Annotated in this window: 39 protein-coding genes; 4 read left to right on the forward strand and 35 right to left on the reverse strand. The window is 46.1% G+C overall.

Annotated features, from left to right (window positions below; genetic code table 11):
• Nucleotides 1-595: class B sortase (gene srtB, locus QZL69_RS01720; RefSeq protein WP_291517849.1), on the reverse strand; the 595-nt coding region annotated here is incomplete at its 3' end.
• A gap of 209 nt (nucleotides 596-804) precedes the next feature.
• Here srtB and fliB point away from each other — a divergent pair.
• Both fliB and QZL69_RS01730 read left to right on the forward strand, forming a co-directional pair.
• Nucleotides 805-1,953 carry a flagellin lysine-N-methylase gene (gene fliB, locus QZL69_RS01725; RefSeq protein ID WP_022213502.1) on the forward strand — a complete coding sequence of 383 codons (1,149 nt, stop codon included), beginning with the start codon at nucleotides 805-807 and terminating at the stop codon, nucleotides 1,951-1,953.
• A gap of 86 nt (nucleotides 1,954-2,039) precedes the next feature.
• Nucleotides 2,040-3,272: a 6-phosphofructokinase gene (locus tag QZL69_RS01730; protein WP_022213503.1), complete on the forward strand. Its 1,233-nt coding sequence runs from the start codon at nucleotides 2,040-2,042 to the stop codon at nucleotides 3,270-3,272.
• 93 nt (nucleotides 3,273-3,365) lie between these two features.
• Here QZL69_RS01730 and QZL69_RS01735 read toward each other — a convergent pair whose 3' ends face one another.
• From QZL69_RS01735 to QZL69_RS01825, 19 genes are all read right to left on the reverse strand, one after another.
• A complete protein-coding gene (locus QZL69_RS01735; RefSeq protein ID WP_022213504.1) occupies nucleotides 3,366-4,763 on the reverse strand; it encodes a uracil-xanthine permease family protein in 1,398 nt (465 codons plus the stop codon).
• A gap of 194 nt (nucleotides 4,764-4,957) precedes the next feature.
• Complete coding sequence (locus QZL69_RS01740; RefSeq protein ID WP_022213505.1) at nucleotides 4,958-6,664, reverse strand: S8 family peptidase; 1,707 nt, start codon at nucleotides 6,662-6,664, stop codon at nucleotides 4,958-4,960.
• Between the two features lie 115 nt (nucleotides 6,665-6,779).
• A complete protein-coding gene (locus tag QZL69_RS01745; protein WP_022213506.1) occupies nucleotides 6,780-7,538 on the reverse strand; it encodes a prolipoprotein diacylglyceryl transferase in 759 nt (252 codons plus the stop codon).
• 4 nt (nucleotides 7,539-7,542) lie between these two features.
• Nucleotides 7,543-8,310, reverse strand: a complete 768-nt coding sequence (locus tag QZL69_RS01750) for an arginase family protein (RefSeq protein WP_022213507.1) — start codon at nucleotides 8,308-8,310, stop codon at nucleotides 7,543-7,545.
• Between the two features lie 152 nt (nucleotides 8,311-8,462).
• Complete coding sequence (gene fba, locus QZL69_RS01755; protein ID WP_022213508.1) at nucleotides 8,463-9,326, reverse strand: class II fructose-1,6-bisphosphate aldolase; 864 nt, start codon at nucleotides 9,324-9,326, stop codon at nucleotides 8,463-8,465.
• A 148-nt stretch (nucleotides 9,327-9,474) separates the two neighbouring features.
• On the reverse strand, nucleotides 9,475-10,257 hold the full coding sequence (locus QZL69_RS01760) for a tetratricopeptide repeat protein (protein ID WP_022213509.1): 783 nt from the start codon (nucleotides 10,255-10,257) through the stop codon (nucleotides 9,475-9,477).
• A gap of 12 nt (nucleotides 10,258-10,269) precedes the next feature.
• Nucleotides 10,270-11,520, reverse strand: a complete 1,251-nt coding sequence (locus tag QZL69_RS01765) for a DUF5716 family protein (protein ID WP_022213510.1) — start codon at nucleotides 11,518-11,520, stop codon at nucleotides 10,270-10,272.
• Nucleotides 11,517-15,062, reverse strand: coding sequence for a DUF5717 family protein (locus QZL69_RS01770; protein WP_022213511.1), 3,546 nt, complete (start codon nucleotides 15,060-15,062; stop codon nucleotides 11,517-11,519). Before QZL69_RS01770 ends, QZL69_RS01765 begins: the two co-directional genes overlap by 4 nt.
• Nucleotides 15,063-15,210: 148 nt before the next feature.
• Nucleotides 15,211-16,692 carry a glycerol kinase GlpK gene (gene glpK, locus QZL69_RS01775; RefSeq protein WP_022213512.1) on the reverse strand — a complete coding sequence of 494 codons (1,482 nt, stop codon included), beginning with the start codon at nucleotides 16,690-16,692 and terminating at the stop codon, nucleotides 15,211-15,213.
• A gap of 1 nt (nucleotide 16,693) precedes the next feature.
• Nucleotides 16,694-17,626 carry a transketolase family protein gene (locus QZL69_RS01780; RefSeq protein WP_022213513.1) on the reverse strand — a complete coding sequence of 311 codons (933 nt, stop codon included), beginning with the start codon at nucleotides 17,624-17,626 and terminating at the stop codon, nucleotides 16,694-16,696.
• Nucleotides 17,619-18,452 (reverse strand): transketolase, encoded by an 834-nt coding sequence (locus QZL69_RS01785; RefSeq protein ID WP_118251735.1) that lies wholly within the window; start codon nucleotides 18,450-18,452, stop codon nucleotides 17,619-17,621. The genes QZL69_RS01780 and QZL69_RS01785 overlap by 8 nt, the downstream gene beginning before the upstream one ends.
• A 7-nt stretch (nucleotides 18,453-18,459) precedes the next feature.
• Nucleotides 18,460-19,860: an L-fucose/L-arabinose isomerase family protein gene (locus QZL69_RS01790; protein WP_022213515.1), complete on the reverse strand. Its 1,401-nt coding sequence runs from the start codon at nucleotides 19,858-19,860 to the stop codon at nucleotides 18,460-18,462.
• 295 nt (nucleotides 19,861-20,155) lie between these two features.
• A complete protein-coding gene (locus tag QZL69_RS01795) occupies nucleotides 20,156-21,130 on the reverse strand; it encodes a substrate-binding domain-containing protein (protein ID WP_442852503.1) in 975 nt (324 codons plus the stop codon).
• 106 nt (nucleotides 21,131-21,236) lie between these two features.
• A complete protein-coding gene (locus QZL69_RS01800) occupies nucleotides 21,237-22,121 on the reverse strand; it encodes a ribokinase (protein ID WP_022213517.1) in 885 nt (294 codons plus the stop codon).
• A gap of 18 nt (nucleotides 22,122-22,139) precedes the next feature.
• Entirely contained in the window at nucleotides 22,140-22,541 is a 402-nt protein-coding gene (rbsD, locus tag QZL69_RS01805) for a D-ribose pyranase (protein WP_022213518.1), read from the reverse strand.
• Between the two features lie 23 nt (nucleotides 22,542-22,564).
• Nucleotides 22,565-23,617 carry an ABC transporter permease gene (locus QZL69_RS01810; protein WP_022213519.1) on the reverse strand — a complete coding sequence of 351 codons (1,053 nt, stop codon included), beginning with the start codon at nucleotides 23,615-23,617 and terminating at the stop codon, nucleotides 22,565-22,567.
• Nucleotides 23,618-23,637: 20 nt separating this feature from the next.
• On the reverse strand, nucleotides 23,638-25,182 hold the full coding sequence (locus tag QZL69_RS01815; RefSeq protein ID WP_022213520.1) for a sugar ABC transporter ATP-binding protein: 1,545 nt from the start codon (nucleotides 25,180-25,182) through the stop codon (nucleotides 23,638-23,640).
• 11 nt (nucleotides 25,183-25,193) lie between these two features.
• The gene (locus QZL69_RS01820; RefSeq protein WP_022213521.1) at nucleotides 25,194-25,835 is read right to left on the reverse strand and encodes a DUF2291 domain-containing protein; all 642 of its coding nucleotides are present in this window, start codon (nucleotides 25,833-25,835) and stop codon (nucleotides 25,194-25,196) included.
• Nucleotides 25,836-25,933: 98 nt separating this feature from the next.
• Nucleotides 25,934-26,965 (reverse strand): D-ribose ABC transporter substrate-binding protein, encoded by a 1,032-nt coding sequence (locus QZL69_RS01825; RefSeq protein ID WP_022213522.1) that lies wholly within the window; start codon nucleotides 26,963-26,965, stop codon nucleotides 25,934-25,936.
• Nucleotides 26,966-27,364: 399 nt separating this feature from the next.
• Here QZL69_RS01825 and sigK point away from each other — a divergent pair, with 399 nt between their 5' ends.
• Entirely contained in the window at nucleotides 27,365-27,991 is a 627-nt protein-coding gene (gene sigK, locus QZL69_RS01830; protein WP_022213523.1) for an RNA polymerase sporulation sigma factor SigK, read from the forward strand.
• Between the two features lie 184 nt (nucleotides 27,992-28,175).
• Here the strand turns inward: sigK and QZL69_RS01835 are convergent, their stop codons facing one another.
• The 9 genes from QZL69_RS01835 to mtaB form a co-directional block, all read right to left on the reverse strand.
• Nucleotides 28,176-29,402: a peptidase U32 family protein gene (locus QZL69_RS01835; RefSeq protein WP_022213524.1), complete on the reverse strand. Its 1,227-nt coding sequence runs from the start codon at nucleotides 29,400-29,402 to the stop codon at nucleotides 28,176-28,178.
• Nucleotides 29,389-30,054, reverse strand: coding sequence for an O-methyltransferase (locus tag QZL69_RS01840; RefSeq protein ID WP_022213525.1), 666 nt, complete (start codon nucleotides 30,052-30,054; stop codon nucleotides 29,389-29,391). Before QZL69_RS01840 ends, QZL69_RS01835 begins: the two co-directional genes overlap by 14 nt.
• Nucleotides 30,051-30,452: an endolytic transglycosylase MltG gene (locus QZL69_RS01845; protein WP_022213526.1), complete on the reverse strand. Its 402-nt coding sequence runs from the start codon at nucleotides 30,450-30,452 to the stop codon at nucleotides 30,051-30,053. The genes QZL69_RS01840 and QZL69_RS01845 overlap by 4 nt, the downstream gene beginning before the upstream one ends.
• Nucleotides 30,453-30,467: 15 nt before the next feature.
• Entirely contained in the window at nucleotides 30,468-30,806 is a 339-nt protein-coding gene (locus tag QZL69_RS01850; protein ID WP_022213527.1) for a YlbF family regulator, read from the reverse strand.
• Between the two features lie 9 nt (nucleotides 30,807-30,815).
• Nucleotides 30,816-32,450 (reverse strand): ribonuclease J, encoded by a 1,635-nt coding sequence (locus QZL69_RS01855; protein WP_227221940.1) that lies wholly within the window; start codon nucleotides 32,448-32,450, stop codon nucleotides 30,816-30,818.
• 445 nt (nucleotides 32,451-32,895) lie between these two features.
• Nucleotides 32,896-33,153 carry a DUF1292 domain-containing protein gene (locus tag QZL69_RS01860; protein WP_022213529.1) on the reverse strand — a complete coding sequence of 86 codons (258 nt, stop codon included), beginning with the start codon at nucleotides 33,151-33,153 and terminating at the stop codon, nucleotides 32,896-32,898.
• 10 nt (nucleotides 33,154-33,163) lie between these two features.
• On the reverse strand, nucleotides 33,164-33,589 hold the full coding sequence (ruvX, locus tag QZL69_RS01865; RefSeq protein WP_022213530.1) for a Holliday junction resolvase RuvX: 426 nt from the start codon (nucleotides 33,587-33,589) through the stop codon (nucleotides 33,164-33,166).
• Nucleotide 33,590: 1 nt separating this feature from the next.
• A complete protein-coding gene (locus tag QZL69_RS01870) occupies nucleotides 33,591-33,863 on the reverse strand; it encodes an IreB family regulatory phosphoprotein (RefSeq protein ID WP_022213531.1) in 273 nt (90 codons plus the stop codon).
• Nucleotides 33,864-33,899: 36 nt separating this feature from the next.
• Complete coding sequence (gene mtaB / locus QZL69_RS01875) at nucleotides 33,900-35,231, reverse strand: tRNA (N(6)-L-threonylcarbamoyladenosine(37)-C(2))-methylthiotransferase MtaB (RefSeq protein ID WP_022213532.1); 1,332 nt, start codon at nucleotides 35,229-35,231, stop codon at nucleotides 33,900-33,902.
• Between the two features lie 296 nt (nucleotides 35,232-35,527).
• Between mtaB and QZL69_RS01880 the strand changes: the two genes are divergently transcribed.
• Nucleotides 35,528-35,764, forward strand: coding sequence for an HPr family phosphocarrier protein (locus tag QZL69_RS01880; RefSeq protein WP_022213533.1), 237 nt, complete (start codon nucleotides 35,528-35,530; stop codon nucleotides 35,762-35,764).
• 92 nt (nucleotides 35,765-35,856) lie between these two features.
• Here QZL69_RS01880 and thiI read toward each other — a convergent pair whose 3' ends face one another.
• The 6 genes from thiI to QZL69_RS01910 form a co-directional block, all read right to left on the reverse strand.
• Nucleotides 35,857-37,038 (reverse strand): tRNA uracil 4-sulfurtransferase ThiI, encoded by a 1,182-nt coding sequence (thiI, locus tag QZL69_RS01885; RefSeq protein ID WP_022213534.1) that lies wholly within the window; start codon nucleotides 37,036-37,038, stop codon nucleotides 35,857-35,859.
• 14 nt (nucleotides 37,039-37,052) lie between these two features.
• Nucleotides 37,053-38,207, reverse strand: a complete 1,155-nt coding sequence (locus QZL69_RS01890) for a cysteine desulfurase family protein (RefSeq protein WP_022213535.1) — start codon at nucleotides 38,205-38,207, stop codon at nucleotides 37,053-37,055.
• Nucleotides 38,208-38,234: 27 nt separating this feature from the next.
• On the reverse strand, nucleotides 38,235-38,978 hold the full coding sequence (locus QZL69_RS01895) for a 16S rRNA (uracil(1498)-N(3))-methyltransferase (RefSeq protein ID WP_022213536.1): 744 nt from the start codon (nucleotides 38,976-38,978) through the stop codon (nucleotides 38,235-38,237).
• 4 nt (nucleotides 38,979-38,982) lie between these two features.
• The gene (prmA, locus tag QZL69_RS01900; protein ID WP_022213537.1) at nucleotides 38,983-39,936 is read right to left on the reverse strand and encodes a 50S ribosomal protein L11 methyltransferase; all 954 of its coding nucleotides are present in this window, start codon (nucleotides 39,934-39,936) and stop codon (nucleotides 38,983-38,985) included.
• 149 nt (nucleotides 39,937-40,085) lie between these two features.
• Entirely contained in the window at nucleotides 40,086-41,270 is a 1,185-nt protein-coding gene (gene dnaJ / locus QZL69_RS01905; protein ID WP_022213538.1) for a molecular chaperone DnaJ, read from the reverse strand.
• Between the two features lie 129 nt (nucleotides 41,271-41,399).
• Nucleotides 41,400-41,899 (reverse strand): Hsp70 family protein (locus QZL69_RS01910; protein ID WP_291517873.1); only part of this gene is annotated, 500 nt, incomplete at its 5' end.

A 41,899-nucleotide genomic window follows, 5' to 3' on the forward strand; every position in this document is an offset into this window, starting at 1 on the left:
AGGCAGAAATAATCTCATAACGATAATTCTTATCCGGTGTCAGGATCCAGAAATATTTACTCTTATTATAAGTCTCCTGATCCTCTGCAAATTTCTTGAGGTGGCCGAACATGGAACCATTCTTCATATTGTGTCCGTAAACCAGAGTATTGCAGTCGCTGAAATCAGGACTGTTTTCATAATCCACAAAAATAGTTCCTGCAAAATTATAGTTCTTCTCGTATGTCTGGTGCAGGTATGTTTCATTATCCTTGCCCTGCACGATCGGATAGCTGATGCCATCCAGTGCTTCTACATAAATCCAGCCTACTACATCTGAGTTCACGCTCTTAAGTGCTGCAAAATCCACGTCGATCGGGGCCTTTGGCTGTGCATTCGGTCCTGCCACTTCCTGCGAATCCGGTGCACGGTCTGTCACTGCCATCTGTTCAATGTGGTTATATTCATCTGTTCCTTTCTTGTATTCTGTGTAAATATGAAAAAGATTCACGGCTGCATAACAGAAAACTGCTATCGCCACAATAAGAACCAGGGTCAGAAGGATATCTCCTTTTTTCTTCTGCTTGGACTGATTCTCTGTGTTTTTCCCACTCATAATACACTCCTTTCGTCCAGACTTATTTCCTGCATTTTATCAGATTTAACTGTCTGTTCTGTAAAATCTTAGCACAGGACACATTTTACGTCAATGGAACCGGATGTGAATTTATAGTTATTTCATACTTATAAGAATGAGTATCTTGTAGAGAAGAAGTCAGGATGCTATAATTCATTGTATAATTTTTTACAAAGGAGACATCAAAAATGCAGATTACATTTCCTGCTTTTTATAAAGAATTTTCCTGTATCGCAGGAGCCTGTCCGGACACCTGTTGTGCGGGATGGCAGATCATGATCGATGACAGGAGTCTTAAGAAATACCGCCACTTTAAGGGTGCTTTCCGCAACCGGCTCTATAATGATATTGACTGGAAGGAACAGGCTTTTCGCCAGTATGACCATCGATGTGCTTTCTTAAATGAAGAAAATCTCTGCGATATCTACAGCGAAGCTGGCCCTGGCATGCTCTGCGATACCTGCCGGAAATATCCCCGCCACATCGAAGAATTCGAGGGACTGCGCGAATATTCCCTCTCTTTATCCTGCCCGGAGGCCGCGAGGATCTTTCTCTCCCGGAAGGAAAAAACTACTTTTGTCACAATAGAAAAAGAAACTCCTGAAGAGACGTATGATGATTTTGACTATCTGCTTTTTACTGCGTTGATGGATACCAGGGACTACCTCATTTCCATCGTTCAGGACAGAAACCTCCCCATGGAACTGCGCCGCCGCAAACTGCTTGCCTGTACACATGATTTCCAGCTGGCTCTTGACAAAAATGAGCTGTACCAGTGGGAAGATATCCGCGCACGCCACCAGAGCTCCGGCGTTGGAGATACTTTTCTTGCAAAGATCCAGAAGTGGACAACTTCCAGGACAGATTCTGTCACTTACCGTAAACAGGTCTGGAAAGCTGTCATTCCCGAGATGGAAGTCCTGCGCAAAAGATGGCGGAAATATCTCCACGAAACCTTACTCCCGCTCTACACGGCATGTGACTCCGAAGAAAAATTTACCAGCTGCTGTCAGGAATTCCTCGCAGCCTGCCCGGACTGGACGATCCAGGAAGAACAGCTTCTCGTTTATTGGATCTACACTTACTTCTGCGGAGCCGTCTACGATGACCAGATCTTCGCCAAAATAAAAATGGCAGTCGTCTGCACAGCCATGATCCACGACCTCGCCGTGGGTACTTACCTCGCAAATGACCACCATTTCACCTTTGATGACCTCGTATCCATCTGCTACCGCTTTTCACGAGAGCTCGAACACTCTGATCTCAATCTGAATGAAATGGAACGGCTGATGGATGAGAATGAGATTTTTGCGTTCAGGAACCTTTTGCTGATCTGAAACGCCATGCCCCTGAATCTTCATTTGTCAATTTCTCCCCCGTATGCTACAATGAATTCATTATTAACCTAATCGGAGGTATACAAATGTCAAAGAAAAATCTTATCGTCGGACAGTCCGGCGGACCTACTGCCGTGATCAACAGCAGCCTTTATGGAGTTGTTTCTGAGGGACTTGCCCATTCTGATGAAATCGGACATGTTTACGGCATGGTCAATGGGATCGAGGGATTCCTGGCTGGTCGTGTGCTTGATTTTGAGGAGGCTCTTCCGGGCGAGAAGCTTGCGTATCTTACTCACACGCCTGGCGCATATCTTGGTTCCTGCCGTTACAAACTGCCGGAATCTCTCGAAGATCCGGTCTATCCGAAGCTTTTCCGCAAGTTTGAAGAGATGAACATCGGCTGGTTTTTCTATATCGGTGGAAATGATTCCATGGATACTGTCAGCAAGCTTTCCCGCTATGCAGCCAAAATTGGAAGCTCCATCCGTGTGATCGGCGAGCCAAAGACGATCGATAATGACCTGATCCATACCGATCATACACCGGGATTCGGAAGTGCTGCCAAATACGTTGCATCTACTGTCCGTGAGATCACTCTTGATGCCAATGTCTATGAGAAAAAATCCGTGACGATCATCGAGATCATGGGACGTCATGCGGGATGGCTGACTGCTGCCAGTGCCCTTGCACGTAAATATGATGGCGACAACCCGTTATTTATCTATCTTCCGGAGACAGATTTTGACCAGGAAGCTTTTCTGAAAGATCTGGAAAAAGCATTCGAGACAAACTGCAACCTTATCGTCTGTGTTTCTGAGGGAATCCACGACGCTGAGGGAACTTTTATCTGCGAATACGACAGCTCTGTAGGAACCGACACTTTCGGTCACAAGATGCTTGCAGGATGCGGCAAATATCTTGAAAATCTTGTCCGTAGCCGTCTCGGTGTCAAAGCCCGTTCTGTAGAACTGAACGTCAGCCAGCGATGCAGTGCAGCCATGATCTCTGCCACCGACCAGCAGGAAGCTGTTGCTGCAGGTAAGTTTGGCGTGCAGGCTGCCCTTAACGGTGAGACTGGAAAGATGGTTTCCTTCATCCGCGAGGCCGATGCTGATGGTAATTACCAGATGGTCTGTGGACTTGAGGATGTCAATGAGATCTGTAACCAGGAAAAGGTCGTTCCGGCAGAGTGGATCACACCTGACGGTCACGATGTCACCGAAGATTTTGTCCGCTATGCCCGACCGCTGATCCAGGGAAATGTAAATGTTCCTCTTGGTGAGGACGGACTTCCGGCATTTGTATACCGTAAATAATTTTTTCCATAAATAAAAAAGATCCCTTTCCCCTCACTGTGGCTGCCAGAAACGGTTCCAGATAAGAAAGGGATCTTTTTATGTATTCAGTTTTTACTGCTGATCAAACTCTTCGTGATCCTGTTTGATCTTTTCTTTTACTTCTTTTTTGAGTTTTTCTTCTTCCTTGCGCTCTACGCGGCTCTTTGGAAGAATGACGTTCAGCACTACTGCGATCAGTGTTGCCAGAACTACAGGGGATTTACCAAAAATCGTAGTTACCCAGTCCGGGAAGCTTGCAAGTGCTGCGGATGCCTGAGAAACGCCGACACCGATCGCTGCTGCAAGGCCTACGATGGAAGAGTTTCTGTAATCCATCTCTGCGGAAGCTACAAGTTTCATACCTGTCATTGCGATGGAAGCAAATACGGATACGGTCGCACCACCGAGAACACACTGTGGGATCGTTGTCAGAAGTGCGGAGAATTTCGGCACGATACCTGCAACGCCGAGGATGACTGCTGCAAGGCCAAGGACGCAGCGGTTGATGACCTTGGTGGTTGTAACGATACCTACATTCTGGCTGTAGGTTGCTGTCGGAAGTCCGCCGAACAGTGCGCCGATCACATTGCTGATACCATATGCCATGATACCGTTCTGGAGTTCACGATCCTCCGGCACACGGTCCATTGCTCCGATGGTCGTTGCGGAATAGTCTCCGATCGCCTGTACGGAGTTGATCGCGAACAGAAGTCCGATGGCAACGCAGGCTGAGATCTCAAAGTGGATGCCAAAATGCATGAACTGCGGGAGCTGGAACATCTTCGCCTGACCTACACTTGAAAGATTCACCATGCCAAATGGAATGGATACGATATAACCAACGATGATACCAATCAGAATGGAAGCCAGTTTCAGGATTCCTTTGCCGAAATGGTTCAGTGCAGTTACAACTGCCAGTGTAATGAATGCTACCAGCCAGTTCTGCCAGGAACCGTAATCCGGATTGCTTGTGCCGCCCGCCATGTAATTGATCGCTGTCGGATACAGGGACAGACCAATGGTAAATACAACGGTACCTGTGATCAGCGGCGGGAAGAAAACTCTGATCTTCTTGACCAGAATACCCATGATAAATGCTACGACACCACCGACGATCTGCGCGCCCAGGATCGTCGAGATCCCATAACCTTCTGCGATCGCCTGCATACTTGGAACGTAGGCAAAGCTGACGCCCATGATCATCGGGAGTCCGGATCCCAGGGTGAAGCCGCCTTTCTTGCCGAGCGGGAATAACTGGATCAGGGTTGACAGTGCTGAGATGACCAGTGATGCCTGGATCAGAATAACTCGATCCTTAGCACTTAAGCCACCTCCTCCTACTGCTCCGGCTACGATGATCGCCGGGGTAACACATCCCACGATCATGGCGACTACATGCTGCAGGGCCAGCGGAATGGCTTCCTGGAATTTTGGAACGCCATTCAGTTCAAAAATACTTCCTCGTTTCATTGTTTCCTCCTGTTTCCGTTCCGCCGCCTCTCCCCTGTTTCTAATTGTCTGCCCTCTTGTGCGCCGGAATCATTTGTTTTTGAGATCATTCGTCCTAACCGCTCCGAATAATCGTCATTGTGCATATATTATAGCAAATCATTATCAAAAAAACAATTAGATTCACTAAATTTTTTTGTATATTCAACAAGATTTTACGTCAAAAGTTCAAACGTATGATACAGATCCACACGTCCATACCCCCAGTTCGGATTTGGGTACTGTATTATATCGTCACGGACTGCGCCGCGGCTTAAGTAGTTTTTGACGCTGTTGCCGGTGAAGTAGGGTTCGTTGCCGCGGATCAGGGCCCATTCGAACAGTAGGGCGGCGATCCCGGCGGCCTGGGCAGCTGCAAGGCTGGTTCCTGTTGCCTGTTCGAAGATCCGGCCGGCTCCGATCGAGGCAGTCAGGATTCCGACACCCGGGGCTGCGAAGTCTGGTTTTACGACATTTTCAGTGTTGTAGCCGCGGCTTGCCTGGACATAAAGACTGTTGTCGCGGTACTGGTATGCGGTTACTGTCATTCCGTCACGGGCATCTCCGGGGGAAGTGATCGTGAATTCCGGAGAGGATTTCAGGAAATAGGTCTCATCGGAGATCAGTCCCCTCGTCGGAAGCCAGATATGAAATCCTCCATTGGCCGGCATCCGTTCCTCCACCAGAAGTTTCCAGATCCCCGGTGCCGGATGCAGAAAACGGAAAAAAACCAGTGTTTTTCCCGTCCTTCGCTCGATCGGTATGTAGTTGACCAGGATCCTCGTTTCCACAAATACAAACGAAAGTTCCTGGGTTCCATATTTGAGGGCGGTGCTCACCGGAAGTCTCTCACCTGTCGGTGACTGGATCACGATATTATAAAAATTAGGAGAGTCACCCCAGAATTCCATCGAAAATCCTCTGGTACTCTCCTGCTCTCCTACTTTGAGTTCTACCGTATCTGTTTTTTCCTGCCGATCCGCCCCACTTAAATAATGATGTCTGGCTGTTCCTTCATTTCCCGCCGCGATCGAAATGGAGTTCTGGCTAAAACTTGCCGTGCTGTTGATAAACTCACTCAAAGGTCCGTCTCCGCGGTGCGCCCCCATATTCGTCCCAAGCCCTATGCAGATAGAAAGCGGCATCTGATTTTCTACCGCGCACTGTAACACATAAGCAATCGCCAGCATGATATCATCTTCCTGAAAAACCTCCGCTTCCCGTGGAAAAAGGTAAAAATCCCGCAGATATTTTTTGGCGGGCTTAAGCTTGACGATCACCAGCTCTGCTTCCGGTGCCGCCCCGGAAAAATTTTCTTCCGGAATCCGATTTCCTGCTGCTGTCGCAGCGAGCCTGGTTCCGTGTCCGTTTCTGTCGATTAAGGGCACGATCTCCAGCGGATTTTCGGCAGCAAGTGCCTCGTTGATCTGCACTCTGGTAAATTCTCTTCCATATGGGATCCGGCCGGAACGCCCTCCCGGAAGGGACTGGTCCCAGATACTCAGAATCTTGCTCTGATCACCATTACGAAAAGCCGGATGCTGATAGTCGATCCCTGAATCAATGACCGCCACCAGTGTTCCGGCTCCTTTTAATCTGAGGTATGGATGATCGTGAAGCTTGAGTACGCCAGATGCGCTCAACGCTCCAAGATCCATATAAGTGTAACATTTGGGAATAGAAGAATAAGAATAACTGTTGAATTCCAGTGCCGGAACATCCTGCTCCGGGACATAGAGGATCCCGAACAGGTCATTCACGATCTGAAACGTATCATCAGACTCATAATCAAAATCTCCATGAAGATTCTGGTTATATCGGACGATAAAGTTCTGATACTGCTGATCCTGTGCCGGCACGATAATGTCTTCCTGTATACGCATAGTCATCGGTCTCCTGCACATATTTCTGTACAGGCTATGCGATCAGCAGTAGCTTTATTCCTGTTATTTCACATCTTTTCTAAATCCGGCTTTCTGTTCCTGTCATCCAGTCTGCTCAGGCATTACTTTTCTTACTTCGGAGGATCAATATGATAATTCCCGCCGCCCCGGTAAACAGACTAATAAACTGAGAAGTCGACAGCACGCCCACGCTTCCACGGATCAGATCCCCGCGGAAAAATTCCAGAATAAACCTTCCGACGCTGTAAAAGATCAGATAACACGCCGCCACCTGTCCGTCCTTCTTCGTACGGCTGGCAAGAAACAAAAGCAGCGCAAAATGTGCAAAATCAAGCACGCTGGAATAAATCTCTGTCGGGATCAGCGGCACATTGTTTGGTGCAAACTCTGACTCATGAAAGGTGATCGCAAAGATACTGTCCGTTTCTTTTCCATAACAGCAGCCTGCAAGCAGACAGCCGATCCGTCCAAATCCCTGTGCCAGCGCAACAGACGGCATCACGAGGTCAAAATATTTCCAGAAATTGACTTTTTTACTCTTGCAGTAGATCCAGCCTGCGAGGATTCCTCCAAGAATCCCGCCATAGACTACAAATCCATCCGACAATGTGTCCAGAATAAATCCCGGATCTGCCATGATGGATTTCCATTCTGTGATCCAGTACAGAAGTTTCGCACAGAGCAGACCGCCCAGAAGCCCCCAGAGGACAAGGGCGAACACATGGTCACTGCTGAGTCGGAGCTTTTTTGCCCGGAGTTCTGTCACGATCCAGGCCGCGATCACGCCGAGCGCGATCATTGCGCCGTATCCATAGACCGTCAAAGGTCCTATCGTCAGGAGTTCATTTTTCATAAATCTATCGCTCCTTTCCCCATATTTCCAAAAGTTCCCGGTTCGCCAGATCGTTCAGATGATCACCCTCACAGGCATCCGGATCACATTCTCCGCAGACATCCATTCCCAGAATGTCCTGCTTTTCCAAAAGGATCTTTACAAACTGGCACAATTCTTCCAGTGTCATCTCTCCCTGGCTCCAGGTCGTTGAGACCTCCTCCGGACAGAGTACATCCTTATCAACCGAGAGATACGTCGGAAGTTCTGCTGTCAGCTCCTCAAAAAACGAAACTTTCTCCTCCAGCGTCATCTCTCCCAGCTTCTCCCTCGACAAAAAACGTACTTTTTCCCGAAGGACCGGTTCTGTCTGGTCAAAAGCCTCCTGATCTGGTCCGACCAGCACCACTTCTTTAAGAAGCGGAAGTTCCTCAAGGGACGCCGCCACCCATCCTCCACAGGAAAGCAATCCTCCAAATGCCGGCGGCTGCATATCGGTATGGTTGTCAAAAACGACCAGTCTGAATGGTGTGTTCAGTTTCTCAAGCCAGATACGGCTCATATAGTGATAATTGCCGGAATCAATGAAATGGATCCCATCTGCATCAAATTCCTCCAGCTTTTGCCGCAAAGTCTCCATTGCATCTCCATCGCAGTAGCAGTTGCTTCCCGGAAGTTCCTGTACCTCCACCCAGGAAATTTCTTCTCTCTGTATTTCTCCGTTCTGCCAGAACTGCTGCTCCTTGTAGATTCCCGAAAAATTCATAATGATGATATCTTCTTTTTTTGTCATAGAGCTATCTTACCACGAAGAGAAATATCCCGCAACCTCTGCGTGACAGGAACCCTGCTGAACAGCTTTTCAGAACACAAAAGACCTGGAAAAGATTCCGAAAAATCCTCTCCAGGTCTCTCTCTTTACAAATTACTCAAGCTGAATAAATCTCAGGCTTTGTTAACAGAACCAAACAGTTCCATTTTTTCTTTAACAGTAGCCTTGATTGCTTCGAATCCAGGAGCAAGAAGTTTACGTGGGTCATATCCTTTGCCCTGCTCATCCTTGCCTTCTTCGATGTATTTACGTGTAGCTGCAGCAAATGCAAGCTGGCACTCTGTATTTACGTTGATCTTGGATACGCCAAGGTCGATAGCTTTCTTGATCATATCAGCCGGGATTCCTGTACCACCGTGAAGTACGAGCGGCATATCTCCTGTCAGCTGCTGGATAGCGTCCAGAGTCTCAAAGCTCAGGCCTTTCCAGTTTGCCGGATATTTACCATGGATGTTACCAATACCTGCTGCAAGGAAGTCGATACCAAGATCAGCGATCATCTTGCATTCCTTAGGATCTGCACATTCACCCATACCTACAACACCGTCTTCTTCACCGCCGATGGAACCAACTTCTGCTTCCAGGGACATTCCGTGATCTGCAACGATCTTAACCAGTTCTTTTGTTTTTGCTACGTTCTCTTCAATCGGATAATGGGAACCATCAAACATGATAGATGTGAATCCGGCTTCAACACATTTCAGGCATCCTTCGTAGCTGCCGTGGTCAAGGTGAAGTGCAACCGGAACAGTGATGTTCAGTTCTTCCAGCATTCCTTTCACCATACCAACAACTGTCTTGTAGCCTGTCATATACTTTCCTGCGCCTTCGGATACACCGAGGATAACCGGAGAGTTGAGTTCCTGTGCTGTAAGCAGGATTGCTTTTGTCCACTCAAGGTTGTTAATGTTGAACTGACCAACTGCATAGTGACCAGCTTTTGCTTTTTTCAACATTTCTGAAGCGTTTACTAACATGATAAATTCCTCCTAATCTTATCGGAAGTTGGTCTTACCACTTCCAATTTATATGTCTAGTTTAACAGATTCCATCCATTTCGTCCAGTCTATTTGGACAAATTCCTGAGTTAATCTGGTAAATTTCTGACAATCTCCGTAAACCGGTTCAGGAACCGGTGCTCCTGTGGTAGTCTCTGGTGAGGTTTTCGAGCATTTTGTCTACGTTTTCGGAGTCCGCCGGAATCTCCGGTTTCTTCCCGAATTCTGTAAGTTTTGCCTTGATTTCTTTAAGAATCTCCTTTTCGACGCCAAGTCTTCTTACCAGATTCTGGTACTCTTCCGGTGTTTTTGTAACGCCAAACGCCAGAAGATACGCGATCAGTGACTCTCTGCTTCTGCTGCCTTCATAGGCTTTCTGGAAACATTCGACCGCTTTTTCCATCTGGAAGAGATAACTGTAGGCACAGCCCAGATTGTAGCAGACACTTTCTGTAAATCCCTCTCTTACTGTCTCCAGGTCATCTTCCTTCAGAAGTTTCTGATAAACCTGGATCGCATGGACGTACATGCCGCTTTCAACCAGGGCATCACCTTTGCACTTTTCTCTCAGAAGTGGGGATTCCTCCGAAAGTTTCTGAATCTGCATGTTCAGATTTTTCATTTCCTCATAAGTGAGGTAATTGATCTCCTTGAATACCGGATACAGAAATTCCTCTATACTGAAATTCCGCACAAACAGAGTCCGAAGCTTCGCTGCCAGTTTCGGAAGATCCAGTTCTTCCTGAAACCATACGCACAGACGCTCATTCAGGATCGTCTCATCGACCAGGTACAGATTGTGATAAAAATAATAACAGAGTTCTTCCAGGGAATAAACATTCGTGCTGATATTCTCGATATAATACGGAATCTCTGCTTTTTTTGTCTGGCATAAAATATATCCGCTCATGTCATTCCCTCCTTACCATTTTGTGATCTCTGTCCATACTTTGCCGCTTGACGGGAACATTTCTCCAAATCCAAGATCTGTTACTGTGATCTCACACTCTTTCTGTGAAATATACTGAAGTTTCACATGCAGGCGAGTGGTCTTGTTCGGACGTTTCGGAAGACCCGGAAGGCGCATACCGATCCGCCTCTTTTCGGTTTCACCCATTGCTGTGGCATTAAATACCAGTTCTTCCGTGCCATCCAGGATCAGCTCGCATTCTGCGCTGCATTCATACCAGTTGCGCCCTGCCTCGATCAGCGGATAGCTGGCCTGTGCCCCCATGACACGCATATCCATTCCGACATCTGTCATGACGAGAGAATTTCCCAGATAGCGGTAATCTTTAAGTTTATGCGTGATAAAGCGTTCTGCACCGGCCGCACAGGCACCCCTGGCAAAAAGATTGTTTCCGTAGAAAACCTTTCTTTTCTGATAGCAGAGAAGTTTTACGGATTTCTGTGCCCATTCCTGGTCAAAACCGCTGCCATCGATCTGAATACTTGAATATAATTCGCTTCCAAGAGTATTCTTGATAAAAGTATAAAAATCCGCGTCTCTCTGTTCATCATCTGTATCATTGAGATCTGTCTCCACCGCTTCTTCCAGCTTTACCAGAACCGGCTTCGCTCCGGAATTCATGACCAGCTTGCGGAAAGTTACATGATTTTTGTCAAAATTGTACCAGCCCACGCTCCGGTTCCAGGTTTCTGCTTTCTGTGCCATGATATAATAATAGAAGCTTTCTTCATGATCCATAATGATGAAACTGCTTCGTGGAATCTCCAGCAGTTCTCCTGCCTTCTGAAGGTTTTCGACCTGTATGTCGTCCAGCGATTCCATGGTGACTGTAAGACAGCGGATGTTTCTGTTAATATCTGCCACACCCGTCAGTTTCAGCATACCTTCCAGAAAATATGCCAGAATCTCCCATGGCTGTTTTTCTTCTCCTGCTACCTGAACGGTCTTGCGGCTTCTGGAGATCCCGCAAAGATCTTCTACCAGAAAACCGCCCTTTTCTCTTGCAAAATATTCTGCTTCAATGCCGATGCAGTAATCCTTCTGTTCGACTCTCCTGCACAGACAGGTCGGCACTTCATACTGGCTGCTGCCTACTTTTACCGGAAGGGAACGCGGCTCTTCTGCTTTTCGGTCATAGTAGCAAAGCTGAGAATATTCATTTCTCAGATCGATCCCGATAATTAAATCTCTTGTTTCGTTCATTTTGCATTTTCCCTATCTATTGTAAACATCTCTTTTACATATTGTTCCTGGCGGAGATAACTCTTGAGTTCCTCTTTGACTTCTTTCTTCTTGTCCAGTCTTCTGTCAGAAAGCATCTGGTTGAGAAGCTGGTACTTGCTTCCGGAAGTTCCCTCGATCTTTTTCATGTTGAGTACACGCTCTGCCGTTGTTCTGGTACTGCGCTCTCTGTCGATCTGGAAATAATAATGAAGATTTTCACCATAAAACAGAGTAAAGGTTCTTCCGAAAATTCCCTCATAGATTTCTCTTAAAGGTTCGCATTTGTATTCCAGTTCTGTTCCAAGTCCCGTATCCAGCGCATAAAACAGGGTGACTCTAGCTCCCGGATGTGCATGGCATTCTACGAATGTCTTGTCATCCAGCTGATATGGGCTCAAAAGTTCCGGAGAAAGCCTGCGGAAAAATCCAAATACAAGATTCCGCTTCGCACATTCTTCCAGAATCTTCTGCTCCATTCCGATGTATTCCGGCTTCGGATTTTTTTCTCTGGAAATTTCCTGCAGAAGTGCCAGACGGCATATCAGGTTCAGCGGCCAGTTATTTGCATATGCGTATTCCAGTCTGCTCCGTACAAACGGGCTCATGGTATATTCTTTCACAAAAACGCCATAGGATACCTGCGTCAGATAAGCTCCGATCAGATTTTCCTTTCCGGACTGGTTCACATAGGATTCCAGCACAGCTTCGCCTTCCTTGCGGTAATCTGACGTAAAGATCAGAAACTCCAGGATTCTTTCTTCCAGATCATAAGTGTCCATCTCAAATCCACGCGCACTTTTCCAGATAGAGATCAGCTCTCCGACCGGTCCAAAGCGGTACAGCATCAGATAGTGAAGAATAACTTCATCGTATTTGCCTTCGCGGTATACTTCTGACGCGAGTGCCAGAAGCTCATCGTCCTCTGCCATGTCACTCTTGAGGATCATCCTGCTGGTAAGTTTGAGCAGACTGCTGAGCTCGATACCTTCATAGCCATATTCCTCTACAAGGCTCATCGCCTGGCGGAACATTCTTCGGGAGATCAGCACTTCCAGAAGGACTTTACGGTCTGCCTCCATATATCTGCGGTAATCCAGTTTGTACAAATAACGGTCCATATCCTCTCCGTCCACATGTGCCGCATAAAAATCCAGGATCTGCTTCCTGAGAGAATTTCTGTATTCCTCTGTGCATGCTTCTGTCTCTGCGAGTTTCTGGAAATATTCAAGATTATCTGCGTTCAGTTCATGTCTCTCGCAGTAGTGCAGGAGCGCACCGGTATCTTCCGCTCCACGTTTCAGGATTCCATCGAGTGCATCGCATTCATCCAGAAGTTTTTTGAGATTGTAGTGTACCGTAGATGCATAACAACGCTGTTTTTCATCACGGAACAGAAGAACTGCATCTTCCGTATAAATTCTCGGATAGGCAACGCCCTTCACACAGGGGTAGATCTCCTGCTCTGCCAGCTGACTGTGGCAGACGATCACCTCGCGCACCTTTGGATCATCGCAGTAAAGACGGCTGGTAAACAGTTTTTCTGCGATTTTTTCCGCATCTTCTCTACCCATTGGTTCCAGAAGGAATTCCTGATACAGAACTGCATAATTCTCATCGATCTGGCCATCCTCCACCTTGCGTTTTGCAAAACGTTTCATGGTGTCTTTGTAGCTTTCGTAGGTCTGAGGGTCTCTGTCCTTATAAGTGATCACGCTGGCATAGACATACGCCTTGCGTGCATCTCCCAGAGAATTGTCATTATAGGCAAAATACATCAGAAGCTGCTTTGGAAGCTGTCTCCGATAGGAAATGTCCATTGTTTCCATATAATATTCGTAAAGTCTTGTGATGCGCAGGCCTCTCTGAACAGCAAGAGAAAACCAGCGGAAATACTGCGGTTTGCGCGGATCTCCCTTCATCACATATTTGCAGATCGCTTCCAGTACATCATCGGACGGAAATCTGTCATATCCTGCGGCCAGCGCCTTATAAAGACAGCCGTAGAATTTTTTCTCATAGCCGGACAGGTATGCCAGGCGCATCACCAGTTCCTCGGTAAGGAAGCCTCTCCTGCCGGCATAGTGGAATACCTGCATCCAGAACGGAGAAAGTCTGTGCAGGTTGGAAATATCCCTGCTGATCCAGTTCCATGCTTCCAGGTAAAGAATCGGGCTGGTACATCCCTTCTCATACAGTTCCTCCATCATAAAAAGTGCCATGGAAGGAGAATTCTGATAAGTCGGATCCATCTGCAGAAGAATCCAGAGAAGCTGGAAACTGTCAGACTTCTGCCGGAAAAAGTTCTGAATCTTCTGGAGCGCCTGCCCCTTGTCTCTGTAAAGCCCTACCAGGGTACACAGATACAGATAGGTTCCTGCTTCCTCCAGTTCATCCCTTGTAAATTCCTTGCTCTGGTAGTTTTTGAGAATTTCCTTTGCAAGACTCTGGTTGTCCTCAAGATAAGCAAGATATGCCTCAAACAGACGGTACTCCGGATATTCATTTCCGGATTCATGAAGTCTTTCCAGAATTCTGTGAGATTTCTCCGCCCAGGTCTTGAAGTCGGTTTTTTCTTCGCAGTAATCAATATAGGCATGAACCAGTCCTGCCTTGCGGCGTTTCTCTTCTGTATTCAGATCAATGCGGATACGCGCACCCCTGGATGCTGTCACATGATAAACAAGCTCCTGATACGGGCTTTTTACGATGATCTCTCCGAACTGATTTCCTTTTTTGAGTTTTTCTGAGTGTATTACATAATTGATGCGGCAGCTGCTTCCGATGAATTCATCCTGAGTGATCACATGACGCTCAGGCTCCAGGAAATCTACGGTCGATTCGATCTCCAGACGGAGATATCCCCACCCTGTCTTGTGAATATCAAAAGATTCCTGTATGGATTCTCTGAGTCCGAAAAAGTCTGCTGCTGTTGTTTTGAGAGAAACAGAGACCGGATCTTTTTCTCCGAGACCGATCAGAAATTCCTCCAGGTTCTGATAGTTGGAGGATGTCGCAGAAAGGCCTGCATACAGTGCCTTCTGTTTCTTGTCTGCCTTTGCCATGACTGCTGCAAAAGACGGTTTCTTAAACAAATGATAGGCTGTTTTGAAATCCTCTGCAGCGGTCTTTTTGAATGTTTCGATGTCCTTTATTTCTTCGAGAAAGTTCTGTTCTTCGTTCTGTCTGGCTTCAATAGAGAATGGAATCTTGTATTCTCCTATGCTTGAAGTAACACAAAGCCAGCCTGTACATACCTCGCCCGGCTGCATTCCTGTCCCGTCGGCACCATACGGAAGGCAGACGGTCGTTCCCGAAAAGCGGCTGCTTCCCGGAACAAGTCTGCGGTTGGAAGAAGTTATGTATCCCTTTATCTTGTCATTGTCCTCTGTTCCAAGATAAAGCTCTCCCCGTGCTGTCTTTCCTGCCTCCAGGGTGATGGACAGCTTATCCTTTGAAAAAAGAAGCCGGGGCTGATCGTACTTGAATTTTCCACTGAGTAATTGTTCAATCTGTTTTTTCAATATGGTTCACCTTGATTTATCCCTAAAAATTGTATTTTTGGCTCACATATTCAACATTATACACTACATCTGTTTGATACGCAAGAAAAGACAGCCCGTTATCTTTACGATAACGACTGTCTTTTTCTGTGTTCTGAATATGATGCTGTTACTGAAGAACCTGCGCAACAGCCTTTTTCCATCCCTGATACTTCTGATCTCGTTCTGCGGCATCCATCTTCGGTGAAAATCTGGTACGGCTCATCTGACTGAAAACTTCTTCACGGTCATAGATTCCCACTGCAATACCGGCCGCATAAGCAGCTCCGATACCGGACAGTTCTTCCGCGGACGGAACCTGTACGGACACCTCTGCGATATCGCTCTGGAACTGCATCAGATATTTGTTTCTGGTCGGGCCGCCATCTACGCGGAGTTCTCCGATCGCAATGCCGGATTCCTCGCTCATGGCTTTTACTACGTCGGTAATCTGGTATGCGATGCAGTCCAGACCGGCGCGGACGATCTCAGCTCTTTTTGTCGTTCTGGTCATTCCTGTGAGAATTCCCTCTGCCTCGCTGTCCCAGTAAGGTGCTCCAAGTCCGGTAAACGCCGGAACCAGATATGCATGGTCTTTTGGATTCGCCTCAAACGCCAGTGCTTCTGTCTCACCCGGAGAGGCGATCAGCTTCAGATCATCCTTGAGCCAGGTAATCACAGCCCCTGTATAATTGATATTTCCTTCCAGAACATAGTTCACTTCTCCATTCAGTTTCCACGCAAGAGAAGTTACCACGCGGTTACTGTAGACCGGTTTCTTACCGATGTTCATCATAATGGAGGAACCTGTTCCGTAAGTGGTCTTGATCATTCCTGTCTCGATACATCCCTGTCCAAACAGTGCTCCATGGGAATCTCCAAGAACACCGCGGATTGGAATCGGTGCATCCAGATAACCGCCAAAATCTGTTGTGCCGTATTCGCCATCGGAATCTGTCACTTCTGCAAGGCAGGATACCGGGATCCCAAACAGTCCGCAGACTTCCGGATCCCAGGCAAGCTCTCCGATATGGAACATCTGAGTACGGGAAGCATTGGAATAATCGGTACGGAATTCTCTTCCACCAGTCAGCTTATAGACCAGCCAGCTGTCGATCGTTCCACAGCAGAGTTCGCCTCTGTCTGCCTTTTCCTGTGCTCCCGGCACATTCTGGAGGACCCAGGCGATCTTTGCCGCTGAAAAATATGGAGATAACTGAAGCCCTGTATGTGAACGAACCAGTTCTTCTGCATTTTCATGCTCTGCAGCGATCTTTTTGCAGATCTCACTTCCTCTTGCACACTGCCATACAACTGCATTGTATACCGGTTTTCCGGTTTTGCGGTCCCAGACAAGAGCGGTTTCTCTCTGATTGCTGATTCCAAGTACAGAGATTTCTTTTTTGTTGATTCCTGCTTTTTCGATGAGATTTTTTACAACCTGAAGGGTATTCGCATAAATCTCCTCCGGATCATGCTCTACCCATCCACGTTCATCGATATATTGTTTATGTGGAAGATCAGCTCTGCAGACAAGGGCTCCTTTTTCATCAAAAAGGAGTCCCTTTGTTCCCTGTGTACTCTGATCGATCCCAAGTACATATTTATTCATATTATTTCACCAGTTCCGCTGCTTTTTTTGCGATGCCTTCTGCATTTAATCCATAATAATCAAACACTTCTCTGGATGTTCCTGTGATGACCGGTGCATCCGGAAGAGACATATTGACTACCTTACGCGGGCACTCGCTTCCTACCACCTGGCTTACCATGGAGCCAAGTCCGCCGAACGGTGCATGTTCCTCTACAGTAAGAACTGCTTTTGCATTGGAAGCAGCCTTTACGATCGCTGCTGTATCAAGCGGTTTGATACAGTACATATCTACTACAGCTGCACTGATTCCCTGCTCTTTCAAAAGCTCTGCTGCTGCCTTTGCAGGTCCTACCATCTCGCCGCAGGCAATGATCGCAACATCGCTTCCTTCACAGATCACTGTTGCCTTATCCATCTCAAATGGTACATTTCCTTCTTCGTAAACAGGGTCTACTGCGTTACGTCCAACGCGTATATAAGCTGGCTTTTCATCCTTGAGAAGTGCTTTTGTCAGTTCTTTTGTCTGAAGATGATCACTCGGGATATAAACTCTCATGTTCGGGATTGCAGACATTGCTGCGATATCCTGTGCAGAATGATGGCTCATTCCCAGTGCACCGTAGCTTACACCACCGCTGATTCCGATGAGTTTTACGTTAGTATTGGAGTAGGCAACATCTACCTTTGCCTGTTCATAGCTTCTTGTAGAAAGGAAGCAGGCCGGTGATACTGCATAGGATTTTTTGCCGCATTTTGCAAGTCCGGCAGAGATACTTACAAGGTTCTGCTCTGCGATACCTGTCTCTACAAACTGATCCGGATAAGTTTCTGCAAAAGGGGTAAAGGATCCGCTTCCTCTGGAATCGCTGCACAGTGCAACGATATCTTTATCGGTTTTTGCTGCTTCCATCAGCACTTCACAAATCATCTGTTTATTGGCAATTTTACTCATTGAGAGCAGCCTCCTTTCTTGCTTCCAGGTCTTTCATGATCTGATCATATTCTTCTGCATTCGGTACATGATGATGCCATGCTGCCTTGTCTTCCATGACAGAAGATCCACATCCCTTGATGGTGTTTGCGATCAGTACGGTTGGTTTTCCTTTGACTGTTTTTGCTTCCTCAAACGCTGCATTTAACTGGTCGATATTGTTGCCGTCTTTTACATCGATCACGTTCCATCCGAAGCTTCTGAATCTTTCGTGAAGATCATCCTGATGCATAACGTCCTCTGTATTTCCGGAGATCTGAAGACGGTTTCTGTCGACTACTGCACAGAGATTGTCGAGTTTGTACTGGCTGGCTGCCATTGCACCTTCCCAGACAGAACCTTCTGCCAGCTCGCCATCACCCATAACGGTGTATACACGATAGGTGAGACCATTCATTTTTCCTGCAAGTGCCATACCAACACTTACCGGAAGTCCATGTCCCAGAGAACCGGAGTTCATTTCGATTCCCGGAAGCTTATTGTTCGGATGTCCGATAAATTTGGAACCGAATTTACTGAAGGTATCAATTACTTCCTGTATCGGGAAGAAGCCTTTCTTTGCAAGCACTGCATACAAAGCTTCCACAGAATGTCCTTTACTCATAACAAAACGGTCATGATTCGGATCATCCATATTGTCCGGTGTTACATTCATCTGATTAAAGTACAGTGCTACCAGAGTATCCATAACACTCATATCACCACCGATGTGTCCGGCTTTTCCGGCACAGATCATATCAATTACATCTTTTCGTAAATCATAGGATAACGCTGTCAGATTTTCCATATTCATCTCATTCTCCTCTTAAATAAGCTTTTACATCTTCTTCGATCGGGTCGTAGAGATCCGGTTTTATGCCGATATATTTACATGCCTCATACAGTACCGGAACAACATCCTTGTGGATTCCCACACAGTGATGGATGTAAGGTCCTTCTACGATCTTGGCTTCCAGTCGTTTGATATTTTCTACTTCTACCCAGAGGTAAGTTCCCATTCCCTTTGGTCCGTCCACGCCTTTGGCATTTCCAAGAAGGAGGGAATATTCTCCATTGTCTCCGTCGAAACGTGCCAGAGTAACCTCTCCATGTTTTGCCTCAGCTGTGATCGCACCCGGATGACTGAATGCCAGCGGATAGGTGATCTTTGGTGTTTCTCTTGCCACGGAGATCGGCCATGGTCCGCAGTGCTGCAGAAGCTCACCATTTTCGATATCCGGATGGCGGATGGTCCAGTCTGCAAAGAAGCTTCTGGTATCTCCCATTCCTGCTGCCTCTACCATCAGTGCGGTGATTGCACCGTGAATGTCAGTTTCGCAGACAACCGGGATTCCTTCTTCGTTCAGAAGTGAATTCGCTGCGCACGGCATGATTCCAAGTTCACACTGCAGCTGGTTCCAGCACTGGATTGCTCCTGCCTGACATCCGTATTTTGTGATCAGGTTCTTCATTGCTACCTTGAGGGCTGCCACGTTTTCAAGTTCATTGTCTTTGATGTCAATGATCATGTTCTGGCGGCAGTATTCCATTACTTTGGCAACTTCCGTTCCTTCTTCTTTTGCTTTCTTTACTTCATCAGTAAGTTCCGGCATCGGGATCGGAGTAAGCTGGATATTGAATTTCTCCAGAAGTTCTCCTTCGTTGCACATGGTGGTCCAGAATTCATATGGTCTTGTGGAAATCTGAAGGATTCTGATGTTTTTGAATTTCTTTACTACGTTGCAGACTGCCATGAAGTCTCTCAGGCCACGTTCAAAAACAGGATCGTTCAGACGACAGTTTGTCATGTAAGTAAACGGTACCCGGAATCTTCTGAGTACTTTACCTGTTGCAAAAAGTCCACACTGAGTATCTCTTAAACGAACACCGTTTTCATCCGGACGCTCATCCAGCGGCCCCCAGAGAAGAACCGGAACTCCCAGTTCCTTTGCAAGTCTTGCACATTCAAATTCAGTACCAAAGTTGCAGTGCGGAAGAAACAGACCGTCAATTTTTTCTCTTTTGAACTTCTCTGCGATCTTGTACATTCCTTCATCATCATAGAGAAGTCCTTCCTCGTTGATGTCTGTGATATCTACAAAATCGATTCCAAGCTCTCTCAGTCTGTCTGCAGTCAATCCACGATACTTTACTGCATCTGGTGCACTGAAAATACTTCTTCTTGTCGGTGCATATCCAAGTTTAATATGGTCCATGGTATTTCCCCCTTAATGTGTTTTTGCGTTTCTCTTTCTGTAAACATTATTATAAACTGTTCATATTATTTTTCAATAAAATATTATATTTTTTTACTCAAAACGGGAAGTTATACAATTTTCATTTCCTGTTTTTGGATGTTTTTCACAGTTATTCTGCTGTTTTCAGTATTTTATCCTTAAATATGTTATAAACGTTTATATAAACATTTATAAAAATTCGCATAAAAAAAGAACCAGAATGTATATTTTTATTTACACATCCTGATTCTGCTGCTCCACGATCATCTGCTGATCATTTGATATTTTTTACGGTATTTCTATATATTATTTTCGGACACACCTGTATTTTGGTAACTGTGCTGGTACCGATCCCATCGATCAGTTCTACCAGACGGCGAACCGCCATCTTACCCATTTCACGCTTCTCTACACGCAGGGTCGTCAGCGGAGGAGAAGAGATTTCACTGAATGTAAGATCATCAAATCCAACAATGGAAATATCCTCCGGGATCCGATAACCCATCTCCTGCAGAGCTTTCATCGCACCAAGCGCGATAATATCATTATCCGCAAAAAACGCGGTCGGAAGCTTGGGTTTTTTCTTAAGATATTCAAGCATATCCTGGCAGGCAGTACTCATATAAGTACCTACTGTTACCGTGTATTCCTCTTTATACGGAACCTTATATTTCTTAAGTGCTGTCTGAAAGCCGATAAATCGTGACCGGAATGCCTTGATCCTGTAATTTCCCCTCAGATATCCAACTTCCCTGTGTCCGTTATCCAGAAGATGCTCTGTAATCGCTCTCGCAGCATCCGCATTATTGATCAGGACAGAGTTAAAATCCATGCTCTCCGTCCAGTGATCCAGTAGAAGGACCGGGCACGAGGCATTCCTGTATAGACTCAGATCACCATCCATCATCTCTGTTCCAAGCAGGATAATTCCAACCCCCTGTTCTTCCAGAAGATCTCGCACCTGCTTCTGATAATTTGGATTTCTCTGGTCAACGTGAGAAATAACCATCTCGTACCCCAGACGATGGCATTCTTCCTCAATCCCCTCTATCATCTGCTGAAAAAACGGAGTCTCCTCCAAAATCTGTCCATTCTTCTTAAAAATCACAAGCCGGATTTTGGTCACAGCATTTGCACTGAGATATCCCGTCTCTCTTGCCACACGAAAAATCTCCTCCGCAGTCTCTCTGTTGACACCTTTTTTATGATTCAGTGCATTTGAAATTGTTGCCGGAGAAAATCCGGTCATTTTACTTAGATCCCGAATACTTACCTTCATATATCGCGTTACCACTCCTGTCTGTCCAAAGTTTTACTGCCGATTTCCGTACAGCACTTATGCAGGCAGAAGCGCCTTACAGTCTGCTGTCCAGAACTTCCCGTTTCATCGGTATGGATGCTGTCGCACCAGGCCGGGAAACTGCGATCGCAGATGCTTTCGCCGCCATTTCAAGTCCTTCCTTAACCGGCATTCCATCTATGATAGAAGAAATAAAATATCCAGTAAATGTATCACCTGCTGCCGTCGTATCTACTGCCTTCACCTTAAAGATTCCCTGATGATAAATCCCAGTTTCATCCTGATACACAGAGCCATCGCCTCCAAGTGTCAGAACAATCTTTGCAGACGGATATTTCTCTTTGACCGCTGCAAGGATCCTCTCCGGTTCCCTCTCTCCTGTAATCTGATATCCTTCTATCTCATTTACAAGAAACAGGCTTACCTTTGACATATCACAGTTTTTCAGTTTATCATCGTATGGGGATGGATTCAGAATGATCATCATTCCCTTTTCATATGCACGATCGATAATATAATCCAACTCATTTATCTCGTTCTGAAGCAGGATAATATCGCCCTTATCAAAAGCGCTCAGGACTTCATCCACAAATTCGCGGGTAATGCTACGGTTTGCTCCGCCATACAGAAGAATGCAGTTCTGCCCATCCTTATCCACCTGAATCACCGTATGGCCGCATGGCCCTGCTATTTTGCGGATAAATTCTGTATTCACGCCATTTTCCCTGCATGTTTCCAGAAGCATCTCTCCGTCATCCCCGATCATTCCGGCATGATAAACCGGAATTCCTGCCTTCGCAAGAGCAATCGACTGATTCAGGCCCTTGCCTCCGCAGAAAGTCTGACGATTTCTGGAAGCCTGTGTTTCTCCCGGAATCAGGATACTTTCTACCTGATATACATAATCAAGGTTCAATGAACCAAAATTCAATACTTTCATATCTGTACTCCTTATTTCTTATGCCGGAAAAGCAACTCCCGCTCTCAGAATAATATTTGGATATGGTGTGAATTCACCTGTACGCACGGCAAACTTCACATTTCGAGACATTTCCTTTAATTCCGTGTGAGGAACCATATTCCACTCTGCATTCGGAAGCTTTTCTCTGATATAAGCAAGAAGTTCCGGATTTTTCTCTTCAATCTCGTTAGCTATAGTATACTGCTCAATTTCTGCTTCGTCAAGAATCGCGTCCATCACCTGGCGAAATGTCGGCACACCGCCGCACAGTGCAAGATCAACAATCTCCACGCCTTTGGGGATTGGCATTCCGCCGTCCCCGATCATAAAGGTATCCTTATGTCCCAGTCCTGCGATCAGACCCGCAAGCTGTGCATTGATAATTCCTCTTTTTTTCATAAAAATCACCCTGTTTTCAGATATTATTTGTTTTCGTTACGTGCCTGAAGTGCCATCTTAGCCTGAAGATTTCTCTGGAACTGGTCAATGATAACTGCGATAATGATTACAAGACCACGGATGATCTTCTGCCAGAACTCTGTAACACCGCACATAGTCATACCATCATTGATAACACCGATTACAAACGCACCGACAATGGTTCCTCCGATGCTTCCGACACCACCTGCCATGGAGGTTCCCCCAAGAACAGAAGCTGCGATCGCATTCATTTCCCAGGATTCACCTGTTTTTGGTGTTGCAGAAACAAGCTGGGATGTCGCGATAATACCAACGATCGCTGAGCAGAGGCCTGAGAATGCATATACCCAGATTTTTACGCGGTCAACCTTGATACCGGAAAGCTTAGATGCCCTTTCATTACCACCGATCGCCTGTACGTGCCAGCCAAACGGAGTTTTCTTAAGAATCAGCCCGGCAATCACTGCCACGATAATCAGGATAATAACGCCTGTCGGAATCATAGTTCCTGCAAAGTTACGTCCAAACACTTCAAACCCTGTATTTCCAAGTCCTTCATATCCTGCAAGGTCAGAGAATGTCGCACCATTGGAACGGATATTTGCAAGGCCACGACAGATGTACATAGAACCGAGGGTTGCAATAAATGGTGCTACATTAAATTTGGTGATCACAACACCGTTGAGAGCTCCAATAAATGCTCCCAGAAGAACTGTGATCAGAACTACCAGTGGAATACTGAAATAAATAGTCACACCTGCAAACTCCAGAGTCAGACCTTCCTGGATCAGACCACCGGCAATCATTCCTGCAAGACCTGCCACAGAACCAACAGAAAGGTCGATTCCACCGGTGATGATAACATAGGTCATACCAATTGCCAGGATTCCATAGAGAGCAACGTGTTTTGCTACTGTCAGAAGAGCTCCTACTGTAAGGAAGTTATTTGCTGTAATGCTGAAGAAGATCATCAGGATGATCAGAACAATGAAGGTTCTGCCCTTCAGCAATGTCATTGCCAAAGCGTTGTTTGATTTTTTATTATCTGCTGCCATATCAAAAATTCTCCTTTTCACTATTTCTGTGCATGATGTCCTTTATAGGATGCCAGTACAAGAGTATCCTCCTGAATCTCATCACCGCTGAACTCACCTGTCTTCAGTCCATTTGACAGAACCAGAACGCGGTCTGCAATGGATACGATCTCCTGAAGTTCTGAGGAGACAACAATGATAGACAATCCTCTCTCTGCATACTGATTAATAATATCAAATACTTCTGTTTTTGCTCCGATATCAATACCACGACTCGGCTCATCCATCAGAAGAATCTTAGGCTCTGTAAGAATACCTTTTCCGATAACAACCTTCTGCTGATTACCGCCTGACAGTGACAGGATCGGCAGATGTTTATCCGCTACTTTGATATGGATATCCTTGATCTGTTCGTCTACTTTCTGTCCTTCTTTTGTCTTATCAAGGAAAATTCCAGCCTTCTTATAACGCTTCATCGCAGAAAGAGAACAGTTTTTCTCGATGTCCATCGTCTGCACAAGTCCCTGTGCCTGTCTGTCCTCCGGAATCAGTGCAAATCCCCTGTCGATCTGTCCGGAAATGGACTTGATATCCAGTTTCTCTCCCTCCAGGAACACCTCTCCGGTATGTTCCGGATGCATTCCCATCAGGCACTCGAGAATTTCGCTTCGACCCGCACCCATCAGGCCATAGATTCCAAGAATTTCACCTTTGTGAAGATCAAAATTCACATGATCCACCAGATATCCGCCGCCGGCTTTTGGAAGGCAGAGATCTTTGACTTCCAGAACCTTTTCTGTCTTTGACCAGTCTATCTTGGTTTCTCGCTTCGGATAAGATTTCGCACCACCCGTCATTTCATGAACGATCCAGGGCACATCAATGTCTTTTACTTCTGCATCAGAAACATATTTTCCATCTCGAAGAATTGTAATATGGTCTCCGATCTGCATGATCTCCTCCAGGCGATGAGAGATATATACAATAGAAATACCCTGAGCTGTCAGCTCTCTCATAATCTTAAAAAGAACCTGTACCTCCTGCTGGCTCAGAGAAGACGTCGGCTCATCCATAATAAGAACCTTAAGATCATCTGCAACCAGGTTTCTGGCAATCTCGATCATCTGCTGCTGGCCTACACGAAGTTCTCCTACCTGTGTATTCGGATCTATTTCATGTTCCAGTCTTTTGAGAATTTTTTTGGTTGCCTCAACATGTGATTTATTATCGAGTTTAATCTTTCCGACGGTTTTTTCTCTCGCCATGAAGATGTTCTGATAAACATTCAGGTTCGGAAAAAGGCTCAGTTCCTGATGAATAATACCAATTCCATGTTTTCTTGCTTCCGTCGTATCCTTAAAAGAAACCTCCTGATCACCAATATACATTTTTCCCTCACTGGGATGCTCGATCCCGGCGATCATTTTCATCAATGTGGATTTACCTGCACCATTCTCACCGATCAGAACGTTTACCTTTCCCTTGAGCAGGTCAAAAGAAACGTCATCCAGGGCTTTGGTTCCAGGATAAATTTTGCTGATATGGTCCGCATGCAGAAACACATGCTCCGGACATGTATAACCCATAACCGTCCCTCCTATTTTGCTTCCAGTTCAACCGGAGTGATCAATATTTTTTCATTGTCATTTGCCGTGAAACAGCCTGTGAATGAAATGGTTTTGCCATCCAATGATGCCGGATCTGCTTTCTGTACCACTTCTTCATCAATCAATTTATTGATACTCTGAGAAACAGCTGCCCAGTCCTGCTGGTTGGTGTAATCACCAAACTTGATCACATCCAGCGAATCACGGATAGAAGATCCCTTATAAACGGAACCGATCTGGATAGAAATTTCTTCCGGTCCATCATAGCCATCCAGTTTAACAGTCATATATCCTGCTTTCTTTTCCTGATTTACTTCTGTAACTGTGCCGGTTCCCTTTACAACATAATTAATCTCGCCGCTGGTTCCCATAGAATATTTTCCATATTTATCAACCAGAGATTTTACATCTCCATTTGCTTCTGTAAGAAATTCTGCAAGATCCACTGCTTTGCCTTCAAGATCCGGGAGAGCTTTTGATTCCCAGATTCCTGCCACATCGTCACCTGCATTAAACTCTGTCTTTCCTGTATATTCCGCTTCCTGACCAATCTTTATTACTTTCACGCATCCAGTCATGGCTGTAGACATCATAACTGCTGCCAGTCCCACTGCTAACACTCGTTTTCTCATAACCGCGCTCCTTTAAACATTCCTTTACTGAAAGACAGGAAAGCAAGCCTCGCTTTCCTGTCCCCTTTTTACTAAATCAGACTTTTCATTCCAGCGGATTATTCTGCTGCTTCTTCTGTTGTTTCCTCTGTTGTCTCTGCATCAGCTGTGTCTGCCCCGTCCTCTGTATATACGAAGGTTTTCAGATTTGCGACATTGTCTTTTGTGATCGCAACACAGTCAACAAGCTGTTTCTCATCAAGTCCAGTACTTCCATCTTTCAGGTAAGTATCTGCCTGCTCAACTGCCATCTGTGCCATCAGAGCAAACTGCTGAAGTGCTGTACCGGTTGCCTTGCCATCTCTAATCAGAGCAGCTGCTTCATCAGAGCCATCCACACCGATGATCGGAATGTTCAAGCCAGCTGCCTCACATGCTGCCGCTGCACCTTCCAGCATGGTGTCGTTTCCGCAGATGATTCCATCAAGATCCGGATTTGCCTGAAGGATTGCTTCTGTCTTGTCAAACGCTTCTGTCTTTTCCCAGTTTGCTGTCTGCTGTGCCACCATTTCCAGATCCGGGTACTGGTCGATTACTTCATGGAAAGCAGAAGAACGAACGCCTGCGTTTGTGTCAGATTCTTTTCCAAGAAGTTCTGCATATTTTCCTTCTTCTCCCATAGCTTCTACCCATACTTCTGCGATTGCTTTTGCACCCTGATAGTTGTTTGCTACGATCTGAGAAATTGCTGCACCGTCTTCGTTGATCTCACGGTCGATCAGGAAGGTCGGGATCCCTGCTTCTCTCGCTTTCTTTACTGCTTCAATCGTTGCATCTGCACCTGCATTGTCACAGATGATCGCTGCAGCCTTGTCGGCAATTGCACTGTCAAATAATTCTGTCTGTTTTGTCGGGTCATCATCGTGTGATGCAGCTTTTACTTCATAGCCGAGATCTTCTGCTGTCTTTGTTGCGATGTCTGCTTCTGTTTTGAATGCCGGGTTGGAAACGGATGGTGTGATAACATAAATAATATTGGAGCCGCCGCCTGGAAGCGCCTCTTCACTCTCTGCAGCCATAACGCTTACACTTCCCATTGCAGAAACTGCCATTGCTGCTCCTAATAATGCCACCAGTAATCTTTTTTTCATTTTAAAACCCTCCTGTTTTTTAATTGTTCTGACAGACACATTCGCTTCTGTCGTTGGGATTCTGTGTCCCTGTTGATGTTTTATATTTTAAACGATAATGTAAATATTTCAATAGTATTTTTATATTTTCTTTAGTAAAGTTCTCTTTTTCGTCAAAATCAACGAGTTATTTTCTAGTTTTTTGTATATTATGCATATAGTTTTTGACGTTCAAATTGAATTTCAGCATCTTTTTTTGTTGCTTTGTATATAAACGTTTATGTAAACATTCATAATATTTTTACAGGACATTTTTCTTTTTACCCTGCCTTCAAATCTTCTATATTATTTTTTTGGAAAAGCACGCAGAACCTGTCTCAGACATAAACTATAAGGAACACCCCCTTTCGAGGTGGATATTTGAAGACTTTTTCGAAACCTTTGACTTCCGCTCAGGAAAAAATATATCTTCACCGCTGTCAGGAGGGGGATCTGGATGCAAAAAACATTCTTATCGAACGAAATCTCCGCCTGGTCGCCCACATTGCAAAAAAATATCAGAACTCCGGGGAAGACCTCGAAGATCTGATCTCTATAGGAACGATCGGACTTATCAAAGCGATATCTACTTTTGACCACACACGCTGCGCAAGGCTTTCTACCTATGCCGCACGCTGTATTGATAACGAACTTCTGATGATGTTTCGCTCTAAGAAAAAACATTCCAGGGAGATTTCCCTGTACGAACCGATCGGGACGGATAAAGAAGGGAATGAGATCAGCCTGCTGGATATTATCGAAAGCCCGCCGGTAGATATTGTAGAGGAGTATTCTACAAGAGAGGATATCAGGTTTTTGCTTTCTGTTTTGAAAGATACGCTTTCCGAGAAAGAGTATCAGGTTATTTGTTTAAGGTATGGGTTGTTTGGGATTGAGGAGCAGACGCAGAGGGAGATTGCCACACAGCTCGGGATCAGCCGGTCGTATGTGTCTAGAATTGAGAAGAATGCGTTGGAGAAGCTAAAGAAATTGTTCAACTACAGATAATAACACAAAGCTCATTCACAGCCGCTCAGATAAATGAAGCACAAAACAACATTCATAACAGATTTCTACATCGGAAAATATGCTAACTTCCAGTTCCGATGCATCGACGCATAATTCAGAACATAGAATAAGCCCACAGCATTTGCCATGGGCTTACTCTACAGTTTGAAAGCTTCAAAATCTCCTATGCTTCAGATCTTCTCAAGAGATCATATTTCTCAATTTCAACTCCAAGATCCACCGCGAGTTTCTGTTGCGGATGCGGTGCGCTCTCGACGGAATTTCCATCTTCATCATAGATCGCCTTCACCGTAGCTTCGATATTTCTGCCATCTGGTTTCATGATCTCGATGGTCTCACCTACAGTAAATTTATTTCTCTGGGTGATATGTGCGATGCCGTTTTCATCAACTTCCTCTGCATATCCAAGATAAGTATATTCCTTAACATAGGTATTATTATCATAGATCTGCGTATTCTCATCTGGCTTGCCGTAGAAGAATCCTGTCGTAAACTGACGGTAGGTGCAGTTTGAGATCTGCTCCTGATACCAGGACATGTTTACCTTGTATTTCTCCGGTGATTCCAGATAATCGTCAATCGCCTTGCGGTAGGTTCTTGCAACAGTCGCTACGTAGAGGGCTGTTTTCATACGTCCCTCGATCTTGAGGCTGTCGATACCGCTGTTCAGGACATCATCCATGTGTTCTACCATGCACAGATCCTTGGAGTTAAAGATGTAGGTTCCTCTCTCGTTCTCAAAGACTGGCATGTACTCGCCTGGGCGTTTCTCCTCAACGATGGAATATTTCCATCGGCATGGATGTGTACAGGCTCCCTGGTTGGCATCTCTTCCTACCAGATAGTTGCTGAGCAGGCAGCGTCCGGAATAGGAAATGCACATGGCACCGTGAACAAAAGTTTCAATCTCCATGTCATCCGGGATATTTGCACGGATCTCCTGAATCTCCTTGAGGGAAAGCTCACGCGCTGTTACAACACGCTTCGCTCCAAGGCGGTACCAGAATCTGTAGGTTTCATAGTTTGTATTGTTTGCCTGTGTACTGATATGGCACTCGATCTCCGGGCAGATCTCACGCGCATAGGTAAAGATTCCCGGGTCTGCGATGATAAGTGCATCCGGTTTTAATTCCTTGAGTTCCTGAAGATATTCTCTGACTCCCGGAAGGTCTCCATTGTGTGCAAGAATATTCACTGTGACATAAACTTTCACTCCATGCTCATGGGCAAAAGCGATCCCCTCTGCCATATCTTCATGGGAAAAGTTCTTGGCTTTGGCGCGGAGACCGAAGGCTTCACCGCCGATATATACTGCATCTGCGCCGAAGATGACTGCGATCTTGAGGACCTCAAGGCTGCTCGCCGGCACCAGTAATTCAATTTTTCTCATAATTTCCTCTTTCCTGTTTTACACTAAGTGAAATCCCGTCCCCCAGCGGCACGATGCTGGTAAGAAGCTGCGGATGGTGTTTCAGTTCATAGAGATATTCCCGCATCCTTTTGTAGATCGTGCGGTTTCTACGCTCTACCAGATAATGGGATTCGATCAGTTCGCCCTCCTGAAGCACGTTATCCGACAGAAGGATTCCTCCCGGTGCAAGCAGACGTACCACATCTGGAAGCCAGTGAATATACTGTCCCTTGGCTGCGTCCATAAAAATCAGGTCATATCGTCCCAAAAGTGTCGGAAGGATCTCACCTGCATCTCCTGTCAGAAAAGTGATCCTGTGTTCCTTTCCGGCTTTGCGGAAATTTTCTCTTGCGATGGGAATTCTCTTTTCATAGTTTTCTATCGTTGTGATATGCATATCCGGCTGTCCGTACTCACACATAAGAAGTGTGGAGAAGCCAACGGCTGTCCCCACCTCCAAAACCTGCATCGGCCGTTTGACCGCAAGCAGTACCTTCATGAAACTCTGCATTTCTTTACGTATGATCGGAACTTCATTCTCCAGGGCAAAACGTTCCAGTTCTTCAAGAAATGGTGTATTGCCCGTATCGAGAGAATTGATATATGCACGCATTCTCTCCTCTACGATCACGAAGTAACTCCCTCCTGCTCTGCATCCCCTGCCAGGATTCCCATGATCCTGTTCGGTGTATAGGCAGTGCTGAGAAGGTAGGTTCCCGGTCTCATCTTGCCACTGTAGTTAGACAGTTTCTCCTGGACCACAAACACCAGCGCATTATCGATCAGGCCCTTGCTCTTGAGAGTCTTCGCAATGTCATAACTGGTCGCATCTTCCTTGATGACAACCGTTACTTCCTGCCCTTCTCCTGGGCTCATCGCATGCTGGTTAAAAATGTCATAGCCGAACTGATATGTGACCTTACCGATCCAGATGATCAGAACTGCCACGCAGACATACAGTGCGATCTTAAAAAATCCTCCTGCCACTGCTACGCCGGCCGCCCCCATCCGGTCTCTCGTGTCTCCCATATTGGTTCTCCTTTCTTAGATCCGGGGAATATTCATCTCTATGCCGTCTGTCAGTGTCCTGCAGATTTTCTGCATCATCCTGCACAGAGCAAGCTCTGCATCCAGATAGGCATTTACTTCCGGAAAGCTGCGGAGTTCCTCGGATTCTCTGGCAAGCTGTTCTGCTTTTGCCAGGATATTCTCCGGATCTCCCTCATTCTGAAGTTTGAAGTTCTCAGCACGAAAATGCTGTACTCTCTGCGCCAGTTCCGGATTTTTGTTCAGAATTGCTTCCTGTTTCTTGAAATCTTTGTATACCTGGCACTTCTGGATCGAATTCAGAAGCGCATGAATATTCCTGTTTACTGTTTCCATCTGTATTGTTTATGCCTCCATGATGATCGGAAGAATCATCGGGCTTCTCTTGGTACGTTTCCAGAGGAACTCGCTGAGTGCATCCTTTACTACATTCTTGATCTTGCCCCAGTCGGTGATATTTCGTTCCAGGCAGGAATCCAGTGCGGATTCCACAACTTCCTTGGCATGTTCCATAAGATCCTCGGATTCCCTTACATAGACAAATCCTCTGGACACGATATCCGGTCCTGCAAGAACCACATTGCTGTGACGTTCCAGTGTCATGACTACGATCATGATTCCATCCTCAGCCAGATGCTGGCGGTCACGGAGTACGATGTTTCCGACATCACCAACACCAAGTCCGTCGACAAGGATCGCTCCTGTGTGTACGGAACCTGTCACCTCTGCGCTGTATTCATCCATCTCCAGAACATTCCCGGATGCCAGGATAAAGATATTTTCTTTCGGGATCCCAAGATCCTCTACAACATGCTTCTGCGCTGTCAGATGACGATATTCTCCATGGACCGGGATCGCATATCTCGGTTTGACAAGGGAATAGATCAGTTTGATCTCTTCCTGGCAGGCATGTCCGGAAACGTGGACATCCTGGAAGATAACCTTCGCACCCTTCATGGAGAGCTCGTTGATAACCTTGGATACTGCCTTCTCATTTCCAGGGATCGGGTTGGAACTGAAAATGATCGTATCATTTGGCTTGATCGTGATCTTCTTGTGGATATTTGCAGCCATACGGGAAAGAGCCGCCATGGACTCACCCTGGCTTCCTGTCGTGATCAGGACTACCTTATCATCCGGGTAATTCTTGACCTGGTCGATCTCGATCAGTGTATTCTCCGGGATACGTAAATAGCCAAGTTCAGACGCCACTGAAATGATATTGACCATACTGCGTCCCTCTACGGCTACCTTACGTCCGAAGCGGTATGCTGTATTGATGATCTGCTGTACACGGTCTACATTGGATGCAAATGTCGCAATGATGATCCTTGCGCTTCTGTGTTCGTTAAAAAGGCTGTCAAACACTTTACCAACGGTACGCTCAGACATTGTGAAGCCCGGACGTTCTGCATTGGTACTGTCGCACATCAGGGCAAGGACACCCTTCTTGCCGATCTCAGCAAAACGCTGCAGGTCGATCGCATCTCCGAATACCGGTGTATAGTCAACCTTGAAGTCTCCTGTATGGACTACAATTCCTGCCGGAGAATAGATTGCCAGGGCAGATGCATCCTGGATACTGTGGTTTGTCTTGATAAATTCGATCGCAAAATCACCGAGGTTGATGACCTGTCCGTGTTTTACTTCCTTGAGCTTGGTGGAACGCACCAGATTGTGTTCTTTGAGTTTGTTTGTGATCAGCCCCAGTGTCAGTTTGGTGGAATAGATCGGGACATTAACTTCCTTGAGTACATAAGGAAGAGCTCCGATATGGTCCTCATGTCCATGTGTGATCACAAATCCCTTGACCTTGGAAATATTTTCTTTAAGGTAGGTCACATCCGGGATAACAAGGTCGATTCCGAGCATGTCATCCTCCGGGAAGGAAAGACCGCAGTCTACGACCACAATGCTGTCACCGTACTCAAAAGCGGTGATGTTCATTCCGATCTGCTCCAATCCGCCTAACGGAATGATCTTGAGTTTAGAAGCACTCTTGCGTCCTCGCTTGCCTGTATTTCTGTTCTGGACTTTGGCAGGTGCCTTGAGAGCAGCTTTTGCCGGTGCTTTGGACTGGCCGCTTCTGAAATTAGATCTGCTGTTCCGCTCGCTTCTGTCTGTCTTGTCATTTCTGTTGTCGTTTCTGTCGCTGTTTTTGTCGTTGTGTCTGTTATTTCTCTGCTGCTTATTGTAACGATAATTGTTTTTTCTGTTTGTCGGTCTTTTGTTATCGTTTGGTCTTCTGTCGTAACTACTGTATTTTCGTTGAGTTTCTTTTGCTTCGGCTGTATTTTCAGTTACATTATTTTCACTCTTCAATCAAGCACCTCCATATTATTCCGTGCATTTTGTGCACACTAATGCAGGAATACCGTGGGCATTCCTTCCAAATTTGCCTTGCAGATTATATTTTTGATTTTGCTTACATTTCAAGATCTACGTCATCAAGCATCTGCTCAAAAACTTTATAAACTGCCTGCAGTTCTTCGTCGTCTTCTACCATCTCATAGCAGGCTTCCGGCTCTGTGCCTGCGGAAACATCCTTAAGGATATATGCAGTTGCTTCCTCATCCATAGAGTCTGATACCAGAAGATAGGATACTCCTCCTATCATCGTCTGCTCTTCGATATAAAATTCTTCTACTGTTCCGTCCGGAGACTGAAATTTGATTTTTTCCATTTTGTCACCCTTATTTCATCACCAGAGAATCAAGATATCCCTGTAAAATAAAAACTGCTGCAAGTCCATCCAGATACTGCTTACGGTTTTCTCTCCGCACGCCCGCCTCCATGAGAGTTCGATCTGCTTCTACAGTTGTCAGTCTTTCGTCCCACATGACAACCTCAAGCCCGGTACGTCTCTTCAGCATCTCGCCAAACTCCAGCGCTTTCTCTGCACGTTCCCCCACGGTGTTATTCATGTTCTTCGGATAACCGACCACGATCCGCTCTACACCGTATTCTTCTACCAGAGCTTCAATGCTCGCAAGGGTCTTACGCAGCTTGTTTTCCTGTTTTCTCCAGATCGTATCCAGTCTTTGGGCAGTCAGTCCCAAAGGGTCACTGACTGCCACGCCGACTGTCTTAGATCCATAATCCAGTCCAAGAATCCGCATACTAACGTTCCCAGGATTTGTTCTTGATATACTCGTTTAACAGTTCCTCTACCAGTTCATCTCTCTCAACTTTCATGATCATGCTTCTGGCGCCTTTGTGGCTGGTGATGTAAGTCGGATCACCGGACATAATATAACCTACGATCTGATTGACCGGATTATATCCCTTCTCATCCATTGCGTTGTAAACCAGGTCCAGGACTTCCTTTACTTCCAGTTCCTGATCCGGTTTGGTTTTGAAATATTGTGTATTTCCTAAATTGTTTTCTGCCATTTTCTCTCACGTCCTTAATAAGATTTCTTTTTTATTTTAATATAAATCTTCACAAATTGCAAGAAGCACATGCTCATCTGCAAAATCAACTGCTTTTGCCTTTACGAGATCGTTGACTTTGTGTGCATCTGTCTTCTCGATGACTGCACGTACATATTCTTTGCTGTGCGCCATAAAATAGGTTTTACCGCCGATCTCCACTTCTTCTTCAAGGAGCAGTTCCAGAGTCCTGCCGATCATGGCGGTTTCGTATTCTTTTGCACGAATCTCATGCAGTTTCAGCATTTTTTCACTTCGCTGTGCCTTGACTGCTTCTGTAAGCTGTCCATCCATAGCTGCGGCTTTGGTTCCCTGTCTTCTGGAATATTTAAAAATATGTGTCTCGTAGAAATGAATATTTTTTACAAATTCATAAGAATCTTCGAAATCTTCCTCTGTCTCCATCGGGAAGCCTACGATCACATCTGTTGTCAGTGCCGGTGCCGGATAAAATCTGCGGATCAGTTCGCATTTCTCTGCATATTCCGGTGCGCTGTATCTGCGGTTCATGTTCTTGAGGGTCTTGTCACAGCCGCTCTGCAGGGAAAGGTGGAAATGCGGGCATACCTTCGGAAGAGCGGAGATCCCCTCCATGAATTCTTCTGTAATGATACGCGGCTCCAGTGATCCCAGACGGATCCGGGCAATCCCATCCACTTCATGCACTGCCTGGATCAGTGACAGGAGACTTTCTCTTTCTTCCTTCGGGAAATCCAATCCATAGGAGCTCAAATGGATCCCTGTAAGGACAACTTCTTTGTAACCTCTTGCCGCAAGGGTACGTACTTCCTCAAGGACCTCTGCGATCTTTCTGCTGCGCACACGGCCTCTTGCATACGGGATGATACAGTAAGTACAGAACTGGTTGCATCCATCCTGGACTTTGATATAGGCACGCACATGTTCTGCGGTGTAACCGATGGAAAGCTCCTCGTATTCCTTTGTCTTGTTGATCTCGATGACTTTTACCTTCTTGGCATGTTCTTTTTCGTATTCCTCGAGAGCTTCTACGATCTGTTTTTTCTGGTTGTTTCCAAGGATCAGGTCCACAGCACTGTCCGCCTCCAGTTTCTGTGTATCTGTCTGGACATAACATCCTGTTGCCACGACAATGGCATCCGGATTCATTTTTTTTGCTTTGTGGAGCATCTGTCTGGATTTACGGTCTGCGATATTGGTGACTGTGCAGGTATTGATCAGATAAATATCCGCCCCTTCTTCAAAAGGAACGATCTCATATCCTGCTTTTTCCAGAAGCTGCTGCATGGCCTCTACTTCGTATGCATTTACTTTGCAGCCCAGGTTGTGAAGGGCAACTTTTTTACTCATATTTTACCTCGATCATTCTTTTAGTTGTTTTATTTTTTCAGACTTTGTTATGTTTTTCATTGAAATTTCATTATATTTTCCCTTGACTTTTTCAGGGGGTACAGGTAAGATTACTCTTGAAAGAGTTACTGTTCACTTTGTTCACAGTAACTTGGTCAAAATGCATTCCACATCACCTTCGGTGATAGCATTTTGCCCTGTATGTCTCGGGATTTTGCCATATCCATGGCAAAACACCTCGCGGGATACTACCGGTGAGCAGTTACTTTACTAATAATAAAGGAGGATTTATCATAATGAAAACATTAAAGATTTCTCTGAACTCAATCGATAAAGTGAAGGCATTTGTGAACGAGATCAGCAAATTCGACTGCGATTTTGATCTGGTTTCCGGAAGATATGTGATCGATGCCAAATCTATCATGGGTATCTTCAGTCTGGATCTTTCCAAACCGATCAACCTGAACATCCACGCAGAGGGAAGTGCTCTCGATACAATCCTGGCTGTTGTTGAGCCATATGTTATTGAGTGATTCTGCATCGTGCCGGTTTCTGACCGGACATACCAGATTTTAAAACAGCTTCATTGTGTGACCACATATGAAGCTGTTTTTATTTTGCTTTTTTACTGGATTTCGATGATTTCTGTTGTGGCCAGTGCTTCTTCCATCAGCTGGTCGATCTTCTCGTTCAGTTTCTCCTCGGATCTGCGGATCACTTTGAGGTTTGGTTTTGTTACAGGATGTTTTGCAACAAAAATCGTACAGCAGTCTTCAAACGGCTGGATAGAAGTCTCGAATGTGTTGATCTTTCTGGAAATCTGAACGATCTCCTCCTTGTCAAATCCGATAACCGGGCGGTATACAGGAAGCTCGCATGCCTCATCTGTTGCAGCAAGACTCTGTAAAGTCTGGCTCGCTACCTGTCCGATGCTCTCTCCTGTGATCAGACCAAGGCATTTATCCTTGCGTGCAAAATGCTCTGCGATACGCATCATGTAACGGCGCATGATGATCGTCAGTTCTTCATGCGGGCACTGATCGTAAATATAAAGCTGGATATCTGTAAAATTGACCACGTGCAGACGGATCGGTCCGCTGTAGCGTGCTACCAGTTTTGCAAGATCTACAACTTTCTGTTTTGCACGCTCGCTGGTGTACGGCGGAGCGTGAAAATAAACGGCTTCGATCTTGACACCACGTTTTGCGATCATGTAGCCGGCAACAGGGCTGTCGATACCGCCGGAAAGAAGGAGCATTGCCTTGCCGTTTGTTCCGATCGGCATTCCTCCCGGTCCTGGAAGAGTCTCGGAATATACATAGATCTTGTCACGGATCTCTACGGACAGTGTCATTTCCGGATGATGTACATCTACAGATGCCTCCGGGAATGCATCCAGGATCTTTTCTCCGATTCCTGCGCTGACTTCCATGGAAGTGATCGGGTAGGATTTCTTGGCTCTTCTTGTGTAGACTTTGAAGCTTCCGGCATATCCCGGGTATCTTGCTTCCATATAAGATACGACATCTTTTGCCATCTGGTCAAATCCCTGATCTTCGTAGATCACGACCGGGCTGATACCTACGATACCAAATACTCGCTGCAGAGCCTCCACAGCCTCGTCAAAATCATATTTCTCCGGACAGAACACGTATACACGGCCCTGTTCCTTGGTTACTGTAAATTCGCCTTCTACCGGCTCCAGAGCCAGTTTCATCTGCTTTACAAGGGCATCTTCAAAAAGATATCTGTTTTTTCCCTTGATGGCGATCTCTGCATATTTGATCAAAAATGCATGAAATATCATACTGTTCCTCCTGATTATTTTCTTGAATATCGTCTGAGCATCGGAACCAGAGTTTTCATGGTTTCCAGGAAATAGTCTGCTTCTTCGATGGTATTTTCTTCACAGAAACTTAAGCGGACGGTGCTTTCGATCTGGTCCTTGGACATTCCCATGGCACTTAAAGTTGCGCTTGGTTTTCTCTTGTGGCTGGAGCATGCGCTTCCTGCGGAAATGTAGATCCCCTTATCTTCCAGGGAATGAAGCAGGACTTCGCTTCGAACGCCCATCACGCTGATACTTAAGATCTGCGGTGCGCCCTCACGGAGCGGCATTCCGTTGATGCGGATGTCTTCGATCTGGGAAAGTCCCTCGGCAATGTGCTCTTTGAGCTGATACATATGCTCTACATTCTCATCCAGATTCTTGTAAATCTGTCCGGCTGCCACACCAAGTCCGGCGATCCCAGGTACGTTGTCGGTTCCTGAACGCATGCCGCTCTGCTGACCGCCGCCAAGGATCTGCGGGATGATCTTGACTTTCTCATTGATGTACAGGAAACCGATTCCTTTCGGCCCGTGGATCTTGTGTCCACTGACTGCGAGAAGGTCGATCCCCATTTTTTTCGGATAGATACGGTATTTGCCGAATCCCTGGATCGCATCCACGTGATAGAGCGCCCTCGGGCTCTTCTCATGGACCATCCTGGCGATCTCCTCGACCGGCATCACTGCACCGACTTCGTTATTTACAAGCATGGTAGATACCATGATCGTGTCTGGTCTCAGAACGGCTTCCAGTGCTTCCATCTTCACTCTGCCCTGTGCGTCTACCGGGAGGTAGGTGATCTCAAATCCCTGCTCCTGAAGGTACAGTGCCGGCTGGCTGACCGCCGCATGCTCTACAGATGTGATGATGATGTGGTTTCCGTTTCGTTTGTTTGCCATTGCACCACCGATAAGTGCAAGGTTGTCAGATTCTGTACCACCGGAAGTAAACAGAATCTCTTTTTCCTGTACTTTCAGGATTCCGGCGATCGTCTTTGTTGCTTCTTTTACATATTTCTCCGCATCTACACCCTTGAGATGCATGGCAGATGGATTTCCGAAGTCCTCTGTCATGGTCTTTACTACGATGTCTTTGACGGAATCGTAGCATCTGGTGGTGGCGGAATTATCAAAATAAACTTCCATAATTTCCTCTTTATTATTGTATCCGTATTAATTTTCAAGCTGGAACATGAGGACAGACAGAATCGCAAGTCCTGCTGTCTCTGTGCGGAGGATCCGTCGTCCGAGGGTGATCGGCTTCGCTCCTCCTTCGATCGCAGCTTTTACTTCTTTTTCTTCGAAACCGCCCTCCGGTCCGATGAAGATCCCGATGGACTGTCCCGGTTCTATCGCCGCAAGGATTTCCTTTGTCTCTGGCATTCCCTTTGCAAGTTCGTAAGGGATCAGACGGATATCCATGGATTCTGCATATTTCAGGGCTTCTTTAAAGGTGATAACCTCATGTACATGCGGGATCAGCATTCGCTTGGACTGCTTCGCCGCGCTCTCTGCAATCTGCTGCCAGCGGTCGACTTTTTTGGCGGCCTTTTTGCCATCCAGTTTGACGACACAGCGTCTGGTCTCCACCGGAATGACTTCGTATGCGCCAAGCTCGACTGCTTTCTGTATGATCAGTTCCATCTTATCCGCTTTCGGCAGGCCCTGGAACAGATAAATCCTGCTTGGGAGCTCATAATCCGGCTCCTGAGAATAAATGATGTGAAGGAGCACCTCGTCCGGCTCAAAAGCCTCGATCGTACAGCGGTATTCACATTTGCCGCCGTCGCTGATCCACAGTTCCTCTCCCTGTTTCATACGAAGGACATTGGCGATATGGTTCACATCGGTCCCTGTGATATGGATCTGGTGCGCTTCCTCATCAATCTGATGCGGTTCTACAAAAAACCTCTGCATGAAATCAGTCCTTTCTTGCAGTTACGCAGACCCATTCGCCCTGCTTTGTAACTTCTACCAGAGTAAGACCGGCCTTCTCTACTGCTTCTCTGACAACTTCTTCCTTGACATCAAGGATTCCGGAAGTGATGTAGTATGCACCTTTTTTCATCTGATGAACGATGACCGGTGTCAGCGGAACGAGAACATCTGCAAGGATGTTTGCAGCTACGATATCGTATCTCTCATATCCGACTTCATTCTGTACTTCAACGTCATCGATGATGTTTCCGATCATCATATCAAAAGAATCATCTTCGATCTGGTTTGCTTCTTTGTTATCCTGTACAGCAGAAACTGCACATGGATCAAGGTCTGTTCCGACAACATGTCCTGCACCGAGTTTAAGTGCTGTGATTCCAAGGATTCCGCTTCCTGTTCCTACATCGAGGATCTCTGCGCCGCGGGTCACATATTTCTTGAGCTGACGGATCACGAGCTGTGTTGTCTCGTGCATACCGGTTCCAAATGCTGTACCCGGGTCAATGTGAAGGATCATTTTGTCCTTATCTTCTTCTTTGACTTCTTCCCAGGATGGAACGATCAGGATATCATCTACATAGAACTGATGGAAAAATTCTTTCCAGTTGTTGATCCAGTCCTTATCTTCTGTCTCGGATTCTTCGATCGTGCCTTCTCCGATGTCCATGAAAGTACGCAGTTCTTCCAGTGCGTTTCTTACATCACGAAGAATGCTCTCCTTGTCGGCATCTTCTTCCAGATAAAAATTCAGATATGCGATCCCGTCATCTGCCGGTCCTTCCGGCATGATATCAACGAACATCTGAGCTTTATCTTCTTCTGTGAGCGGCTGATGGTCCTGGATCTCAGCACCCTCTACGCCGATCTCTGCCAGTGTGCAGATGATCATGTCCTCTGCTTCTGTTTTTGTTTTAATGGTAAAACGATTCCACTTCATATATTTTAATCTCCTGTCTATTATATGCGACAATTTTACGATACTTACGGATTGTTCCGCAGCAAGCTTTTGTTCTTTTAACCCTGGTATCTAATATACATGAAACCACAAAAAAAGAAAAGAGGGAAACCCTCTTTTCCTTAAACTTTTTAGTCCTCAAAAGTTTCTTTGAGTTTATCCATAAAACTCTTTTTCTTCTTTTCGGACTTCTCGGAACCGCCTTTTTTCTCATCGAGGTTGACGTTTCCGCAGGCTTCGTCGAACTTGCGGAGTGCTTCTTTGGCTTCCTCATTGAGTTTGGTCGGAACCTGAACGATCAGGGTAACGTAGTGGTCACCACGGACATTCTTGTTTCTCAGGGATGGAACACCCTTACCCTTGAGACGGATACGTGTGTCGGTCTGTGTTCCTGGTTTTACTTCGTATACAACGTCACCATCAACAGTATTTATATGGATCTCACCACCCAGTGCTGCCTGTGCATAAGTCAGCGGTGCGGTAGAGAAGATATTCATATCCTGTCTCTGGAAGATCGGGTGACGCGCTACATTTACTTCTACGAGAAGGTCGCCTCTCGGTCCGCCATTGGTTCCTGGTTCACCCTTATCACGGATACGGATGCTCTGTCCGTTGTCGATACCGGCCGGGATGGAAACCTGGATCTTCTTACGTGCGGAAGTATATCCTGTTCCATGGCAGGCACTGCATTTATCCTTGATGATCTTACCAGATCCGTTACAGTCCGGACAGGTCTGTACATTACGGACCATACCAAACATGGACTGCTGTGTATAGACGATCTGACCTTCTCCTTTACATTTCGGACAGGTAGTTGGCTGTGTTCCTGGTTTTGCTCCTGTTCCATGACAGGTGGTACATTCGTCCTTAAGCACGATCTCCAGTTCTTTGTCACAGCCGAATACAGCTTCTTCAAAAGTAATATTTACACGGGCACGTAAATTGGCACCTTTCATCGGTCCGTTGTTGGCACGGCGTCTTCCGCCGCCTCCAAACAGATCTCCGAAAATGTCTCCAAAAATATCTCCCATATCTGCGCCATCGAAACCGCCAAATCCACCGTAGCCGCCGGCTCCACCGCCGCCCTGCTCAAATGCAGCGTGACCAAACTGGTCGTACTGTCTACGTTTGTCTGCATCACTTAAGACACTGTATGCTTCTGTTGCTTCTTTGAATTTGGCCTCTGCTTCTTTATCTCCCGGGTTTACGTCCGGGTGATATTTCTTGGCTAATTTTCGGTATGCGCTCTTCAGTTCTGATTCACTGGCAGTCTTGCTGACACCCAGGACCTCATAGTAATCTCTTTTATCAGCCATCTTTTCTCTTTCCTATATGTGTTATTAGTTTTATTTTTCTTATATCCAAGATGCCTCCCGCGCAGACGGAATGTGTGCGCCGGAGGCTTATTGTTTTTACTTTACTGTCTGGTTCTCAGTAACTTTTATTTAGACTTCTTTGTAGTCAGCGTCTACAACATCATCGCCATAGCCTGCTTCATTTCCACCCTGAGCTGCGCCTGCTCCCGGGTTCGGACCAGCCTGGCCGCCTGCCTGCTGTGTCTGCTCATACATTTTAGCGAAAAGCTTCTGAGCACTTTCCATCATCTTTTCCTGAGCTGCTTTGATGTCTGCGATCTGAGCATCTGTCAGTTCTGCGTTTGCTGTCTGGGCAAGCAGATCTTTGAGTGCGTTCAGGTCTGTCTCAACTGCTGCTTTGTCGTTAGCGTCGATCTTGTCGCCAGCTTCTTTGAGTGCATTTTCAACCTGGAATACCATGGAGTCTGCGTTGTTTCTTGTGTCGATTCCCTCTTTACGTTTCTTATCCTGAGCTTCGAACTCAGCAGCTTCTTTGACTGCTTTGTCGATCTCGGAATCAGACATGTTGGAACCTGCTGTGATTGTGATGTGCTGCTCTTTACCTGTTCCAAGGTCCTTAGCAGATACAT

It is taken from the genome of Blautia sp. CAG:237 (genome assembly GCF_000436615.1).
In the GTDB taxonomy this organism is placed as follows: Bacteria; Bacillota; Clostridia; order Lachnospirales; family Lachnospiraceae; genus Blautia_A; species Blautia_A intestinihominis.

Bases quoted from the DNA above. Each gene is read 5' to 3' on its own strand.
- fliB (WP_022213502.1), top strand. From the start codon at position 805: ATGCAGATTACATTTCCTGCTTTTTATAAAGAATTTTCCTGTATCGCA.
- QZL69_RS01730 (WP_022213503.1), top strand. From the start codon at position 2,040: ATGTCAAAGAAAAATCTTATCGTCGGACAGTCCGGCGGACCTACTGCC.
- QZL69_RS01735 (WP_022213504.1), bottom strand. From the start codon at position 4,763: ATGAAACGAGGAAGTATTTTTGAACTGAATGGCGTTCCAAAATTCCAG.
- QZL69_RS01740 (WP_022213505.1), bottom strand. From the start codon at position 6,664: ATGCGTATACAGGAAGACATTATCGTGCCGGCACAGGATCAGCAGTAT.
- QZL69_RS01745 (WP_022213506.1), bottom strand. From the start codon at position 7,538: ATGAAAAATGAACTCCTGACGATAGGACCTTTGACGGTCTATGGATAC.
- QZL69_RS01750 (WP_022213507.1), bottom strand. From the start codon at position 8,310: ATGACAAAAAAAGAAGATATCATCATTATGAATTTTTCGGGAATCTAC.
- fba (WP_022213508.1), bottom strand. From the start codon at position 9,326: ATGTTAGTAAACGCTTCAGAAATGTTGAAAAAAGCAAAAGCTGGTCAC.
- QZL69_RS01760 (WP_022213509.1), bottom strand. From the start codon at position 10,257: ATGAGCGGATATATTTTATGCCAGACAAAAAAAGCAGAGATTCCGTAT.
- QZL69_RS01765 (WP_022213510.1), bottom strand. From the start codon at position 11,520: ATGAACGAAACAAGAGATTTAATTATCGGGATCGATCTGAGAAATGAA.
- glpK (WP_022213512.1), bottom strand. From the start codon at position 16,692: ATGAATAAATATGTACTTGGGATCGATCAGAGTACACAGGGAACAAAG.
- QZL69_RS01780 (WP_022213513.1), bottom strand. From the start codon at position 17,626: ATGAGTAAAATTGCCAATAAACAGATGATTTGTGAAGTGCTGATGGAA.
- QZL69_RS01785 (WP_118251735.1), bottom strand. From the start codon at position 18,452: ATGGAAAATCTGACAGCGTTATCCTATGATTTACGAAAAGATGTAATT.
- QZL69_RS01790 (WP_022213515.1), bottom strand. From the start codon at position 19,860: ATGGACCATATTAAACTTGGATATGCACCGACAAGAAGAAGTATTTTC.
- QZL69_RS01795 (WP_442852503.1), bottom strand. From the start codon at position 21,130: ATGACCGGATTTTCTCCGGCAACAATTTCAAATGCACTGAATCATAAA.
- QZL69_RS01800 (WP_022213517.1), bottom strand. From the start codon at position 22,121: ATGAAAGTATTGAATTTTGGTTCATTGAACCTTGATTATGTATATCAG.
- rbsD (WP_022213518.1), bottom strand. From the start codon at position 22,541: ATGAAAAAAAGAGGAATTATCAATGCACAGCTTGCGGGTCTGATCGCA.
- QZL69_RS01810 (WP_022213519.1), bottom strand. From the start codon at position 23,617: ATGGCAGCAGATAATAAAAAATCAAACAACGCTTTGGCAATGACATTG.
- QZL69_RS01815 (WP_022213520.1), bottom strand. From the start codon at position 25,182: ATGGGTTATACATGTCCGGAGCATGTGTTTCTGCATGCGGACCATATC.
- QZL69_RS01820 (WP_022213521.1), bottom strand. From the start codon at position 25,835: ATGAGAAAACGAGTGTTAGCAGTGGGACTGGCAGCAGTTATGATGTCT.
- QZL69_RS01825 (WP_022213522.1), bottom strand. From the start codon at position 26,965: ATGAAAAAAAGATTACTGGTGGCATTATTAGGAGCAGCAATGGCAGTT.
- QZL69_RS01835 (WP_022213524.1), bottom strand. From the start codon at position 29,402: ATGAGAAAAATTGAATTACTGGTGCCGGCGAGCAGCCTTGAGGTCCTC.
- QZL69_RS01845 (WP_022213526.1), bottom strand. From the start codon at position 30,452: ATGGGAGACACGAGAGACCGGATGGGGGCGGCCGGCGTAGCAGTGGCA.
- QZL69_RS01850 (WP_022213527.1), bottom strand. From the start codon at position 30,806: ATGGAAACAGTAAACAGGAATATTCATGCGCTTCTGAATTCGATCCAG.
- QZL69_RS01860 (WP_022213529.1), bottom strand. From the start codon at position 33,153: ATGGAAAAAATCAAATTTCAGTCTCCGGACGGAACAGTAGAAGAATTT.
- ruvX (WP_022213530.1), bottom strand. From the start codon at position 33,589: ATGCGGATTCTTGGACTGGATTATGGATCTAAGACAGTCGGCGTGGCA.
- QZL69_RS01870 (WP_022213531.1), bottom strand. From the start codon at position 33,863: ATGGCAGAAAACAATTTAGGAAATACACAATATTTCAAAACCAAACCG.
- mtaB (WP_022213532.1), bottom strand. From the start codon at position 35,231: ATGAGTAAAAAAGTTGCCCTTCACAACCTGGGCTGCAAAGTAAATGCA.
- QZL69_RS01880 (WP_022213533.1), top strand. From the start codon at position 35,528: ATGAAAACATTAAAGATTTCTCTGAACTCAATCGATAAAGTGAAGGCA.
- thiI (WP_022213534.1), bottom strand. From the start codon at position 37,038: ATGATATTTCATGCATTTTTGATCAAATATGCAGAGATCGCCATCAAG.
- QZL69_RS01890 (WP_022213535.1), bottom strand. From the start codon at position 38,207: ATGGAAGTTTATTTTGATAATTCCGCCACCACCAGATGCTACGATTCC.
- QZL69_RS01895 (WP_022213536.1), bottom strand. From the start codon at position 38,978: ATGCAGAGGTTTTTTGTAGAACCGCATCAGATTGATGAGGAAGCGCAC.
- prmA (WP_022213537.1), bottom strand. From the start codon at position 39,936: ATGAAGTGGAATCGTTTTACCATTAAAACAAAAACAGAAGCAGAGGAC.
- dnaJ (WP_022213538.1), bottom strand. From the start codon at position 41,270: ATGGCTGATAAAAGAGATTACTATGAGGTCCTGGGTGTCAGCAAGACT.